Raw genomic sequence first — 57,671 nt, forward strand, 5'->3', positions numbered from 1 at the left:
ACTGCCAACATCAAGTTCATAGATGACACTACAAAGAGCACACTGGAAACAAGTAGTAATAGCGGTAAGTTTGGTTCAAAGATTACTTTCAGTAGCAAGAATGGTGGTAGTGTAGAAGATATAATTAAGTACTACACAGATAAAGGCTACAAGGTGGTTTCTAACAACTTTAAGTCAGGGACTACTTACACTACAGAAGGTAACAACTTTGAAGTCCACTTCGAACATGATACAGAGGAAGTAACAGGAACAGGCACAGAAACAATTACCTATGTTTATGGCAATGGTCCAAAACAAGGCCAAACTGCAGCTGTTACCTACACCAAAACAGTAAACTTCACTGGTACAAAGGATAAGGTGGATGGTAGTGTTACTTGGAATGCTAGTCAAAAATTTGATGCAGTGAAGAGTCCGGATGTGACAGGCTATAAGGCAGATCAAGATAGTATTAGTAGCCAAACGTTGAGTGAACCAGGTAATCTAACATACAAGGTAGTTTACACAGCAGTTGATCAACCAGCTACAATTAGCTTCATAGATGACACTACTAAGACTACTTTAGAAACAGACAATAATCATGGTGATTATGGTTCAGAGATTACATTCAGTAGCAAGAATGGCAATAGTGTGGAAGATATAATCAAGTACTACACAGATAAAGGTTACAAGGTGGTCTCTAACAACTATAAGACAGGAACTACTTATACTACAGAAGGTAATAACTTCGAAGTTCACTTCGCTCATGATACTAAGGCTGCTCATGACAGCAAGGTAGTTACTGAAACTGTTCGCTATGTATACAGCGATGGAAGCCAAGCACATGAAGATTATGTTGCTCACAAGACCTTCACTAGAGATGGTGTAACTGACTTAGTAACTGGTATTACTACTTGGGGTAATTGGACTAGTGCACAAGTATTCGACAAGGTAGATAGCCCAGTACTTACTGGTTATACTGCTGATAAGTTACTTGTTGATCCAGTCACAGCTACTGCAGATAGTTCAGATATTAGCCAGGTAGTTACTTACTCGCCAGTTTCTGAACCAACTCCAGAACCGGGTAAAGATACTAATACTCCAACTCCAACTGTTCCTGAAACGCCAACTAAGCCAGAGGAACCACAAAATCCACAAAATCCGCAAGAGCCTCAACAACCAACAACCCCACCTACTACTAAGCCAGGTAAGGAAACTAATACTGAAAGTGGTAAGATTGTTGAGCCTACAACTACTAAGCAAGTAAAGGCTAACTTCGCTCACAAGACTAGTCCACAACCAACAACTGTGCATAAGCAAAGCAACAAGCAGAATCAACTTCCTCAAACCGGAGCTCGTGATTCAGAGCATAATGCATTGTTATTTGGTGGATTAGCACTGTTAGCTCTTGCAGGTTTATTTGGAATCGAAAGTTCCAAAAACAAAAAGCATAATAAGTAACTATTACTTAAGCTTAAATACACTTAAAGTCGATAGCTTTAAGTGTATTTTTATTCCGGATAATTTACATTGAAATGTGTATTTTATTTGTGTAAAATTTTTATAAAATATAGTTTTTAATAAAAGTTAAATTCATGCTGCTCTTAGTAGGTGTGTTATCTAATTAATTAAAATAAAATATTTGATTGAGCATAATTTAAGTGTAGAATTATACACTGTAATAACATGCATAATTTAATTTTTAAAATCTTAAATAACTTATGAAAGGCTATGTAAAATGAGATTATCAAAGAATAATATTAAAGAGCGTCAAAGAAAAACAGCACAAATAGGTGAGCAACATTTTGGCTTACGGAAATTGTCGATTGGTGTTGCTTCTGTGTTGTTGTCTACCTCTTTATACTTTGGGGTATCAACTAATGTAGCAAATGCTGCTACTAATGATTCAGAAGCTGGTACTCAAACGGCAACTACTACAAATACTCAAAGCCAGTCAACTGCAGATGCTGCAACTAACCAAGATGCAGTATCAACTACTTCAAGCACTGCTTCCAATACAGATAATACTTCTGAAAAGTCTGCTCAAACTACTCAAGCTGTATCAACTACCACAGCCGAGAATAGTCAAGATAGTGTTAAAGATTCTCAGACTGCAACCACTGCCGCAACTAATAAACAAACTTCTACTAAAGATAGTACCCCAGTTGCTACAACTAGTTCTCTAGCTACTACTTCTACTGATTCAACTGCTAATAGTGCAACTACTAATATCAGTAAGACACCAACTACTTCAAGCAATGAATCTACTAATGTAAGTGCTTATAAGGAAGTAGCAATTAATCTTGATGATTTAAAGAAGATGTCTGGCAGTGATTTAGCTAAATATGTATTTACTTCTTTAGCAGCTACTTCAACTCAAGACCAACCTGCAATGACTAAGGGTACTCAAAGCTTCACTGGAAAAATCAATGTAGGCCGTACCGGTGCAAGTGCCGGAAGTACTAATGTTACTTTTAATGGTAATACAGCTTATAGTGACAACACTTCAATAGAGATTAACCGAACTAATGATTCAAATAACAGCGAATATACTATGAGTAAAGCTGATGCAGATTCGACTAGCCCAGTTATCATTCGCGTTAGAACTGCAATCATTACAACTGGTACTAAGAATATCTCATTACCAGAGTTTTATTTTGATTATCGTAGTTCGAATATTACTGATAATGGTAAGTTCTATCCACAAAGTGAAATTAAGAATGCAGTCTTTGGACCAGATAAGACAGTATATTTTGCTCAAGTAAAAAATGAAAATCCATTTAATAAAAATTCCAACTTCTTTATTGAGCAAGATAGAGTAAGTGTAGATCCAAGTCAAAATTCTCAAGATTATTTCTACTATATTGCATCATGGACATTTGATAATGCTAACCACGCCAATGAAACATTAATTGCTATTGGTGCTGTTCCTAAGCTAGCAGATGATGCAAATAGCTATGTCTTTAGAAAAGGTGATACCGATCTTCCTTCAATTAGTGATATGATCACCAATGAGGACGAGATTGTAGGTAATAATAATTTAACTAATAAGCCTACCCTAAGCTTCAATAACTTTGATACCACTACTCCTGGTAATAGGACAGGACAGGTCGTTGTTACTTATCCTAAGTTTACTGATGATGTAGACTTAACCGGTTATGTTGATACTACAGGTTCTAACTTTACTATTAATGACCAGGCTTATACTAGCCAAAACGTTACGACTAAAGCGGTAGACTTTACTTATCAAGTCGTTAATGCAGATTATTTACAAAAGGCTTACGATAATGCTAATAAGATCTTGAATAATCTGAACTATACTCAAGCTGATGCAGATAAGCAAACTGCCCTCACGCAACAGATAGCAGAAGCTAAAAGTATTATTGATAATCACAAGTCTACACAAGATCAAGTTTATACAGCGTTAAATAATTTGAAGGCTGCTGTAGCTGATCTAAATGGCTTTAATAATTTAAGCAGCTTGAATGACAAGCAAAAATCATCCCTAGAAGAGCAATTTAAGAATGTCGATTTAACTGCAGATACTTTGAATCAAGATGTAACTGATATAGCAAATACTGCCGATGCTCTTAATACTGCTATGAGCAACTTGAATACTTCAGTAAGTGACTATGACACAACTAAGTCAAGTGTAAACTATACTAATGCCGATGCGGATAAGCAAACAGCTTATGATAATGCAGTAGCAGCAGCGCAAGCTATTTTAGCTAAGGATGGAGATAATGCGGACAGTAGTGCAGTTCAAGCAGCGCAAAAAGCAGTAGAAGATGCGAAAGCAGCCCTAAACGGAAAGGCCAACTTAGATAAATCTAAGCAAGCAGCCAAAGATGCAATAGATAAGTTAGCTAACTTGAACGATGCCCAAAAGCAAGCAGCTAAAGATGCAGTAGATAATGCAACAACACCGGATGCAGTAACTACAGCCCAAACTACCGCTAAGACTCTAGATGATGACATGGGTGACTTGAATACTTCAGTAAGTGACTATGACACAACTAAGTCAAGTTTGAACTATACTAATGCCGATGCGGATAAGCAAAAGGCTTATGATGATGCAGTAGCAGCAGCGCAAGCTATTTTAGCTAAGGTTGGAGATAATGCGGACAGTAGTGCAGTTCAAGCAGCTAAAAAAGCAGTAGAAGATGCGAAAGCAGCCCTGAACGGAAATGCCAACTTAGAAAAAGCAAAGCAAGCAGCCAAAGATGCGATAGATGCTTTGACTAACTTGAACGATGCTCAAAAGACAGCAGCTAAGGAAGCAGTAGAAAAGGCAACTGATCCAGCAGGAGTAACTACAGCCCAAAATACAGCCACAAATTTAAATGGCAACATGGGCGATTTAAATAGTTCAGTAGGTGACTATGACACAACTGAGAAAAGCGTGAACTATACTAATGCCGATGCGGATAAGCAAAAGGCTTATGATGATGCAGTAGCAGCAGCTAAAGCTATTTTAGCTAAGGATGGAGATAATGCGGACAGTAGTGTAGTTCAAGCAGCGCAAAAAGCAGTAGAAGATGCGAAAGCAGCCCTGAACGGAAATGCCAACTTAGAAAAAGCAAAGCAAGCAGCCAAAGATGCAATAGATAAGTTAGCTAACTTGAACGATGCCCAAAAGCAAGCAGCTAAAGATGCAGTAGATAATGCAACTGATCCAACAGGTGTAGATAATGCTAAGAATAATGCAACAAACTTAGATGGTTCAATGGGTAATTTGAAGTCTGAAGCAGAAAAATCTGATGATGTTAAGAAGGACTTGAACTACACTAATGCAAGTCAAGCAGCTAAAGATGCTTACGACAATGCTTTAAGTGCTGCAGAAAAGATCATTGCTCAAAATGGTTCAAATTCAGATGATGAAGCAGTTCAAGAAGCATTAACAAACTTGCAAAAGGCTAAAGAAGGCTTAGATGGAAATGCCAACTTAGATAAGTCTAAGCAAGCAGCCAAAGATGCGATAGACAAGTTAGCTAACTTGAACGATGCTCAAAAACAAGCAGCCAAGGCAGCAGTAGCAGCAGCTAAGAATCCAACAGATGTAGATAGTGCAAAAACTACTGCAACAAGCTTAGATAAATCAATGGGTGATTTGAAGTCTGAAGCAGATAAGTCTAATGATGTTAAGAAGGACTTGAATTACACTAACGCAAGTCAAGCTGCTAAAGATGATTATGATAAAGCATTAAGTGCTGCAGAAAACATCATTAATCAAAATGGTCCAGATTCAGATGATCCAGCAGTTCAAGAAGCATTAACAAACTTGCAAAAAGCTAAAAATGCGTTAGATGGAAATGCCAACTTAGATAAATCAAAGGAAGCAGCTAAAGCCGCAATAGATGCTTTAACTAATTTGAACGATGCTCAAAAGACAGCAGCCAAGGCAGCAGTAGCAGCAGCTAAGAATCCAACAGATGTAGATAGCGCAAAAACTACTGCAACAAATCTAGATAAATCAATGGGTGATTTGAAGTCTGAAGCAGATAAGTCTAGTGATGTTAAGAAGGACTTGAACTATACTAACGCAAGTCAAACTGCTAAGGACGCATATGATAAGGCAGTCAAGAACGCACAAGACGTAATCGCTAAGCAAGGACCAAACGCAGAAGATCCAGCAGTTCAAGCCGCAATAGACGATTTGAAGCTAGCTGAAGCAGGTTTAAATGGAATCAAGAACTTAGCAGATTCAAAGGCAGCAGTTAAGCAAGCCATTGATAACTTGGCTAACTTGAATGACGCTCAAAAGGCAGCCGCTAAGGCAGCAGTAGACTCCGCAGCAACACCAGATGCAGTAACAAGTGCCCAGAATACTGCTAATACTTTGAACGGAACTATGGGAGACTTAATCGTTGCCGAAGATGGCACAAGTGCAGTGAAGACAAGCTTGAACTACACTAACGCAAGTCAAACTGCTAAGGACGCATATGATAAGGCAGTCAAGAACGCGCAAGAAGTAATAGCCAAGCAAGGACCAAACGCAGAAGATCCAGCAGTTCAAGCCGCAATAGACGATTTGAAGCTAGCTGAAGCAGGTTTAAATGGAATCAAGAACTTAGCAGATTCAAAGGCAGCAGTTAAGCAAGCCATTGATAACTTAGCTAACTTGAATGACGCCCAAAAGGCAGCAGCCAAGGCAGCAGTAGACTCCGCAACCACACCAGATGCAGTAACAAGTGCCCAGAATACTGCTAATACTTTGAACGGAACTATGGGAGACTTAATCGTTGCCGAAGATGGCACAAGTGCAGTGAAGACAAGCTTGAACTACACTAACGCAAGTCAAGCAGCCAAGGATGCATATGATAAGGCAGTTAAGAACGCACAAGAAGTAATCGCTAAGCAAGGACCAGATGCTAAGAACCCAGCTGTCTTAGCTGCGATCGAAGCTTTGAAGTTAGCGGCAAGTAAGTTAGATGGTAACAAGAACTTAGATGATGCTAAGGCAGTAGCTAACTTGGCAATTGATAAGTTGGAATACTTAAATGACGCCCAAAAGCAAGCCGCTAAGTCCGCAATTAATTCTGCTGCAGACCCTACAACTCTTGCTCAAGCTCGTCTTACTGCTAACAATTTGAATGCCGTAATGGGCAGCTTGATCCAACTAGTTAATAATGTAAAAGATGACTTCTCATTAGTGAAGTACCAATATGCTACAGGCACTAAGCAAGTTGACTTCGATACTGCATTTAAGGGAGCACAAGCAATTATTGCTAAGGAAGGTCTAAATGTAACCCAAGAAGCAGTTCAAAAAGCTCTTGAGGCCTTGAAGCAAGCAGATGAAGCACTAGATGGCGTAGAACCAGCTCCAGTTGTGGAAGATACGACTAATAATGTTCAACAACCAACTGAAACTCCTTCTACTACTGAACCAGCTTCAGCTAATAAACCTGAAAAAGTAGTTAAGCCAGCTAAGAAGCAAACAAGTGTCCACAAGCCAGTTGCTACTAAGACTATTAAGCAAGCAACTCCTTCTGCTGCCAAGCAGTCAGCTAATAAAGCCGTGCCAACTGCTAAGAAGTTGCCACAAACTGGCGAAGCTAATGACCAAAAACTATCCCTATTAGGCTTAGGTTTAGCCGTTGTTTCATTAGCAGGTCTAGCAGGACTTGAATTATTGAAACGTAAGAAAGATAGATAGTTTTAATCTAATATAAAAAAAGTACCTCTAATTATTAGACAATTGCCTAATGATTATAAGGTACTTTTTTAGTTTATTGCTTATTAAAAAGGCAAGTCTAAGAGTGCAGATAGACAAAGCATCCCAGACTTGCCTTTGTTATAATACTATTAGCAGAATAGAAAAGTTGAAATTACGGTGGTATCTTTTTTCAAAAGGAGATGATGCTTATGGTGTAAATACCCATAAATCAGATTCTGACGGAAAGGAGGTACACTTGCCTTGATGAATTTCATGCTCAAGTTTACTGGTTTATTAATCATTCAAGTAGTCCTTTTGACTATCTTGATAATTGAATTAACTAAATTGGTAAGAGCTTCTAAGAAATTCATCAGAGAAATTCGCTTTAAGCGAAAATAAAAAAGCAAGTGAAGCCGTGATACAATTTTTGGCATAGTTGTTAACGGCTCATTTGCTACTACAATTGATACCACCGTTCTTGAAACGGCTCTAATCTGCTAAGACGTTGTTGGAGCAAAGTCTTAGCAGATTTTTAGGTATATTATACAATCTTTATGACTTAATTCAATAAGTATGATTATCGATATTTCATAGGCATCAAAAAAGAAAATATGAAAGTATCAAACATGGCAACGTATTAGAATTTGCCATCTGTGCGATCTTCTATATAATTATCTGGCATCTGATCAATTAAACCAAATATATTGCCTACTGGATCAGCGACATAGGCCATTGTGAATCCTGTATCGGTTGAAAATTTAGGCATTAATAATTTTCCGCCATGCTTGATAAATGTGTTAATCGTTTCTTCTAGATCATCCACATAAATATCTAAGGCAATCCACTCTTGCTTATCCTTAGTAAATGGATCACCGACAGCCCCAAATAGACTATCCTTACCTGTAATAATACCATGATATTCCATTGAACCATCTTTAGGAAGAACTTTCCAACCAAAAGCGTCGGAATAGAGCATACCTAATTCCTTTGAATTACGGTGAATAATTTCCCATGATATAACTTGTCCATTATGCATAAATTGTTGCCTCCTTATTTGAAACACAGATATATTATAAAGAGAAAAGGTGACATTTTAAGTCACTATTACTATATTTTTATAATTAAGAGGAAAATAAATATGGCAAAAACCGCACGTCTTATTAAGATAATTAATTATCTATCAACTCATCCTGAATTTAATATTCAAGAATTAACTAACAAATTTAAAATACATTTTATCGTGATTTAGTTGATCTAGCTGACTTAGGTGTAATCGTTGATTCTGTTACTGGAAGGAACGGAGGCTTTAAAGTTGTTTCGAATATTTATGAAAATAAAACCTTTTTAACTAATAAAGAAATCGATTATCTGATTTCAATTTTAAAAGAGTATCCAGTTAAAGATAGACAGGAGAAAAAATTCATAAGTACAATCGTGCACAAGTTAGATAGTTACTATAATAGATAAAAGAGTTAATTAAAGAATGTTCGTAGCAGGTATCATAGATTCTATTAATCGTTCACGATATAATGATAGAACAGCTATTTCTAAAAAAGGTGACTTAAATGAAACAAGAAAAAAATCAAATGTATTTTGCAACAGATCCGACTGCTAAGCACGATGAGCGCTTAGTTGACTACCATGTTGATGATATTGACTTAAAGTTTACGACTGATGCGGGGGTCTTTTCTAAGTTAAGAATTGATTATGGTTCTGGGGTCTTAATTAAGGTAATGAAGGAGATAGATTTTCCTAAAGAGAACATCCTAGATGTGGGAACTGGATATGGACCAATTGGCTTATTCGCAGCGAAGTTTTGGCCTCAGCAAGAAGTTGATATGGTAGATGTTAACGAACGTGCGCTAGGATTAGCTAAGAAGAATGCGACCTTCAATCAAATCAAAAATGTAAATATTTATTCATCAAATGTCTATGAGAGCATCCCTGAAGCTAAGAAGTACGGCTTAATTGTGACTAATCCACCTATCCGTGCCGGCAAGAAGGTTGTCGATGCAATCTTAAGTGGCGCTTATGACCACTTAACTGCTAGTGGCAGTATCCTAGCCGTTATCCAAAAAAAGCAAGGTGCCCCTAGTGCGCGTAAGTTACTAGAACAAGTTTATGGTAATTGTGAGATTCTAGCTCGTGATAAGGGCTATTATATTCTAAGAAGTGTGAAGGATTAAAGGAGGCTTGCCTTGCTTGCAAAAGAAGATAAAGAAAAGTTCATGAAACTAGCCTTCATCCAAGCCCAAAAAGCTGAAGATCAAGACGAAGTGCCTATTGGTGCTATTATAGTTAGTCCTGAAGGCGAGGTAATTGGCGAAGGCTACAACCGCAGAGAACTCGACGAAGATAGCACCCAGCATGCAGAAATGATTGCAATTAGGCAAGCCTGCCGTAAGTTAGGCTCTTGGCGCTTAATTGATTGCTGCTTATTTGTGACTCTAGAGCCTTGCCCAATGTGTGCGGGTGCAATTATTAATTCTAGGATTAAGGAAGTTTATTATGGGGCCTTTGATCCTAAAGCTGGAGCAGCAGGGAGTGTAGTTGACTTATTTAAGGTTGAGAAGTTTAACCACCATCCGCAAGTTTATGGCGGATTATATCAAGTTCAAGCTGCTCAAATGCTGAAGGATTTTTTTAGAAAAATAAGAAATAAGCAAAAAGCAACTAATAATAGTGGAAAAAAATCTCCAAATAAGTTATTATAGTTTACGGGCAATGTTCAACCTCTGAATTGTGTCAGGACCGGAAGGTAGCAGCACTAAGGTTGTTTGGGCATGTGCCTTTTTTTGAGACATTTAACACAACTCTTAACTCTTCTAAAGAGTTAGGAGTTTTTTTAAATTCGGGGAGTAGGAGTACATATGGCTTATCAAGCGCTATATCGCAAGTGGCGGCCACGCTCATTTGATTCAGTGGTTGGACAGGCTGCGATAACTGATACATTAAAAAATGCCATCAAGCGGGGCAAGATTTCACACGCATTCTTGTTTGCCGGTCCTAGGGGAACTGGTAAGACATCTTGTGCGAAGATCTTTGCTAAGGCTCTCAATTGTACTAACTTGCAAGACGGTGAACCATGTAATAAGTGTGAGAATTGTCTTGCAGCCGATAAGGGTGCGATGAGCGATATTATTGAAATCGATGCTGCTTCTAACAATGGAGTTGATGAAATTCGCGAAATTCGCGATAAGGTTAAATACGCACCTACTCAAGGTAAATACAAAGTTTATATTATTGATGAGGTCCACATGTTATCAATGGGTGCCTTTAACGCCTTACTTAAGACTCTAGAAGAGCCACCTGAGCATGTAGTCTTCATCTTGGCTACTACTGAATTACAGAAGGTTCCAGCAACAATTATTTCAAGGACGCAGCGCTATAACTTCAAGCGGATTGACCAACAAGATTTAATTGCCCGGATGGAATATATCTTAAGTCAAGAAGAGATCAAGTATGAGCCTGAAGCCTTACGTGTTATTGCTCAAGTGGCAGATGGCGGAATGCGTGATAGCTTAAGTATCTTGGACCAGATTCTATCTTATGATTTAGATGTTGTGAAGTATCAAGATGCTCTGAAGATTACGGGTTTTGCAGATCAAGAGAAGATTGAGCAGCTGTTTTTAAGTTTGAATAAGCAAGATACTGAAGGTGCCTTAACTCAAGTTAAGGAGTTAATTCAAGCTGGTGCTAGCAGCAAGAATATCTTGGATGAATTGATTGAATTAAGCGTGCAGGGGATGCTGTCGATTAAGGGGAATCAAGATCATAGCTACTTAGTTGAGAATTATCTTGAAGAGCTGAAGCAGCTTCCAAGCGATAACTTCTTTAGGTTAATTAAGTTAGCTAATGAAGCCCTAACTGACTTGCGTTTTACTAACCAGCAAGCTATTCCACTAGATGTCTTTATTGTTAAGATGACTAGCATGCAGGATCATCCTGAAGTCAAGCAAGCAGATAATTTAAATAACCCAGACTTAACTAGTCTGAAAAAGCAACTTACCTTACTTGAAGAAAAAGTAGCTACCCTAGCTAACAATGCGCCTAAGCAAGTTGCAAGCAGTGACTTCTCAGGTAAGATTGACCAGCCTCACTCTCCTAAAGAACCAGTAAATATTCCGCAAGTGAGCTCAGCTCCTAAGAAGCCTAAGCATAAGGCAATTACTGATGTAGCTAAGGAGAATAATCGCAAGAAAGTTTATCATGTATTAGAAAATGCGACTAAAGATGATATTCTTGCTATTAAAGACACTTGGAATGATGTGGTATCTACATTTAGACCAGATCAAAAAGCCCTACTCGGCGTCTTAACTCCGGTAGCTGCTAGTCCTGATCAAGTAGTTCTAAGCTGTAAGTATGAAATGTGGTTCCAACAAGCTGCTGCCGACAGTCAACTAGTAGAAACAATTGAAGCTCAAATAGCTAGGATGACTAAGCATAATTATGGTATTGTATTAGTGCCAGCAGATTCTTGGCAACAGGTAAGAAGTGACTTCGTTCAAAGCCACAAGCAAGAGCTTCTTGCCAAAAAGCTTAAAAAACTAAGTCAAGATCCACAAGACCAAGAATCTAATGATTCTAAGGTGAGTTCAGATGATAAGCAAAAAATAATTGCTAAGGCTCAGGAACTTTTTGGTGATTTAGCACATATCAAAGATTAAAATAAAGAATATAAAAAATAAAGGAGACATTTAATCATGGGTAAAAGACCTAACTTTGGTGGTATGGGCATGGGTAACATGCAAAATTTAATTAAACAAGCCAAAAAAATGCAAAAGCAAATGGCTGAAGAACAAGCTAACTTGTCAACACAAGAATTCGTAGGTAAGTCAGCTGATGATCTAGTTGTAGCAACCTTCACCGGCGACCGTAAGTTGAAGGATCTTAAGATTGCTGCAGAAGCTATTGATCCAGATGATCCAGATATGTTACAAGATCTTGTAATTGATGCTGTTAATAAGGGAATTCAAGAAGTTGAAGATGCAACTCAAGCATCAATGGGTAAGTATACTAAGGGTCTGATGTAATCATGCAATATCCATTACCAATTGCACGCTTAATTGAGAGTTATATGAAGTTGCCAGGAATTGGTGAAAAGACAGCTACTCGGCTAGCATTCTATACTTTAGATATGCCGCAAGAAGATGTAGAGGACTTTTCTAAGTCATTGATCCAAATCAAAAAAGACATTCACTACTGTTCAATATGTGGTAATATTACTGAAACTGATCCTTGTGTGATCTGTCGTGATCCTAATCGCGACCAGTCGACAATTATGGTAGTTGAACAAGCTAAGGACGTAATGGCCTTTGAAGAGATGGGCGAATATGATGGACTATACCATGTCTTACACGGCGTTCTATCACCGATGGACGGCATAGGACCAGAAGAAGTTAACATTAAGAGCTTAATTACTCGCTTGCAGAAAAGTGACGATGTTAAGGAAGTTATCCTAGCTCTTAATTCAACTTCTGAAGGTGAAGCAACAGCAATGTATATTGGTAAGTTGATTAAGCCAGCAGGTCTCAAGGTGACCCGCCTAGCTGCGGGATTAGCCGTTGGTAGTGATATTGAATATGCTAATTCAATTACGTTAAAGCGTGCTGTTCAAGGGAGAACCAGTCTATGATTAGAAAAAAGCACCATATAAAACAAGAAGGCGACGATAAATTACTTAGGGTAATTTATGCTTTGCAACATCAACTAGCAGTTCAAAAGACTTTTTCTTCAACTACCTTAGACTTATCTGATGAAAACCGAATAGCTGATCGTATTTTACGCGCTAAGTATAGCTTTCTATATGAAGAAGCTAGAAGGCGACACGCTAAATCTAGTGACCCATATAGTGTAATTACACAATAAGTTGTAGCTCATGAATATCATGGGCTTTTTTGCTATCAAAATTAAAAAAGTGAAATTTAATTAAAATCAGGCTGTTTTTAGATACGAATTTAACGTAAAATTCAAAGTGGGAGGATTTTATGAGAGGATATTTAATTACTTTTGAAGGACCAGACGGAGCAGGTAAGACGACAGTCTTACATGAAGTTATTAAGCAAGTTGCTCCTGAATTAAAGCAGCCATATATTATTACCCGTGAGCCAGGTGGTTCTAAAATATCTGAGAATATTAGACAGATTATTCTTGACCCTACTAATCAAGAGATGGATGCTAAGACAGAAGCGCTTCTTTATGCGGCATCTAGAAGCCAGCATGTAAGTGAAATTATGCGACCAGCCTTACATGAAGGAAAGATTATTTTTTCTGATCGCTTTGTTGATAGTTCACTAGCTTATCAAGGGATGGGGCGCAACTTAGGTATTAAGGAAGTTAAGGCGATCAATGACTTTGCGACAGGACACCTTGAGCCTGACTTAACACTCTTTTTGGATATTGATCCCGCCCAAGGTCTGGCTAGAATTAAGAAATTAAGACCAGATCAAGAAGACAGGCTAGAACAAGAGAAGCTGGAGTTTCATAAGAAGGTCTATCAGGGCTACAAGGAAGTAGAGCGGATGTATCCTGACCGAATAAAAAATATTGATGCAAGTGCGTCATTAGCTGAAGTAGTAGCTCAAAGTGTTAAAATAATAAAAAAGCAATTACCAGAAATATTTAAGTAAGGACTTGAAATTATGAAATTAATACTTGCCGTTGTTCAAGATAAAGACGCAGCAGCCTTATCTAAGAAGTTTATCGAAAATGATGTTCGTGCTACTAAATTGGCAACTAGTGGAGGTTTTTTGAAAGCTGGAAATACTACTTTTATTATTGGGATTGAGGATGATCGGGTAAGCGATGTAATGGAAATTATCAAAGAAAGCTCGCACACTCGTGAACAATATGTTTCGCCAAGCATCTCTTCAAGAGGATCTGCGATGATGTCTGAACCTGTTAAGGTTACTGTTGGCGGGGCGACAGTATTTGTATTACCAGTTGAGGAATTTAAGCACTTTTAATGATTGATCTAAAAAATATTGGTAAGACGCAGGTTGATTTTTTAAGGGATGCATATAACCATGACAAGATTGCTCACTCTTACTTGTTCATTGATCCAATGCAGGAAAAGGGCTTGGCCACGGCTTATTGGTTAGCTTGCTTATTCAATTGTACAGGTACTAATAAGCCTGATGGCACTTGCAATGAATGCCAGCGAATCTTATCTGGTAACCATCCGGACGTTTTTTTAGTAAAATTAGAAGGAAAGCAGACCTTGTCAATTGACCAAGTCCGCCCCTTAAAAGAAGAGCTATCCAAGAGTCCAGTGGAAGGTACAAGACGGTTCTTCTTCATTGAGAATGCAGATAAGTTGACCTTAGCGGCTAATAATGCACTCTTGAACTTGTTAGAAGAGCCCGTTGCCCCGGTAGTAACGATCTTAATTGCTAATAATGCTAATCAGATCTTGCCAACAGTTCGTTCACGAACTCAGATAGTTAACTTTTATGATGAAAAAGAAGACAGCCGCTATAGTAAGTTATTAGAATTTGGCTTGAATAGTGATGAAATTGCTGATTTAGGCGATACTAGTAATTTAGAACAAGAATGTAAGTATCTATATCAAGAACTATTAGAAAATAGTGACATGGCAATTGTGAGGGTGCATAAGCTAGCAGGATTGGCTAATAAGCCAGGTAGTCAGAAGTTTGTTTTTTATCAATTAAAGCAATTTGCCTTAGACAAGATAGATAAATACATTAATTTAGAAAAGAATGCACAACTGTTACAGTTATTAATGGATTGTGACAAGATGAGGGCAAGTAATGTTAATTTTCATAATTGCCTAGATTATTTAGTATTGAAGTTTGAATGATAGAGGTGCTAAAAGTGGATCCGTTTTCACAATTATCGCAGTTGCATCAAAGCTTAGAAGAAATGGCCCAAACTGTATCTGGTTTGGAAAATGATATGCTTGATGTATTAAAAGAAAATACAGAATTAAAAGTTGAAAATCAGCTGCTACGTGACAAGTTAAGCAAGATGGATAAGACTAAATCACCAGTAGAAGGAAAGTCTCAATCTGGCTTAAAGTCGTTAAGAGATATTTATAATACTGGCTTTCACATTTGTAATCCATACTATGGATCACACAGAGAAGCTGGGGAAGATTGTATGTTTTGTTTAGATATCTTAGATAACTTTGTAAATCCGGGTCCTAAGCCTCACAAAGGAAATAAAGATGCAAAGACAAAGTAGTTTTAAAAATAATGATGTTGGTACTCTTTATTTAGTTCCAACACCGATTGGTAATTTAGAAGATATTACACTTAGGGCTAAGCGAATTTTGACTGAAGCTGACTATATTGCTGCTGAAGATACTAGAACTAGTGGAATATTGTTAGAGAAGATTGGTGTCCATAATCATATGATTTCGTTTCATAAGTATAATTCTAAGCAGCGGGCACCAGAATTAATCCAATTACTACAAGAAGGTAAGACAATTGCGGAAATTTCCGATGCTGGAATGCCAGTAATTTCAGATCCTGGTTATATCTTGGTGAAAGAGTGCATTAAGCATGATATTCCGGTTGTTTCTCTGCCGGGTCCATCAGCCTTTGCGACCGCCTTGATTGCTTCAGGATTTGATGCACAGCCATTTACTTATTGGGGGTTCTTGCCAAGGAAGGCAAGTGAGCAGGTTCCTTATTTTGAACAGATGAATGAATTTAAGGGAACTTCAATCTTTTATGAAGCACCTCATCGCTTAAAAAAGACCCTGAAGAATCTAGCAACTGTTTTAGATTCAGACCGTCAAATTGCCTTAGCTAGGGAATTGACCAAGATTCATGAAGAATATTTACGTGGGAGTATTACTGAGATTAATGAGTATTTCGCTGAAAATGATCCGCGAGGTGAATTTGTAGTCTTAATCTCGCCTAACACTCAAGAAAGCTCTCAGTTATCTTGGGATGAGTTAGTTAAGAGCGTTGCTCAATTGGTAGCCGATGGTAAGTCAAAAAAAGATGCGATTAAGCAAGTTGCTAAAGAAAATAAAGTATCAAAGAATGAATTATATGATAAGTATCATCAAGGATAGAAGATGAAAGATTTTAAACAAGAAAAAGTAATTGATTATGGTAATTGTGATGAAGAAGAACGATTAGAGTTGCCATTTTTAGTTGAATATATGATGGAAGTGTCTAATAAGCAACTAGATAATGAGCATGCCGGAATCAATGACTTAATGGAGCGAGGACTAGGATGGGTAGTTTTGGATTATGACTTTACCATCCATCGCCTTCCTAGAGCTGGAGAGAGAGTAGTATTTACTACTAAAGCTAATGGCTATAACCGTATTTTTTGTTATCGTGACTTTAGTGTTGAAGATTTGGCTGGCAAGAAGTTAGTTGAAGTAAGGAGCCAGTGGGTGATGCTGGATTTGGCGACTAGGAGGGTAGTTGCTCCGGACCCTGCTTGGATGAAGGAACTTGATAATCCGCCATTAGACCATCTGCCGCGCTTTAAGAAGGCCAGACCATTAAGAGAGTGGGATAATAGCCAGAGCTATAGTGTGCGTTACTACGATTTAGATACTAATCATCATTTAACTAATAGCCGGTATTTTGATTGGATAATTGATGCCTTGCCGAGGGAGTTTTTGAATACACATGAACCAGTTTCTTTAAATATTACTTTCAAAAAAGAAGTAAAGTATAGACAAGAAGCACAATCTTTAGTAAAAATAGATATGGAAAAGTTAACTACTGATCATGAAATCAGAAACAGTAATGATGTAGCTGCTTTAGCTAAGATTGTTTGGCGTAAGAATTAAGCATGACTAATCAGGTCATGCTTTTTTAGGAGGGATGGCTATGAAGGTAAATACTAAACAAACGAACTTGCAAGACTTGGTATTTTTGGGATTATTAATTGCGATTAATATTGTTTTGCAAAAGATATCATTTGGACCAGCAACTGTTAAGGTCGGCTTAGGATTTATTGGCAATATTATGCTGGGATATTACTTTGGACCTTTTTGGGGTGGCATTGGTGGCATGTTAACTGATTTATTAACGTCAGCTATCTTTGGCTTTCAGGGGGGATTTTTCCCGGGATTTACCTTATCAGCAATCATAGGGGTAATGATTTATGGCTTTTTATTATATCAAAAACCGGTTAAATTATGGCGGATCGCAGTGGCGACTATTTTAGTAACGATTATTGTCAATGTTTTAATGAATACTTACTGGCTCCACTTGATGTATGGACTTGATTTAAAGGCAGCATTTATGCAGCGGATACTTAAAGAATTAATTGTGCCATGGATCCAAATAATCGTCGGCTATGTAGTTTTAAATGCGATTCAGCGTGTTAAAATAAGAAAGTAATCTAAATTAAAAAACGAGGGAACTCACTTGAAGATATTGAGTATTACAACTGCAACTAATCATTTAAGTGTTGCAATAAATGATGATAAGCAAGTTATTGCTGAAAAAAACGAAGTTGATCAGCGTAACCATAGTGAACATTTAGATCCATTGATTAGTGAAATTTTAAAAGAAAATAATTTAACTTTAAATGATATTGATCGCTTCGCAGTAGCACAAGGTCCGGGTTCATATACAGGACTTAGGATTGGAATTACTACTGCTAAGATGTTTGCGTCAATTTTAGATAAAGATTTAGTAGGTGTTTCAACCTTAGCTAGCTTAGCCCAAGGCGTGGATGCTGGAGATAGCATTATTGTTGCCGAACTTGATGCTAGGAATGATAATTTCTTTGCCGGTGGGTATGTAAAGGACGATAATGGTGTCAAGAATGTAGTTGCGGACGGTCATTACCATATTGACGATTTACTTAATAAGGTTAAGGCTGCTGCTGGCAACAAGAAAGTTATCTTTGTTGGTAGTGACATAGATAAGTATCAAGATCAGATTACGAGTATCTGGCCTGAGATTAATTATCAACAAGCACCAGCTGGAGCTAATCAAGTTCATGCAGCTAATATTGGTTTGTTAGCACTTGATAGTGAAGCAATTGATCCAGATAAGATGGTGCCAAAGTATTTACGTCGTACACAAGCAGAGTTAGATTGGCATAAGAAAACAGGTAAAGCGTATGGTCCGGATAGTGACTATGTGGAAGAAGTTTAATAATTTTTTACATCCTGCAGAATTAGATTTGAACTTTGAGGAATTGGCCTTTAAGGTTAATGGTTACCTATTAAATATAATGCAAGCCAATGAAGCGCATATTAGTGATGTGATTGAATTGGAGCGAGAAGTATATTATGGTAAGACACCTTGGAATAAGCGGGCCTTTGAGTCGGAGTTGAGTAAGCACAATACGATTTATTTAGTGGTTTATAATGGCGCTGGATTAGTGGCATTTGCAGGGATGCGGATGCAAGGCCAAGAAGGTCACATTACTAATATTGCTGTTAAGCCAATGTTTCAGAGATTAGGGATTGGTACTTACTTATTAAAGCTTTTGACTGAAATTGCTTATAAGAATCGGGCTGTGCAGATGACGCTTGAGGTCAGGACTGATAACCGCCAAGCTCGGAGTGTATACCAGAAGTTTGGCTTTGTACCTAATTTTGTTAGGAAGAACTATTATATTTCAGAACATGCAGATGCGCTGAGCATGATAAAGAGGATAACAGACGAAGAACAGGAAGAAGTAAATTGACAAAAAAAGATATACGTATCTTAGCTTTTGAAAGTTCATGTGATGAAACTTCAACTGCCGTAATAAAAAATGGACGTGAAATTGAAAGCTTAATAGTTGCAACTCAAATTAAGAGCCACCAGCGCTTCGGTGGTGTTGTACCAGAAGTAGCTAGTCGACACCATATTGAAGTTATTACCCAAATTACTAAAGAAGCATTGGCTGAGGCTCATACAAGTTGGAAGGATATTGACGCAATTGCTGTAACTTACGGTCCGGGCTTAGTTGGCGCATTACTGATAGGTGTCAGTGCTGCAAAGGCAGCTTCAATGGCAACGGGTCTTCCATTAATTGGGGTGGATCATATTATGGGTCACATTATGGCTGCCCAGCTAAAAGATGAAATCGAATATCCAGCTCTAGCTTTACAAGTATCTGGTGGGCATACTGAAATCGTCTTGATAAAGGATCCAATTCATTTTGAGATTATTGGTGATACTCGTGATGATGCAGCTGGTGAGGCATATGACAAGATTGGTCGTGTCTTAGGGGTGAATTATCCTGCTGGTAAAACAATTGATGAATGGGCACACAAGGGTCAAGATACCTTCCACTTCCCAAGGGCAATGATGGAAGATGATGACTATGATTTTTCATTTTCAGGGTTGAAGAGTGCTTTTATTAATACTTGCCATCATGCTGACCAAATTCATGAAAAGTTAGATAAGTATGATTTAGCAGCAAGCTTTCAGGCTTCAGTAGTTGATGTCTTGTCACATAAGACAATTCGAGCAATTAAAGAATATAAGCCTAAGACCTTTATCTTAGGTGGTGGTGTAGCTGCTAATAGAGGCTTACGTGAGCGCTTAAGTAAAGAGATAGAACAACTGCCAGCAGATATTAAGCCTAAGGTAATCTTACCTGACTTGAAGTTATGTGGTGATAATGCAGCAATGATTGGTGCAGCCGCATATAACTTATATCAAGCAGGTATATTCAGTGATGAGCATTTAAATGCAGATCCTTCACTTGAATTGCCTTATGCAGAAAGAATGTTGCAGTAGGCTTTAGGTATTGAATATGCTAATTCTAGATTGGTTGAATAAGCAAGAAAATTTTTCAAAAACTGAAAAGTTTATTGCTAATAAGATTTTAGAAAATAAAGTTAATTGGAAAACTACCAGTGCTAGAACTATTGCTAGTCAACTTTTTATTGCTCCTTCGACGCTTTCTAGATTTTGTCAAAAAGCTGGTTACAAGGGCTTTATTGATTTTAGAGTTAGCCTTTTAAAAGAGTTAGATTATATAGAAAATCAAGAAAAAGATATAAATCCTAATTTACCTTTTGAGTATGTTGATAATGCGTTTGAAATATCTAAAAAGATTGAACAACTTTATACAAATACTGTTAGAAATACATATTCATTATTAAAGACAATAGATCTTGAAAAGGTAAGTAGTTATATTAACAAATATAACACGATTTGTCTGTTCTCTCTGGGAAATACTGGACCATTGTATAATTTTGAAAAGAAAATGATCCGGATAGGTAAGCAAGTTTTAGTAACTCAAGCAGCTGATGATGTGTTTTATTATGGAAACTATCACAGTGAAGATTGGTTATTTATTTTGGTATCTTATTCCGGTGAAACGCCAAGTATGTTAAGAGTAGCTAGCTTTTTGAAGCAACGAGGCGCAAGTACATTAGGCATAAGTTCTTTTGGTGATAATTCATTAGAAAGTATTGTAAGCTATTCTTTAAGATTAGCAACAGGAGAGAATCTAAGAGATAATTTTGGAGATTTTAGTGTCAATATTTCTGAAAATTATATTTTTGATGTACTATATTCTCTATGCTTCTCGAAAAACTTTGTGAAGAATTATCATAATAAGGTAGATATTGCTAGAGAATATGAAAAAAAGCGTATTTCTAATAATAAACTGCTAAAAGACTAATTATATAAGCAACAGTGTTGCGGAATTTATTTGTAGGTATGAGTAAATTCTGCAACACTGTTTTTGTTTATCTCTATTTCATTAACTTAGTGTTCGAATTTACAGATAATTAAATTATCAAGAAAAAGGAGGACACAGTAATGAATTGGGATACATTGGCAAAAAATATTATAGATGCTGTGGGTGGTCCGTCTAATATAAAGAATGCCACTCATTGTGCTACTAGGTTAAGACTTACTCTTTATGATGACAGTAAAGCCCAGCAAGAAAAGATTGGTAACTTTGAAAAGGTGCTGGGCGTAGTTAATCAAGGTGGTCAATTACAAATAATTATTGGTAATGATGTACCAGTTCTTTATGACAGCTTTATTAACATTTATCAAAACGGAAGCAGTAGTAATCAAGAAGAGCAAGATGAAAAAAGTAAATCAACACCGAAAAAAGGATTATCTGATGTTTTAGATATTATATCTGGAATATTTATTCCGGTTATTCCTGCTATGGCAGGGGCAGGACTGTTAAAAGCATTTTTAATAGTCATATCAATGCTAGGGCTGATTTCTAAAACAAGTCAAACATTTTTAATATTGAATTTTGTTAGCGACACAGCATTTTATTTTTTACCGATTTTACTAGCACATTCAGCTTCGGTAAAGCTAAACACTAATCCATATCTTTCTATGGTAATAGGTGCCATGTTGATAAATCCTGTGTTTATACAAATGGTACAGCAAGCCGTTAAAACACATAGTCTAATTAAATTATTTGGCTTGCCTGTTACCCCTACTAACTATAGCTCATCTGTAGTTCCAGTACTTTTAGCAATTTGGGTGATGTCATATATTGAACCAACGGTAAATAAACTATTACCTAAAGTTTTAAGGTTAATGTTTACGCCATTGATTGTATTAGTCATTATGACCCCTTTAACCTTTATAGTTATTGCACCAATTGGTGCTTGGCTAGGTGATGGATTAGCAAATATAATTGCATGGATAAACAATTATGCAGGATGGAGTATCCCGCTAATTATCGGAGCCTTATCTCCTCTATTAGTTATGACTGGGATGCACTATGCATTGATTTCTGTTGCTATAAATAACTTAGCTAAAGTAGGCTGGGAAAATCTTGTAGGTCCGGGAATGTTAGTATCTAATATTGCTCAAGGTGGGGCAGTTTTAGCGGTAGCAACTAGAACTAAAGATAAGAAACTCAAGGCTTTAGGTATCTCTACGGGACTTTCAGCCATCTTAGGAATTACTGAGCCAGCTTTATACGGAATTAACTTACGTTATCGTAGACCGTTAATATCAGCAATGATAGGTGGTGGACTAGGTGGATTATTCCTAGGAATTATGGGAATTCGGCGTTTTCAACAAGTTCCACCTAGTTTATTAGCTCTACCTAGTTTTATTGGAAATAGTATTAGTAATTTATGGTTTGCAATTATTGGTGTTGTAATTGCCTTTGTTGCTTCGTATGTTATTCAGTTATTTTTAGGATTACCTAAAGAATTAAGACCAGAAGCTGATAAGGTCAAACAACAAATTATAATAGATGCACCATTAGCCGGCGAGATTGAGAAGCTATCAGATGTTAATGATGTTGTATTCTCACAAGAAATGCTGGGCAAAGGCATAGCTATTTTTCCAAAAGATGGCAAGGTATATTCACCAATTAAAGGTGAAGTTCGAGTATTTAATTCTGATACTAAGCATGCGATTGGAATATCTGGAGATAATGGGGTTGACCTCTTAATACATTGTGGATTAGACACTGTGAAGCTAAACGGTGAGGGATTTACCGGACATATTAAACAAGGCGATAAAGTAAAGCGCGGAGATCTTTTATTAGAGATGGACTACAAGCTTATATCTTCTCAAGGTTATGATCCAATTACAATGGTATTAGTTACGAATCACGATAAATTTAATACTGTTCAATGCATTGCTCATGAAGATGTAAGAGCGCTAGATAAGCTATTAAAAGTTGAGTAGGAGGATGAAAATTACAATGAGCATATTTCCTGAAAATTTTTTATGGGGAGGATCAACTTCAGCAGAGCAAATCGAAGGTGCATATTTAACTGATAATAAATTACTAAGCACAGCAGATATGATGACACTAGCTAAAAAGGGAAAAAGTCGGGAGATAACTACTGCTATTGAAGAGAAAAAATTTTATCCAACACATAAGGCGATTGATTTTTATCATCATTATAGGGATGATATTAAGTTATTTGCTGAAATGGGATTTAGTTCTTATCGGTTTTCAATTGCTTGGACGCGTATCTTTCCTCATGGGGATGATAATTCACCAAATATAGTAGGACTTAAATTCTATGATGAAGTAGTAAATTTATGTTTAAAATATAAAATAACACCTATTGTAACTTTGCAACATTTCGATACACCAATGGGATTGCAAAAATATGGCTTCTGGGAAAGTAGAAAAGTTGTAGATTTTTACATAAAATTTGCGACTACTGTTTTGAAACATTTTAAGGGAAGAGTAAAATATTGGCTTACTTTTAATGAAATAAATAATATGACAACTATGCCCTGGAATGCTGGTGGTATTAGCTTAAATGCTAATCAGGATACGAAGGAATTTGCCGCATATCATCAATTATTAGCTAGCGCAAAAGTAGTGAAGATAGCTCATCAAATTGATTCAGGTAATAAAGTTGGCATGATGTATAACGGTCATTTTTCTTACCCTGCTACTTCTAATCCTAAAGATATAATCGGTAATCAAGAATTTCAAAAGAAATTATTATTTTATGCGGATGTTCAAGCCAGGGGATATTATCCAAGTTATAAATTAAAAGAGCTAGAGAGAAATAATATAAAATTACCAATTAAGTCTGGGGATATAACTAGCCTAAAAGAAGGGAAAGTAGATTTTATATCTTTTAGTTACTACCTAACTCATGTTTGTGGAGCAAAAACTAAAGGAGTAATTAAAGGCTTAAATGGATTGGACACAGGCTACACTAATCCTTATCTTTCTAAGTCTGAATGGGGATGGCCAATTGATCCAGAAGGCCTTAGATATGGTTTAAACCTTCTATATGATAGGTATCAATTACCTTTAATGATTGTGGAAAATGGCTTAGGCTCTGAAGATAAGGTTGTAGATGGTCAAATACATGATCCATATCGTATTAAATATATAAGAGAGCATCTATTACAATTAGAAAAGGCGATTAATTACGATGGAGTTGAGGTACTAGGTTATCTAACTTGGGGACCAATTGACTTAGTTTCTGCAAGTACCGGTGAGATGAAAAAAAGATACGGATTTATTTACGTAGATGTAGATAACTTAGGCCAAGGAACATTTGCCAGATTGAGAAAAGATTCATTTTATTGGTATAAAAAAGTTATTCAAACTAATGGCAATTATTTAATTACTGAAAAAAGAGGTGATTGTTAATGCAATTAATACTATTTATAGTTGCAATAATTGCCTGCATTATCGGTGCTGTAGCGGGTGTAGGCGGAGGTATTGTTTTAAAAGTATTCTATGATTTAGTAGATGCAGGAAATGTATTAACAATTGGCTTTTATTCAACAATCTTAGTATTCGTTATGTGTATAGTTTCAGTCTTTAAACAGATAAAGCACGGATTTAAATTCGATTGGGCATTTTTGGTATCAATTTCGTTTGGATCGATTATGGGCGGATACGTAGGAAACTTAGGTCTTAATTGGGCAGATTCTATATTTACTGAAACTAAATTAAAACTTATTCAATCAGTGTTATTGCTAATTTCCCTCATTTTTTTAACAATTTATACTAAAAAGAGCTCTACCAATAATAAACGACCAAACTACAATTGGCTAGCAGCACTATTTCTTGGAGTATTTTTAGGAGCAACTTCCATTTTTCTAGCTATTGGTGGAGGACCACTAAATGTATCTCTTTTAGTAATAATATTCCATTTTACTATGAAACAATCTGCCGTTTATTCCATAGCAACAGTATTTTTCTCCCAAATAACTAAGCTAATTTCAATTATTATTGAAGGACAGTTTATGAATTTTAATACTACAATGATCCCCTTATTAATAGTTGCAGGAATAATTGGTGGTTATATAGGTACTATTTGGAACCAAAAAATATCATCATCAAAATTAGAAAGTATTTATACAGTTTTTATGATTGGTCTAATTTTGTTAACGGGTTTTAACACTTTAAGATTTATAATGGCTTAATTACTTGAATTGCCTTATGCAGAAAGAATGTTGAATTAAAATTAAACTATACAAAAATCTCTAGAATTTCCTTGAATAATACAGGATATTCTAGAGATTTTTTAGTTTATTTATCGCCGTCTAAGATTGAAGACTTAACAATTACATAATCAACTAAGCGAATAGAATTCAAGTCACGTCCGCCAGCATAAGAAATGGAGGATTGCAGATCTTCTTGCATCTCACGGAGAGTATCCTTGATAGAACCACGATATGGCACTAACATTTGCTTGCCTTCAACGTTCTTATAAGCACCTTTTTGAACTTCAGATGCAGATCCCCAATACTGTTTATAACTCTTGCCGTCGATATCAATTACATGGCCTGGAGATTCTTCATGGCCTGCAAGAAGCGAACCAATCATGACCATTGAAGCACCGAAGCGGATGGACTTAGCGATATCACCATTATGCCGGATGCCACCATCTGCGATTAATGGCTTACTTGCTGCCTTAGCACACATTCTTAAGGCAGCTAATTGCCAGCCACCAGTCCCAAAGCCAGTCTTTAACTTGGTAATGCATGCTCTACCAGGTCCGACACCAACCTTAGTTGCATCAGCACCAGCATTCTCTAATTCGCGAACAGCTTCTGGCGTAGCGATATTACCAGCAGTGACGAAAGAATCAGGGAGTTTATCTTTAATATAGTGGATCATCTTGATTACGTAGTCAGAATGTCCATGAGCAACATCAATTGTAATGTATTCTGGAACTAAATTCTGCTTAACTAAAGAATCAATAAAATCGTATTCTTCATCCTTAATCCCAACGGAGATAGAGGCAAACAGGCCTTTTTCATGCATTATCTTGATAAAGTGAGCCCGCTCTTGTGGCTGGAAGCGGTGCATAACATAATAGTAGTCATGTTCTGCTAGCCAAATAGCTAATTCTTCATCAATAACACTTTCCATGTTAGCTGGAACAACTGGTATCTTGAATGTTCGGCTTCCGAATTTAACGCTAGTATCAGCTTCCTTACGGCTCTTAATGATGCACTTGTTAGGAACTAATTGGATATCATCATAATCAAAGGCTTCCATACTGAAATAATTACTCACAAATTTTACCTCGCTAATTTTTAATCACAGATACTAATATACGGTGTTTTTAATAAAAGTCAAGCTTAAATGTGAATAATTATTAATATATTATTTTAAAATGTTCGTAAATTATCTTGACTAAACCATATACTGTTGTTAAACTTAATTTCGGTTTTAAGATATTAAATAATTTTTTTATGAGGTGAACTTAAATGACAGCAGTTGCAGTTGTAGGTAGCCAATGGGGCGATGAAGGTAAGGGTAAGATTACCGACTTTTTAAGTAAGGATGCGACTATGGCAGTCCGCTCGAATGGTGGTAACAATGCTGGTCATACTATTGAGATAGATGGTAAGGACTTTAAGATGCGGTTAATTCCATCTGGTATTTTTGCTGCTAGCAAGGGTGCAGTAATTGGTAATGGAGTAGTTATCAATCCTGAGGTTATGTTTGAAGAGCTAGATAATCTTGAAAACAACGGCATTGATACCAGTAAGTTGAGAATTTCTAATCGTGCTCACATCATTATGCCTTATGATATTAAGCAAGATGAATATCAAGAAGAAGCTAAGGGAGCTAATAAGATTGGGACTACTAAGAATGGTATTGGACCAACTTATATGGATAAGGCTTCTAGAATTGGAATTAGGGTATGCGATTTATTAGAAAGGGATACCTTTGAAGAGAAGTTACATGCTAATTTAGAAGTTAAGAATAAGTTATTTACTGAGGTTTATGGTAAGCCTGCACTTAAGTTTGAAGATATTTTTGATAAGTATTATGAATATGGTCAGAGAATGAAGAAGTACGTTACTGATACTTCAGTCTTAGTTAATGATGCTCTAGATAACGGTGAGAAGGTACTTTTTGAAGGGGCACAGGGAACAATGCTTGATATTGATGAGGGTACTTATCCATTTGTTACTTCATCTAATACTATCTCTGGTGGAATTGCTTCAGGTATTGGTATGGGTGCTAATCGCTTAAATACGGTTATTGGGGTCTGCAAGGCTTATACTACCCGTGTTGGTGCTGGTCCATTTCCAACTGAATTATTGGATGAAGTCGGTGACCGTATTCGTGAAACTGCGCATGAATATGGGACTGTAACTGGCCGTCCACGTCGAGTAGGTTGGTTCGATTCTGTTGCTTTGCGCCATGCTAAGCGTGTATCAGGTATGACTGGATTAAGCTTGAACTTACTTGATATTTTTTCAGGGTTTGATACAGTTAAGATTGCTACTAGCTACAAGCTTGATGGCGAAGAGATTGATTACTATCCAGCTAGCTTGAAGGAATTGTATCGCTGTGAACCTGTTTATGAAGAACTTCCAGCTTGGCAAGAGGATATTACTAATGTTAAGAAGTATGAAGATCTGCCAGAGAATGCTAAGAAGTTCTTGAAGAGAATTGAAGAAGTAACAGGCTTGCCATTAGTGACAGTTTCTGTTGGACCAGATCGCCAGCAAACTATTGTATTAAAGAATCCATGGGAAATGTAATATATGTTAGAACGTTATACTCGTCCAGAAATGGGCAAAGTTTGGACAGATGAGAATAAATATAATGCTTGGTTAAAGGTGGAGATTGCAGCAACTAATGCTTGGGCAGAATTAGGTGAAGTTCCAGTTGAAGATGCTCAAAAAATCGCTAAAAATGCAAGATTCACTGCTGAGCGCGTTGCAGAGCTTGAAGCAATTACCCACCATGATGTTGTAGCTTTTACACGGACGGTCTCTGAAAGCTTAGGTGATGAAAAGAAGTGGGTACACTTCGGCCTAACTTCAACTGACGTAGTTGATACTGCACAAGGTGTGTTACTTAAGCAGGCTGATGACATCATTAGAAAAGATCTAGCCGAACTTAAAACGACCATTGCTGAAAAAGCCTTAAAATATAAGAATACTGTTATGATGGGACGTACGCATGGCGTCCAAGCAGAGCCGACAACTTTTGGGCTTAAGTTAGCGCGTTGGTATACTGAACTTGAACGTGATATTGAGCGTTTTGAACATGCAGCTAAGGGCGCAGAATCAGGTAAAATATCTGGTGCGGTTGGAACATTTGCCAATGTGCCACCTGAAGTTGAAACTAGTGTATTGCAACAATTAGGCTTGACTCAGCAGCCAATTACTTCGCAAGTTTTGCCAAGAGATTTACATGCGGAATACATTGCAATGCTCGCCTTAATCGCTACTAGCATTGAGAACTGGGCAACTGAGATTAGATCGCTTCAGCGCAGTGAAATTCATGAAGTTGAAGAACACTTCCGCCCCGGTCAAAAAGGCTCTTCTGCAATGCCGCATAAGCGCAATCCAATTGGTTGTGAGAATCTATGTGGAATGGCTCGAGTGGTTAGGGGTCATGTGATTACCGCTTATGAGGATGTATCCCTTTGGCATGAGCGTGACATCTCTCATTCAAGTGCAGAAAGGGTAATCTTGCCAGACACAACGATTGCAATTGACTATATGCTTCATCGCTTTAATCGAATTTTGAAGAATTTGGACGTCTTTCCTGATACGATGCTTAAGAATATGGAGCGTACTTATGGCTTGATTTATTCGCAGAGGGTGCTTTTGAAGTTAATTGATGAAGCAGGTCTTTCTAGAGAGCAAGCTTATGATATGGTTCAAAAGCTAACTGCGCAATCTTGGAATGAGCAGAAGCAATTTAAACCTTTAGTAGAAAATAGTGAGATCATGAACTATCTCTCGCAAGCAGATATTGATGATGCCTTTGATTATCATTATCATTTGCGTCATGTTGATGAGATCTTTAAGAAGTGTGGATTAGAATAAAGAAAAAAAGTAGCTATATGTCAGCTTGGTGCTGTATAGCTACTTTTTGTATTTAAAAATAAGTCATAAACTAGATAAATATTACGTATTCTTAGTTTCTTTAAGACCCATATTAATCAAGAATGCAAGTAATTATTTAGAGCTTCACCGATAAACTTATTTAGTGTTTCGCCCTTTGCTTCAGCGGCTAATGCTAAATCGCGATGAAGTTCAGGTGTAATTCTAATATTAAATATGCCTTTATATGATTTTTGTGGGGTTATCCCATTAGTTTTGCAGTCAGTAAGATATTCATTTACCACACCATGAAAATCTTCCTCTAAGTCTTTAATAGTTTCACCTTCATATGAGAGTAAACCATTAATACCTACTACTTTTCCATGAAGTATCTCATCTTCTAATGAATATTCGACTGTACCGTAATAACCTTTATATTCCATTAGCTTTTTCATTAAATTTCATCTCCAATAACATTCAAGATGTCACGTACTTGATATTGCAATAAAGTTTTTCTTGGATGAGGACGATGCATATAGATCATCTTACCAGTTTTGTAATTGATGAACTTTATCCTTGATCCGCTTGTCTTACCTTTATTGCTCTCTGTATATCCTAATGATTTTAATAAACCGACTATTTCATCAAAAGATATATTATTGGAACCAGCTTTTATTTTTTGATAGTTTTTTATGTCCTATAATAGTTCTTCTTAATATGTAACTACTTTTGGTTACGATTATTTAATCATATAAATTAAAACGATACTACTATAGAAAAATAAATTCGACTTTTTTACAAAAAAAGCTTGCATTTTTATTCAATAGTCTGTATTATAAATAGATGTGTTAAGGATAAGTCGAATATGACCCGTTGGTCAAGTGGTTAAGACACCGCCCTTTCACGGCGGTAACATGGGTTCAAATCCCGTACGGGTCACTTTTGGAGGATTAGCTCAGCTGGGAGAGCATCTGCCTTACAAGCAGGAGGTCACAGGTTCGAACCCTGTATCCTCCATAACACAAGACTAGTGACTTCGGTTGCTAGTCTTTTTTTGTAGTTTTGCAATTTTTACAAAGATTTTTACTTTTTTTGGTGAAATATAGCTATTAATATCAAAACAATTAATGCCAAAATAGTAATTCCAAATGAATTAACTAGGGCATCTGTAATACTTTTATTTTTGATAAAAAAATATATGAAATTTGCCAAGAAAATACTAAAACCACTGATGAATGTTAAGAATATATTTTCTTTTTTCATTGATTAAAATCGCCTCTTTTTCTATTTATTAATTCATAATACCAATAAATAAAATTTAAATAAACGCTTACATTTTACTTTTTAGTAGCATTCTTTTAATGTCCTACAATATAATTACTTTACGATCAAGCTCAGGATTACTACAAGGAGCTAAAAAAGTATCATGTACCAGCAGAGATTTATATTCCAGCAATTAGCTCAGGTAAGGCAGTTCATGGCTACATGATTAATCAGCCTAAGAGTAAATTTGCTAGGATTTATAATGAACGTAAGTATAAATTTTTAGAGCAGGTTGAGTAAGTAAAAAAAGAACTAAGTACTGCAGTTCGTACATACTTAGTTCTTTTTTACTATTCAAAATTATCTAGTGCATCAATAGCATCTTCCCAATCATTATTTGCTTGGTCAAGGCTTTCTTGAACAGCAGATAGTTGTTCTTGCAGTGGTCCTAGTTTTTCAAAGGAAGCTGCAATATCTGGGTTTGCCATTTCAGTTTGAATTTCTTTTTCTTGCTTTTCTAATTCTTCGATTTTCTTTTCAGCGTCTTGGATAGCACGCTCTAATTTTCTCTTTTGTGAATCACGTACTTTTTGTTCTTGATAGGATAACTTGCCCTTGTTGGTATTATCTACTGCAGGTTCAGTGTTATTAGCTGTATTAACTTGGACAGCTGATGCCTGTTGTTTAGCCTTTTCATCAAGATAGTATGAATAGTTCCCTTCATAGATCTTAGCGTGACCATTGCGAACAGAAACAATCTTATTAGCTAATTGATTAATGAAGTAACGGTCGTGAGATACGAATAATAAGGTACCATCATAGTTATTTAGAGCCTGCTCAAGAACTTCCTTAGCTTCAATATCTAAGTGGTTAGTAGGTTCGTCCATTAGTAAGAAGTTATCCTTTTCAAGTGAAAGGACTGTCAATGTCAATCGAGCTTTCTGCCCACCTGAAAGCTGTGCCACAGTCTTATCAATATCTTTGGCTGTGAATAAGAAGCTAGCTAGAATTGATCTAACATCACGTTCAGGCATAGTTTTATGACGATCCCAAATTGTATCTAAGACAGTCTTAGTAGAATCAAGACCTTGTAATTCTTGGTCATAATAACCAATATCAAGGCTAGCACCATACTTGATTGAGCCTGACTTAGGTGCAAGCTGCTTCATTAGGGTCTTAAGCAGGGTGGATTTACCAATACCATTAGGTCCAATAATTGCGACGCGGTCTCCTTTATTAACTTGGAAGCTAATATTGGAAACCATCGTCTTGTCGGGGTAGCCAATATCCAAGTCTTTTAGAATTAGAACTTCTTTACCTGAGGGACGCTCACTTTGGAAGTTGATCTTTACCTTAGTCTTGTGCTTGGGTGGAGTAATACGCTCCATTTTTTCTAATTTTTTACGACGGCTTTGAGCTCTCTTAGTGGTAGAGGCACGAACTAGATTCTTTTGGATAAATTCTTCTTCTTTTTTGATTTGTTCTTGTTGTTTCTCATAAGCAGCTTCTTGTTGAGCACTCATCAATTCGCGCTCTTGAGTATATTGAGTATAATTACCCTTGAATGTAGTTAGCTTGCCAAAGTTTAATTCAAAGATTTCATTAGCTAAATGATCTAAGAAGTATTGGTCGTGAGACACGGTAACAATTGCGCCCTTATAATTCTTAAGAAATGCCTCTAACCAATCTAAGGTATCTAAGTCTAGATAGTTAGTAGGCTCGTCAAGTAAGAGTAGGGGTGGCTTTTGTAAGAGTAGTTTTACAAAGGCAAGGCGTGTTTTTTCACCACCAGACAGGGTGCCAATAATCTTACTCCAAGTATCTTCATTGAACTTGAAGCCGTTTAAGACACTCTTGATTTCAGCTTGATAAGTAAAGCCGCCCTGTTGTTCAAAGTCATAAGCGAATTGGTCATAACGCTTAAGCAATTCTTGATCCTCAGGATTATCAGCAATTTGTTGTTGCATTTGCATGATTTGATTATTTTTTTGGATTAAATCATCAAAGACAGTTAACATTTCATCCCAGATAGTCTTAGCTTCATCTAAGTCATTCTCCTGAGCAATGTAGCCAACATCAATTCCCTTATTAATGGTAAAAGCACCACTAGTCGGTTCTTGTTGACCGGTCATAATTTTTAATAAAGTAGTCTTGCCGGCACCATTAGGACCAACAAGACCAATTCTAGCGTTATCAGGAATTGAAAAGCTAATTCCTGAAAAAATAGTGTTTGCCCCGAAGTGTTGTTCGAGGTTCTGTGCTTGTGCAATTATCATAATTAATCTTCTCTCCTAGCAATCATTGTACCATAGGCTTTTATTCCTAAAAATAATGTATCTTGTGAAAAAATGTAAAAATTATTCTCATTGTGAAAGAATAACTTGATTTTATTACTATAAAATGCGTATCATTATGGTAATTAGTAAATTAATTCACATTCACAAGCTTTACTTAGAATAGAAGGTTTTTTTATGGAAGAGATAAAGATCCCCAGAGCAACGGCTAAGCGCTTGCCATTATATTACCGTTACTTGATTTTTTTAAATGATGAAGGTAAGGAGAAGGTATCTTCAACTGAACTAGCAGAAGCTGTTCAAGTTGATAGTGCTTCAATTCGCCGTGACTTTTCTTATTTCGGTGCTTTGGGTAAGCGGGGATATGGTTATGATGTTAAGAACTTGCTGGATTTTTTCAAGAAGATTCTTAACCAAGATACCCTAACTAATGTAGCGCTAGTTGGCGTTGGTAATATGGGACATGCTTTGCTTAATTATAACTTTAAGCGAACTAACAATATTAGAATTTCTGCAGCGTTTGATATTAATCCTGAGATTACAGGGACAATTATGAGTGGTGTTCCAGTGTATGATATGAGCGACATGAAGATGCAATTGCGTGAACAACAGATTACAATTGCTATCCTCTGTGTGCCCCAAAGTGCTGCTCAAAAGACTGCTGATGAGATGGTTGATGCGGGAATTAAGGGAATTATGAACTTTACCCCACTTCGCATTTCTGCACCAGCAGATGTTAGAATTCAGAATGTTGACTTAGCTACAGAATTACAAACTCTGATCTATTTCTTAGATTCAGATAAAAAAGATAGTTAAGTCCCCAACGACCATGGAAGTTATTTTCTGAGGTCGTTTTTTTTAAAATTATCATTTTAACTAGATTTTAATTTAAAAATAATGTTTAATAAAAGTAAGACAATAAGACTCAGTTCTAGAAAGAAGGTCATGAAAATGAAGAGAAAGAATATAAGCAGAATTTTGTGGGGAATAGGCTTTTTGCTAGCGGGAATCTTCTTACTATTGGAGCAATTACATCTGATAAGTTTGAATCTTAGCCTATGGACTATTATTTGGACAATTATTTTTGCAGCTTTAGGGGTTAGTTCTATTGCTAATAAAAATATCTTTGGATCAGTATTTTCAATTGCATTTTTAGTAATTGTTTATGCCAAGCCTCTTCATATTACTAAACTAGTGCCGTGGACGATCTTATTAGTGGCCTTATTAATTAGCATCGGTTTAAGTATTATCTTTAAGAAAAGTATTGTTGAAAATGAAATAATTGTAAATGGTAAGAGAGTAGACTGGAAAGATGTTAGGCCTGAGCCTTTTCATGCACAGGAAGTAATATCGCAGACAAGCAAGACTGAAACCGGTGAAGAGGTAGTTATTAGCCAGAAGTTGTCGGATACTTCCCGCTATATTCGCTCGCAGAATTTGCATAGTGTGACAATTAATTCCTTTGTTGGGGATGCAGAGATATATCTTAACCATGCTAAGGCCGCTGGTGAAAGTGTAATATTTAATATTAATGCTTCTATAGGTGATATTGATATTTACTTGCCGAATAGTTGGCAAATTGTAAATGAATTAGATTCTACTTTTGGTAATATTGATTACTTTGGTCATTCAAGTGAGACAGGTACTAAGTTAATCTTACGAGGTAGTAAGAAGGTTGGCGATTTGGGAATTCACTTTGTTGAATAGTGATTATAAATTCTTAAGCACGTAATCCTTGATGTTGCGTGCTTTTTTAGCACTTAAAGTAAAAAAGTGCTAAATTTTTAGTTAAAATGCTTGCAATAATTTCTAAAACAAGGTACTATCGTAATTGTAAGTTAGCACTCAAGGTAAATAAGTGCTAAAGATTTAATATATTGTATACAAACAGGAGGGACTAAACGTGTTACAACCAATCGGTGATCGCGTGATCGTTAAAGTTAAAGACGAAGAAGAAGAAAAAGTTGGGGGCATTGTCCTGGCTTCTAACGCTAAGGAAAAGCCTCAAGAAGGTGAAGTTGTTGCTGTCGGCGAAGGCGCTCGTGCAGTTAACGGCGAAATTATTCCTATGTCAGTAGCTAAAGGAGAAAAGGTATTCTTCGAAAAGTATTCTGGCACTAACATTAATTACGAAGGTGAGAAGTACTTAGTACTTCACGAAAAAGACATTTTAGCTGTCGTTAAGTAATAAATTGTAGATAAAAGGTGGCATTAAATATGGCAAAAGAAATAAAGTTTTCAGAAAAAGCAAGACACTCATTGTTAAAGGGTGTAGATAAGTTGGCTGATACTGTTAAAACAACTTTAGGACCTAAGGGTAGAAATGTTGTTTTGGAAAAGAGTTATGGTGCTCCTGATATTACTAACGATGGTGTAACTATTGCTAAGAATATCGAATTAAAGGACCACTTCGAAAACATGGGCGCAAAGCTTGTTTCTGAAGTTGCTCAAAAGACTAACGATATTGCTGGTGATGGTACCACTACTGCTACTGTATTGGCACAAGCAATCGTTCGTGAAGGTATGAAGAATGTTACTGCCGGTGCTAACCCTGTGGGCATTCGCCGTGGTATTGAAACAGCAACTAAGGCTGCTGTTGATGAATTACACAAGATTAGCCACGAAGTTTCTACTAAAGATGAAATTGCTCAAGTAGCTTCTGTATCTTCTGCTTCTAAAGAAGTTGGTAATTTGATTGCTGACGCTATGGAAAAGGTTGGCAACGACGGTGTAATTACTATTGAAGAATCAAAGGGTATTAACACTGAATTATCAGTAGTTGAAGGTATGCAATTTGACCGTGGTTACCTATCACAATACATGGTAACTGACAACGACAAGATGGAAGCTGACTTAGATAATCCTTACATCTTAATTACCGACAAGAAGATTTCTAATATTCAAGATATTCTTCCATTATTACAAGAAATCGTTCAACAAGGTAAGAGCTTATTGATTATTGCTGATGATGTTGACGGTGAAGCTCTTCCAACACTTGTATTGAACAAGATTCGTGGTACTTTCAACGTTGTTGCTGTTAAGGCTCCTGGATTCGGTGACCGTCGTAAGGCTATGCTTGAAGATATCGCAATCTTAACTGGTGGTACTGTAATTTCTTCAGACTTAGGTCTTGAATTAAAGGATACTAAGATTGACCAATTAGGTAGCGCAGGCAAGGTAACTATTACTAAGGATTCAACTACTATTGTTGAAGGTTCTGGTTCTAAGGATGCTATTGCAGAACGTGTTGACCAAATTAAGAAGCAAATTGCAGATACTACTTCGGACTTTGATCGTGAAAAATTGCAAGAACGTCTTGCAAAACTTGCTGGTGGTGTTGCCGTAATTAAGGTCGGTGCTGCTACTGAAACTGAATTGAAGGAAAAGAAGTACAGAATCGAAGATGCTTTGAATGCAACTCGTGCTGCTGTTGAAGAAGGCTATGTAGCTGGTGGTGGTACCGCATTAGTTGACGTTAAGAAGGCTATTGAAGATAGTGTAAAGGGCGACAGTGAAGATGCTGAAACAGGTGTTAAGATTGTAATGAAGGCCTTAGCTGCACCTGTACGCCAAATTGCTGAAAACGCAGGTCAAGATGGCTCAGTAATCTTAGACCACTTAGAACATGAAGATCCAGAAGTTGGTTACAATGCTGCAACTGATAAGTGGGAGAACATGGTTGCTGCTGGTATTATTGACCCAACTAAGGTAACTCGTTCAGCTCTTCAAAACGCTGCTTCCATCGCTGCATTGTTGTTAACTACTGAAGCTGTAGTTGCTGATGAACCGGATGATGGCAATAACGCAGCTCCGGCTGCTCCAAACCCAGGTATGGGCATGGGTATGTAGTTTAATACCAAATAATAGTTTATTAAAAAGATCGCTACGGCGGTCTTTTTTTAGTGGATAAATAACTTGACAAAGAAATTCTTTGTAATAAGCTTTTATAGTATCAAGAAAGGAGTTCTAGTAATGAATAAAGTTATGGTTTCAGGGATTATTTTGCTAGTATCATTCATAATTTTAGTTTGGGATATAGTTCTTGCACTTAAACTTCCATGGCTATGGTTAGCTGTAATTGGAATGATTGCAGTAACTTATGGAATTTATGATTGGCATATGGGAATTATTCACAATTATAAAAAAGCAAAATAATTGTAGTAGGTAGTAGGCGTTTGTAAAAAAGCGCCTTTTTTCATAGAGATTTTAATTAATTGAATTCTTAAAGATAAGAAGATAGAAGAATGGACCAGATAAATATTGGCAAATATTTATGTCAAGAACGCAAGAAGAGAAAATTAACGCAGAAGGAATTTTGTCAGGGAGTAATATCCGTTTCTCAATATTCTCGGGTAGAGAGTGAGGAACAAGACTTACGTGCGACTACTTTTTTAAAGTTATTACAACTTAATAGGATAGATATAAATATTTTCTTAAATCAAGAAGATAAGAAGCATAGTGAATCTTCAGAAGAGGAGGAATTACATAGACTAGCTATTGCTTTTTATAGTCGAGATCTTAAAAAAGTTGAAAAAATTAAAACAGAAGCTATGAAAAATGATGCCAATGGTATTGTTTTTCTGGATGCAGTTCTAATAGAAAATGTCTTAAAAAATAGAATTGAAAAAACAGATTCAAAAATAATAGAAAAGTTATCTAAAAAATTAAGCGAGGCTGATAACTGGAATACTAATAAAGTTTTTCTGCAAATGCTTGGAAGTTCAATGATGCTTTTTAGTATAGCAAGACTAAATATATACATGAAAAGTATATTGAAGAAATACACTAAAGAAATAAATCAGTATTCATTTGAAATACAGCGAAGAATAGGGTCTATCTGTATAAACTACTTAAATAGAATTTATAAAGAAAAAAATACATATCTTCTAAAGCCAACATTGGAATTATTAGATAAAATGTCACCTATCCCGGATTTATTAATGTATAAATTATTAGGCAAGTACTTTGAAGCATTGTTTACTATGAATAAAGTGGAAGCCAATAGTATCAAAGAGCTTTTATGTAAATCTGGATATGAAAAATTTGTTATAAATTTACCTTAAATAATTTTGCAAATTTGCAAATTTTAACAATTTTACTATTATTCGATATATAATTTAAACAATCTTTAAGAGGGAAGGCGATAATAAAGATGATTATATTAACTTCTTCAGTATTACCACAATTTAATTAATAACACGAAAGGATGATATTATGAACAACGTTGAATTACTAGGTAATGGTCAAGAAGCTTCGATTGACTCAAATTTACTAAAGAGTAGTCACAAGTCTAGAGGATCATTTATTAGCCGTAATGATGAAAATATAGGTGACTCTTTTGGAATTGAAATGGAACCACAGGAAAATGGGGATCTTCTTATAGAAGAAGGACACTTCCATTTACCAAAAGCTTGTTGTTGCTGTGTATCAATTTCAACAGGTGCAGCTGGACTTAAAGAGAGAAAGTAATGAAAGGAAGAGCTGATGAGTATAACTATGAAACCAAGTATAGTTTACATGTCAGCTCTTTTGGTAGATAGTATGGAGCTATTTTTTAAAACAAGATCTTTTATTAAGTTTTACGCTGAATTAGCGATTGATAATAAAATGAACTTAATATTTACATTGGTTTTTCCTATTGTTTATCAATTGATAAGTGTAAAAGCATCTCAGATTTTTACAATTGATGATTTTATTAAAGTAAGTATACCTATGATTGCCTATATTATTGTTTCGACAGCATTAAATGGTGTAACAATGTCAATAATTGCAACACGTAATAGTGGATATATAAAGGCGTACTATTATGCAAGTGGGAGTAAATGGGCAATTTATCTAGCTAATCTATTAGTTCAACTAGTAATAGTAGTGTTAGAGAATATAGTATTTATTTTAGGGTTAATGATACTTTATAATTTTTATTCATTAAGATTATTAATCTGTCTGATTTTAATGAATATAATAACTTTCCCAGTAGTATCAATGGGATTTAATATTTTGTTTTTATTTCCAATAAGACAATCTAGTTTATCTATTTTGGCGACTTCTCTTTTGATTGGTTTTTTAATTTTATTTAATATAAACGTTCCTAATTTCCTAGAAGTGATAAAGTTAATCAATCTATATGTCTTTATAAGCTTTGTTTTACAACAACTAATTACTCCCGATTTTAAGATAGGCATGTATTTAATTACTATTACAAGTGTTTATTTGTCTATAGGAATTTTGGGTTATCAACATTTTAAGCTACAGGATCGAGGACGTGAGGACTAATGATTGAATTAAAAGATGTAACTGTTGCATACGATGAGAAAAAAGTTTTAGATTGTTTCACAGGTAATTTTGAATTTGGAAGATTAAATGTTTTAATCGGAAAAAATGGAATCGGTAAAAGTACTTTATTAGATGTTATTAGTCACTTAACACAAGTCGATGCTGGTGTTTTAAAAAATATACCAAAAGCTAGTAAGATAATGTATATGTTTCAGAATACTCCATTTAATACTAATGTAACGGTTAAGCAATTGTTTAACATGTACAGATCATTTAGTAAGGTAACTACTTTTAAATATTACGATATAAGTAATATGGATATTTTCTTTGAAAAAAATATTTTACCTATTTTTAATAGAAATTTAGGTAGCTTATCTGGTGGGGAAAGCAAATTAATATTTACCTATGTATCAGCTATGGTATTAAAAGAACTATATTTATTTGACGAGCCCTTATCTGGAGTAGATATTGAAAATCGGACAAAAATAATTGAACTATTGGGTAGTCTGGGGAAACATGTACCAGTGATCATGACCTCTCATGAAATTGAAGTTTTTAAAGGTACAGATAGTATTTTAAAATATATCTCTCCTAAAGGATTCTTATTTACAGGTACATATGAGCAATTAATTAAACAATACGGTCCTACATCTGAAGATGCATTTCTTAATTTGACTAGGAAAATGAAAAATTATGACGACTATGTTTGTTAATGAAATATACTAACTCAGTGCTAGATGATTATTTGAAAGAATAGTTATCTAGCGCTTTTATTTTTTAAGCATAGAAGTAATAATATAGAGCACTACAATACTGAGATCAGATAATTCTGTCTATTTTTAAAATAGCAATTTTTTGTAGCAATGATACTGTCATATTCACTTCGATTTTCTATAATTTTTCATCAAAGAGAGTAAAAATAAATAAAAATTTTTGTCGTTTTTTGCGTAATTTATGATGGAGGATAAATTTACCTCCTTCCAATAAATTACGAAAGGACGTAAAAAATGCTAAGAAGAAGTTATCTAGCTGGTGATTTTAAGCAAGATCTAACACTTGATCCAATCTTTGGTTATGTGATGAGCAAGAAAGAAAATTGCCTACACCTCTTGCAAATGGCATTACCTGAATTAGACATCCAAGAGATCGTTGACATTTCACCGCAAAAGCCAATTGACCTGAACTTATTCGAAAAGACATCAAGACTAGATGTCTATGCTAAGGATAAGCAAGAACGTGTCTATGATATTGAGATGCAGAACTTGCCAGTTGATTTTTTAACTAGGAGGGCTTGGTATTATCTGCGACAGTTAAATAATACCTAAGCCCGGAGAGAACTACGATCACGTTAAGGCTTCATATGTGATCTTCTTTTGTATGTTTGACCCTTTTGATGAGGATCGGGCGGCTTACAGATTTGACTTTACTGAACAAAGAAATCATAATTTAACTATAGAGAATGTAGGACATTTGTTATTCTTTAATTCCAAGGGTAAGGACAGAAGTGGCATAACGCCGCAGATGGCAGAGTTCTTAGATTATTTAAATGGGCAAATATCTAGGAAGCCAAGCAAGTATATCATTCAGTTGAATGACGACATTAAAGAATACACGAGTAAACCAGAATGGGGCGAGATTATGAATCAGATTGCTTTGATGAGAGAGAATATTCAAGAAGATACTAGACGTGAAGATATAGTAAAGACGATCGAATTATGTCGTGAAGACTTCAATCTTGACGACAACAAGATATTATCATTATTGACTAAAAGATATGGTGATGACTTCACTAAGCATCAACTTCAAGAAATGATTGAACAGACTAAGTAGAGTTATTAGGGCGATTAGCATGTCGCCCTTTTTTTGAAAATTTAAACTTTAGATATAAAAGAATTGTAGTATTTAATTAACGAACCTCAAAAGTAATAATTAAGAAGCTTTTGAGGTTTTCCTGTTTCAATGGCAGCTAATTTAAAGAATTTAACATTTTTACGTTATAATATATAGGTAAATTCTGTGCAAGAAAGGGATCAAGTTCATGCCAAAAAAAGATGTCACACCAATGATGCAGCAATATTACGAAATAAAAAATCAGTATCCTGATGCTTTTTTATTTTATCGTGTAGGGGACTTTTACGAACTTTTTGAAGATGATGCGGTTAAAGGTGCACAAATTTTGGAACTTACTTTGACTCATCGCTCTAACAAGACCAAGAATCCAATTCCTATGGCAGGGATGCCTCACTTAGCAGTTGATACTTATGTCAATACATTAGTAGAGAAGGGATATAAGGTAGCGATTTGCGATCAACTTGAAGATCCTAGTCAAGCTAAGGGGATGGTTAAGCGCGGCATCGTTCAATTAATCACACCTGGAACGATGATGAATTCTAGTCCTAATCAAGCTAAAGAAAATAATTATTTAACTTCAGTTGTTTCAACTAGTAAGGGCTTTGGTTTAGCTTACAGTGATGTTTCAACTGGAGAAACCTTTGCTACTCATTTAAATGATTGGGAAGCTGTCGCTAATGAGCTGCTTTCTTTGCAAACTAAAGAAGTTGTTTTTAGTGGGATTTTAACTAATCAGAATAGGGAATTTTTGCAAAAGGCTAATATTACCGTTTCTGAACCAGTTAAGCTAGATGGCGAACATGCCGAAGTATCTTATGTTAGCCAGAAGTTAACCAATCAAGCTGAAATTGAAGCAAGTCGTCAATTAGTGGCTTATTTACTCTCTACTCAAAAGCGTAGTTTAGCTCACTTACAAGTTGCGCAAAGCTATGAACCAACACAATACTTGCAAATGTCACATGTTGTCCAGACTAACTTAGAATTGGTTAGGTCAGCTAAGACTGGTAAGAAGATGGGATCATTATTTTGGTTGCTTGATAAGACAAGTACTGCAATGGGTGGACGTTTACTCAAAGCATGGATTGAAAGACCTTTACTTTCTGCTAGCAAGATTAAGGCTCGTCAAGATATAGTACAAGCATTGTTTGATGATTATTTTACGCGCGAGAATATTATTGACAATTTAAAAGGGGTGTATGACTTAGAACGACTAATAGGTCGGATCGCTTTTGGGTCTGTTAATGCTAGAGAAATGCTTCAGTTGGCTAATTCATTAGCTGCTGTACCTGAAATTTTAAAGTGTTTGCGAGATTCAGGTGATCAAGTTTTAGTAGATTTTGCAAGTCGGATTGATCCACTTACTGGGGTGCGAGATTTAATTAAAAATACTATTGTTGATGCTCCACCAATATCTACAACCGAAGGTGGCATTATTCGCAAGGGTGTTTCTAGTCAATTAGATACTTATCGGGATGCTATGACTAATGGTAAGAAGTGGATCTCTGAAATGCAGGCTAGTGAACGAAAAAATACCGGTATTAATAACCTAAAAGTTGGTTATAATAAGGTCTTTGGCTACTATATTGAAGTAACTAATTCTAATAAGGATAAGGTTCCAACAGATCGTTATACTCGCAAGCAGACTTTAACTAACGCTGAGCGTTATATAACTCCAGAATTAAAGGAACATGAGGCACTGATTTTAGAATCTGAAGCTAAATCTACAGGCCTGGAATATGATTTGTTTGTTAAGTTGCGAGAAGCTGTTAAGAAGTATATCCCTGTCTTACAGAAATTAGGTAAGCAGCTGGCTAGTTTAGATGTTTTGACTGCCTTTGCCGGTGTAAGTGAACAGAATAACTATGTTCGTCCTACAATGCTAGCAAATAGTGGGACTATCGAGGTTAAGAATGGTCGTCATCCAGTAGTTGAACAGGTAATGAGTGCTGGTAGCTATATTCCTAATGATGTTGAAATGGGGCAAGATACCGATATTTTCTTGATTACGGGACCGAATATGTCTGGTAAATCCACTTATATGCGACAAATGGCACTAATCGCAATTATGGCTCAGATTGGCTGCTTTGTACCAGCTGATAGTGCTAATTTACCAATTTTCGATCAGATTTTTACCCGAATTGGGGCGGCAGATGATCTTATCTCTGGTCAAAGTACTTTCATGGTTGAAATGAGCGAAGCTAATGAAGCCTTGCAACATGCTACTAAACGCTCATTAATCTTATTTGATGAGATTGGTCGTGGAACTGCTACTTATGACGGGATGGCATTAGCTGGAGCCATTGTGAAATACCTACATGATAGAGTAGGAGCTAAGACATTGTTTGCGACTCACTATCACGAATTGACTGATCTTGATCAGACTCTAAAGCATTTAAAAAATATTCATGTTGGTGCTAGCGAAGAAAATGGTAAGTTAATCTTTTTACATAAGATATTGCCCGGACCAGCAGACCAATCTTATGGTATTCACGTTGCTCAACTTGCTGGCTTGCCCCACAAGGTGCTACGTGAAGCTACTACTATGCTTCATCGCTTAGAGCAGCAAGGAGCTGGCGAGTTGCAACCAGCTAGTGAGCAGCTTGACTTATTTAATGAGCCGAAGATACCTGCAATTAGTGATAATCAAAAAGATGTCTTGGATGATATTGAAAATATCTATCTAGCTGATAAGACCCCGCTTCAAGTAATGGAATTAGTTTCGCAGTGGCAACATGATCTAAAAGATGATAAGGGTGAATAGAATTAATGGCGCAAATTCATGAACTTTCAACAGAATTAACTAATCAAATTGCCGCTGGTGAGGTTATCGAAAGACCAGCTAGTGTAGTTAAGGAATTATGTGAGAACTCAATTGATGCTGGCAGTACTAGAATAAGAATTGACTTTGAAAATGCAGGATTGCAAAAGATTACTGTACAGGATAATGGCTCAGGAATCGCCAGCGACCAGATCGACTTAGCCTTTATGCGTCATGCGACTAGTAAGATTAATAGCGAGCGTGACTTATTCAATATCGGAACTTTAGGCTTTAGGGGAGAGGCTTTAGCTTCAATTGCTGCAGTTGCTCATGTAGAGATTGTGACTAGTAGTAATAACCAAGGCGGAGTTCGGGCTGTTTTTGCTGGTGGTGAGAAGAAGCTTCAAGAAGATGCCCCTTCTCCACAAGGAACTAAGATCAGCGTTGCAGATTTATTTTTTAATACTCCAGCTCGTTTAAAGTATTTACGCTCTGAAAGAACAGAAATACTAAAAATTGTTGATATAGTTGATCGGCTTGCCTTAGGACATCCAGAAATCGCCTTTACTTTAACTAATAATAATAAAATTCTTCTCAAAACTAATGGTCGCAAGAATTTGCGCCAAGATATAGCCAATATTTATAGTCGTCATCTAGCTGAAAGAATGCTTGAAATAGATGGAACAACTCCAGATTTTAAGATTTCGGGTTTGATTTCTGATCCTGATGATACACGATCTAACCGTAATTTTATTACTTTACTCTTAAATGGTCGCTACGTTCATAACTATAATTTAACTCAGGCAATTATGAGTGGATACGCCAATAAGTTAGGTCCACGCAGATACCCTATTGCAGTTATTAAGATTGAATTGGATCCAGTTTTAGTTGATGTGAATGTTCATCCTACCAAGCAAGAAGTCCGTCTTTCTAAGGAAAAAGAACTAGAGCGCCTTTTGACTCAGACAATCAGTGACGTTTTACTTGATGGACAACAAGAAAGCCTGGGTTTAAATAATTTAAATAGTCAGCCTCAAGATACTAAGATAGATCAGTTGAAGTTTAACTTAAATAAGTCTGTAGTTGACACGACCCGCCCAGTTATATTGGATTCTAAACCAGAAGCCCCTGCAGTGCCTGAAGTTAATGAAGCCGTAGGTGAATTTATTAGTCTTAATCGTCCCCGTAATGATCAGCAATATCTGATTACATCAACATGGGATAAAAATGTTGCTTTACAAATGATGCTTAAGCCCTTCCCTGAAAGTGAAGCTGATTCTACTATTACTAGTCAAGGACAAGAAATTATAGATAGTCGTTTACCAAAGTTAACCTATATTGGGCAAATGCAGAGTTACTTGCTAGCACAGAGCAATGGAAGTTTATATTTAATCGATCAACTAGCGGCTCATCGTCGCTTGGCATTTGATAATGTTTTAAAACAGCTTCAATCAGAAAAATCTAGCCAGCAAACCTTGTTGGAACCGATAGTGTTGAATTTTTCAAATGTGGATTATTTGAAGCTAAAGGATAACCTAGCTACAATCAAAAAAATTGGTATAGAATTAGAAGATTTTGGTCAAAATACTCTAATTATGAGAACTTATCCAACCTGGATTGAAAAAGATATTGAAAAAAGGATTCGCCAATTACTTGAACTATATTTAAATGCAGCTAATGATAATATTGATAAGTTAAAAATCCAAGTTGCTCAGATAATTGCTAAAAATCGTGTCTATTCTAGTTCAAAATTGAGTAATTTAGAAGCAGCATCCCTAATTGAAGATCTATCTAAAACTTCAGATCCATATCGTGATGGAGACGGTAAGATTATTATTGTTAGTTTAAGTAAGAATGATCTAAATAAGATGTTTAAAAAGAATGAATAAGGAAACAAAATGTACGAATATTTAAAAGGAATTATTACTCAAATTTCACCTGCATATATTGTGCTAGAGGCAGGTGGAGTAGGATACAAGATTTTTTCTCCTACGCCATATAGTTATGAAGAAAATGAAACGGCTCAAGTTTATGTTGAGCAAGTTGTTAGAGATACAGGTATTACGCTATATGGCTTTATTAGTCATGAAGATAAGGAGTTATTTTTAAAATTATTGTCAGTTTCAGGGATTGGTCCTAAGTCAGCCTTAGCGATTATGGCTGCAGAAGATACAGATTCATTGGCGAGTGCAATTCAGCAAGGTGAAGTTAAGTACTTAACCAAATTTCCTGGTGTAGGTAAAAAAACAGCTTCACAAATTGTCCTTGACTTAAAAGGCAAGCTAGGCGATTATGTCAAAAAGAGTCCAATTAAAGAAAGTTTGCCTGCTAGCTTGCAAGATGCCTTGTTAGCATTAGGTGCATTAGGCTATACTCAAAAAGAAATTGATAAAGTTACTCCAGAATTGGCTAAGTTACCTACTGATACAGCTGATGGATATATTAAGAAGGCACTTGCTTTATTATTAAAGAAATAAAATTTAAACTGAAAAGGGAAGTGATTTTGTGTCAGAAGAAGAACAGCGTTTAGTTGATTCTCAAAGTAGTGAAGATGAAGAAGAAGTTGAGCTTTCACTGCGGCCGCAATCTTTAGTCCAATATATTGGACAAGACAAGGTTAAAGATGAAATGAGTGTCTATATTGAAGCTGCTAAAAAGCGTGACGAAGCTTTAGACCACGTCCTACTCTATGGTCCGCCAGGATTAGGTAAGACTACTTTAGCATTTGTAATTGCTAATGAAATGGGGGTTCACTTGAAGAGTACGTCAGGTCCAGCTATTGAAAAGGCCGGAGATTTAGTGGCACTATTATCTGAACTAGATCCAGGGGATGTCTTATTTATTGATGAAATTCACCGTTTGGCTAAGCCGGTTGAAGAAGTGCTTTATTCAGCAATGGAAGATTATTATATTGATATTGTTGTTGGCCAAGGTCAGACTACTCATGCAGTCCATGTTCCCTTGCCACCCTTTACGCTAATTGGAGCAACAACTCGCGCTGGTCAATTGTCGGCACCGCTACGTGATAGGTTCGGTATTGTTGAACATATGCAATACTACAATATTATTGATTTAGAGAAGATTATTTTGCGCTCTAGTGATGTTTTTAATACTAAGATTAATTCTGAAGCAGCAATTGAACTTGCTCGGCGCTCTCGTGGAACTCCTCGTGTCGCTAATCGCTTATTGAAACGGGTACGCGACTTTGCCGAAGTAAAAGGGGAAGAAGAGATTTCTTTAGCTACTACTAAACATGCCTTATCACAATTAGAAGTTGATAATGAAGGTTTAGATCAAACCGACCGTAAGATCTTGCGTGTGATGATTGAGAATTATGATGGTGGTCCAGTAGGTATTAAAACCCTAGCTGCTAACATTGGTGAAGATCGGGACACAATTGAAGAAGTATATGAACCTTATTTATTGCAAAAGGGCTTTATTATTAGGACTCAACGTGGCCGAGCAGTTACTGACAAGGCATATTTGCAATTAGGATTAAGTCCACGTAAATCTGAGTAAAAAATTTAGCCTAAGTAAGGTATAATAGTATATTAGATATTTATAATTTAATATTATGAGGTGAATAGTTTGAATACATTTATTTTGGCTCAAACAGCAGCTGGCGGTAACAGTATGTTTATGATTGTTATTTTTATTGTGTTAATTGCATTCATGTACTTTACTATGATTCGTCCACAAAAGAAGCAACAACAAAAGCGTATGGAAATGATGAATGAATTGAAGGCTGGGGATCATGTGGTTTTGATTGACGGTCTTCACGGTAAGATTGATTCAATTAATAAAGAAGATAATACTGTTGTTGTTGATGCAAATGGTATCTTTTTAACTTTCAGCCGTATGGCCGTTCGTCAAGTCGTACCAGCTAAGGACAATGAAGGTGAAAACAAGAATAAAGAAGATCAAGCATCTCCTAAAGCAGACCTAGCAGATACTAATAAATCTAATGACGTTTCTGATGTTGCTGACAAAGATGCTAAAGAGACTTCAACTGAAGATAATAGTGAAAATTAGAAAAAAAGCGTCAACTGACGCTTTTTAATTTTATTAATAATTTTTAACAGAGTAAAATGAAAAATAGAGGAATTTTAGAGAGGAAGTTAACTATGAAAAATATTCCTGTTGTTATGATCCTTTTTGGTGGGTCTGGTGATTTGGCACACCGCAAGCTTTATCCTGCCTTGTTCAACTTATATCAAAAAGGTTTGATCAGAAGTAATTTTGCTGTGATTGGGACAGCGAGAAGACCCTGGTCACATGAATATTTCCGTCAACAAGTTAGTGATGCAGTTCATGAAACACATCGTGGGGTTAATGAAGATGATATTCAAGACTTTGTATCACACTTTTACTACCAATCTCATGATGTAACTGATGTCGATCATTATATTGCCTTAAAAAAGGTAGCCAATGACTTGGATGAAGAATATAAAGCTCAAGGCAATCGCATTTTTTACATGGCAATGGCTCCCCGTTTCTTTGGTACTATTGCAACTCATATCAATGATCAGAGTTTAACTGGAAGTGGATTTAACCGTTTAGTTATTGAAAAGCCTTTTGGACATGATCTTCAATCCGCTGCAGAATTAAATCGACAAATTCGTGAAAGTTTTGATGAAGATTCTGTTTATCGAATTGATCATTACTTAGGTAAAGAAATGGTTCAAAATATTATGCCGTTAAGAATGACTAATCCAATTATTAAGAATATTTGGAATGGTGATTATATTCAAAATGTGCAAGTAACTTTAGCCGAGAGCTTAGGAGTAGGAACTCGTGGCGGTTATTATGATGGTTCAGGAGCATTGCGCGATATGGTGCAGAATCACATTTTTCAAATTATTACACTATTAGCAATGCCGGAACCTACAGATTTGACTTCTGATGCAGTTCACAAGGCTAAGCAAGAGTTACTTGATAGCTTAATTATTCCAACCGCTGCTGATGTTAAGAAGAATTTTGCCCGTGGGCAATATTTAGCTGGTGAAGATCATCCTGGGTATTTAGAAGAAGATCAAGTTGATCCTGATTCTCATACTGAAACATTTGTTTCGGGTAAGGTTGAATTTAAGCAAGGTCCTTTAGCAAGTGTGCCAATTTACTTTAGAACAGGTAAAAATCTAAAGGAAAAAAATTCTCGAATTGATATTGTTTTGAAGCATATGAATAATTTATACGGTAATGCTCATTCAAACAATATTTCGATTGTAATTGATCCAGTGAGTGAGATTTACTTCACTATTAATGGCAAGAAGATCATGACTGATGGCTTAAGAAGAGAGAATTTAGACTACCGCTTCTCTGAACAAGAAATGGCTAAGGTACCAGATGGTTATGAAAGATTGCTTCATGATGTCTTCGTAGCTGATCGTACAAACTTCACACACTGGGCTGAACTTAAACAGTATTGGAAGTTTGTTGATGCAGTAGAAGATGCTTGGGATAAACAAAATAAGGATGGATATGCACCTGAACAATATCAACCAGGTAAATTTGGCCCTGCTAGTTCTGATAAAATTTTTGATAGTGAAACGGAACACTGGATTTACAATTAATGCCTGAATTACTGCCAAAAAACGACTTCCACCGTAAAATTATTCACTTGGATATGGATGCGTTTTATGCATCAATAGAAATGCGTGATGATCCAAGCCTTGTTAATAAGGCACTAATTATCGGTCATGATCCTCGTAAGCACAATGGTCACGGAGTGGTAGCAACTGCTAATTATATTGCCCGCCAATATGGTGTTCACTCAGCAATGCCGACAGCTAAGGCTATGCAGTTAGTTCCAGTGGATAGGGTAGCTTTTGTCAAGCCTAACTTTAACAAATATCGAGCAGTTTCTGGGCAAATCCATGAGCTGATGCATGAACTAACTGATCAGGTCGAATCTGTTGCTCTGGATGAAGCTTATCTTGATGTTACTAAGAATAAATTAGGGATTGATTCAGCAATTGAGCTCGCAAGTCACTTACAGCAGAAAATATACAGAGAAACTGGATTAACTTCTTCTTTTGGCGTATCGTATAATAAATTTTTAGCTAAAATGGCCTCAGAATATGCCAAGCCTTTTGGAAGAACGGTTATTTTAGCAGATGATGCATTAAAATTTTTAGCTGAACAAAAAATTGAGCAATTTCCTGGAATTGGTAAAAAAACTCAAAAGCAACTTCATGATTTAGGAATTTATGATGGAGCAGATTTACAAAAACTACCAGTTCGTTTTCTGATTGGAAAATTTAAGAAAATGGGTTATGCAATTGCTTTACATGCTCATGGAATTGATCTGAATCCCGTTTTATCTGATCGAAGGAGAAAATCTATCGGGATAGAGCGGACTTTTGAGAATAATATTCACAGCCAAGATCAAGCACTAACGATAATTAGAAAATTTAGCCACGAATTATCTCAAAAATTGAAAAATAAGAAAGTTAGCGCGAATGTAGTTGTCTTAAAAATTCGCAGCAATAGCTTTGAAACTATTACTAAACGCCAAAAATTAGACCAACCAACTAATCAAGCATTAGAAATTTTTTTAGCGGGCAAAGAGTTATATAGCCAGGTTCCTAACTTTTTGGAAGATGGTATTAGGCTTTTGGGCCTAACAGCAACCAACTTAGAGAGTAAAAATTATGAAGAAGTTCCCCTGGAACTTTTTACAGATAGTAATATTTTAAGTTAAAATAATAGGCATGATTTATAAGTATGAAAGAAGGATAAATTATGGCAACTTTTGATGAAATTTATGCAAAAATCAAAGAATACCCAACAATTATTTTGCATAGGCATACTAGTCCAGATCCGGATGCCTTGGGTTCACAAGCAGGACTTGCCCGTGCTTTAAAAGCTACATTTCCAGATAAGCGAATCTTATGTGCTGGAGAAGACGACGAAGGCGACTTAGCCTGGATCAACACTATGGATCAAGTAACAGCAGCTGATTATCAGGGCGCCTTGGTAATTACTACTGATACTGCTAATACTCCTAGAGTTTCTAATAAGATGTATGACAAAGGTGATTTCTTAATTAAGATTGACCACCACCCTGATGTTGATCCATATGCAGATATGAGCTATGTTGATCCAGATTCGCCTGCTGCTTCACAGATTATTGTAGAATTTTTGAATGCAGAGAAGATTGCGATTACTGCAGATATTGCTTATCCATTGTATGCAGGGATTGTAGGTGATACTGGAAGATTTATGTATCCAGAAACTTCTGCTAAGACATTTGAAATTGCTGCCCAACTAGCTAAGACTGGAATTAATATTACTGAGATTGCTAGAAATATTAGTGATGTGACTTTTGAACAAGCTAAGTTGCAAGCCAAGGCAATGGATGAAATGGTAGTAGACCCAAGTGGTGCAGCCTACGCCATTTTGACACAGCAAGATTTGAAAGAGCTTAGTGTTACTGACGATCAAGCATCTGTAACTGTATCAACTCCGGGAAGAATTAAGGATGTTATTGCTTGGAATGTATTTGTAGAAAAGTCTGATGGAACTTATCGTGTACATTACCGTTCCAAAGCACCTGTAATTAACCATCTAGCCGAACAACATGATGGTGGTGGCCATGCTTTAGCAAGTGGTGCTAATGCCAAAGATTTGGACGAAGTAAAACAAATTTTTGCGGAAGTTGTTGAAGTAACGAAGAAATATCGGAAAGAACATGACTCAAACAAATAATATTTTTCAAAATCCAAAGTTAAGGTCAGAATTAAGAACTGGTCTCGAAAAAATTAATTTTAAAAAGCCAACTGAAGTACAAGAAAAAGTTATTCCAGAGATTTTAAATTCCAAAAATGTAGTAGTTCAAGCTGCAACTGGTTCTGGTAAGACCCATGCTTATTTAATTCCTATCTTGAATACGATTGACGATCAAGTACCCGTAACTCAAGCAGTCGTAACTGCTCCTAGTCGTGAACTAGCTACTCAGTTATATAAGGTTGCTCGTCAATTGAGGGATAATAGCGATTTAAATATTTCTATTGAATACCTTGGTGGCGGAAATGACCGTAATCGCCAAATTGAAAAAGCCGCAAGTAAATCTCCCCAACTTATAATTGCAACTCCGGGTAGATTACATGATTTTGCTTCTAAAAAGATTATTAATTTAGAAAACGTCAAAATCTTTATTATTGATGAAGCAGATATGACACTTGACATGGGCTTTTTGCATCAAATGGATGAGGTTATTGCTAAATTAAATAAAAGCGTTACTCTAGGAGCTTTTTCTGCAACTATTCCAGTCAAGCTAGAGAATTTTTTGCGTAAGTATATGGCTAAGCCTGAATTCATCATTATTGATAATCCAGCAGTAATTGCGCCAACAATTGTTAACGACTTAATTGATGTCGGCTCTAAAGACAAAAAACAATTGTTATACAAACTTTTAACTATGGGTCAGCCATATTTAGCCTTAGTTTTTGCTAATACTAAGAAGACAGTTGACGAATTAGCTGCCTATCTTGAAAGTCAAGGCTTAAAGATTGCTAAGATTCACGGTGGTATTACCGAAAGAGAACGTAAGCGAATTATTCGCCAAGTCCGTCAAGGTCAATATCAATACGTAGTTGCCAGTGATTTAGCTGCGCGTGGCATTGATATTGAAGGTGTGAACTTAGTAATCAATTATGAAATTCCTAAAGACTTGGAATTTGTTATTCACCGCATTGGTAGAACTGGTAGAAATAATTTACCAGGTCATGCAATTACATTAATTTACGATGATGAAATGTCTGATATTGAAGACTTAGAAAAATTAGGCATTAGTTTTAACTTTAAAGAATTAAAGAATGGCGAGTTAATTGAAAGAACTCACTATCACCGCCGTGATAATCGTCGTGTACGTAGTCAAAAGCTTGATAATCGTTTAGTTGGCATGGTCAAGAAAGCTAAGAAAAAGCGCAAGCCAGGCTACAAAAAGAAAATTAAACAGGCAATTCAAAAAGACCGTCAACAAAAACGTAAGTTAGAAGAACGTCATCAAATGCGTAAAGCTAAGCGTAAGCGCAAGCGTGAACGGGATCGGGCACGTAATAGTGAATAGCTTTTAAAAATAAAAAATTTGTAGTAAAATAAGTGAAGTTTAGGATATGTTCTTGTCAACAAAACTTCAAAGAGAAGATCAGATGGTGAGAAAGGTCTAGTTTTGTTTCAAGAATGCTCCCTAAATCTTAAATAACGAAATAAATATCAAGAGGTAACAAGCACTGTTGCAATCAAGGTGGTACCGCGCATGAAGCGTCCTTGTATTAGCAATAGTGTTTTTATATTTTATTAGGAGATCAGCAATGAAAGAATTGACTAGCTCACAAGTTCGTCAAATGTTTTTAGACTTTTTTAAAGAAAAAGGTCACATGGTAATGCCAAGTGCTTCTTTGATTCCACAAGATGACCCAACTTTGCTGTGGATTAATTCTGGTGTTGCTACAATGAAGAAGTACTTTGATGGTTCAGTTGTACCTAAGAATCATCGTATTACTTCTTCTCAAAAGTCAATTAGAACTAATGATATTGAAAATGTTGGTAAAACAGCACGTCACCAAACTTTCTTTGAAATGTTGGGTAACTTTTCAGTTGGTGATTACTTTAAAAAAGAAGTTATTCCTTGGGCATGGGAATTTTTAACTAGTCCAAAATGGTTAGGTTTAGATCCAAATAAGCTATATGTAACTGTTTATCCAAAAGATACTGAAGCATATCGTTTATGGCATGAAGTTGTTGGTTTGCCTGCAGACCACATTGTTAAGTTAGAAGATAACTTCTGGGATATTGGTGAAGGTCCGTGTGGTCCAGATTCAGAAATCTTTTATGATCGTGGTCAAGAAAACAATGACGTTGCCGAAGATGATCCAGAAAACTTCCCCGGCGGTGAAAATGCACGTTATCTTGAAATTTGGAATATCGTATTTTCACAATTTAATCACTTGCCAAATGGTAAATATGTTGACCAACCACATAAGAACATTGATACCGGTATGGGATTGGAACGTGTTGTTTCAATTATTCAAGATGCACCAACTAACTTTGAAACAGACTTGTTCATGCCAATTATTCGTGAAACTGAAAAGTTAAGTGATGGTAAGTCATATGGCAAGGTTAAGGAAGATGATGTTGCCTTTAAGATTATTGCAGACCACATTCGCGCTGTAAGTTTTGCCATTGCAGATGGTGCTCTGCCATCTAATTCAGGACGTGGCTATGTTTTGCGTCGCTTAATTAGACGAGCAGACTTAAATGGTCAACGCTTAGGTATTAAAGGGGCCTTCTTATATAAGTTAGTACCTATAGTTGGCGAGATTATGAAGAGCCATTATCCAGAAGTCACTGACCAACAATCATTTATTCAAAAAGTAATCAAGAATGAAGAAGAACGCTTCCAAGTTACGCTTTCATCTGGTCTGAACTTGCTTGATAATTTAATTGCAGAAGCTAAGAACAGCAATGAAAAGACTATCTCTGGTAAGGATGCTTTTAAGTTATTCGATACTTATGGCTTCCCATACGAATTAACATTTGAAGCGGCTCAAGACGCTGGCTTAAGGGTTGACAAAGACGGCTTTGACGAAGAAATGAAAGCCCAAAAAGAACGTGCTCGTAAAGCTCGTGGTAATTTGCAATCAATGGGTTCACAAGATGAAACCTTAATGAATATTAAGGACAAGAGTGAATTTGAGTATGGCGTTTTAGAAGAAAAACATGCCAAATTAATTGATATTGTTGTAGATGATGAGCTAGTTGATAGCGCTGATGGTGAAACTGCAACTTTAATCTTTGATAAGACACCATTTTATGCTGAACGCGGTGGTCAAGTAGCAGATCATGGTGAAATTTTAAATCAAAAAGGTGAATTAGTTGCTCGCGTAACCGATGTACAACATGCGCCTAATGATCAAAACTTGCACTTTGTAGATATTGTTTTACCTCTTAATAAGGGTGAAGAATATGTTCTTAAGGTTGATCAGAAGCGTCGTCGAGGCTTGAAGCACAACCATACTGCCACTCACTTGCTCCATGCAGCTCTTCGTGAAGTTTTAGGTACTCACACTCATCAGGCAGGCTCTTTAGTTGAACCTGATTACTTAAGATTTGACTTTACTAGTTTAGAGCCAATGACTAAGAAAGAAATTGCTGCTGTTGAAAAGTTAGTCAACGAAAAAATCTGGCAAGAAATTCCAGTTAAAACTACAGTAACTGATCCAGATACCGGTTTGAAGATGGGCGCCTTAGCTTTATTTGGTGAGAAGTACGGTGACAGTGTTCGTGTTGTCCAAATTGATGACTTTTCAACTGAATTCTGTGGTGGTACTCACTGTGAAAATACTGACCAAATTGGAATGTTAAAGATTGTTTCTGAATCAGCTGTTGGTGCAGGAACCCGTAGAATTATTGCTGTAACAGGTCCTCAAGCCTATAACTATGTAACTGAACGTGATAATATCTTAAAGGCTATTCAAGAGGAAGTTAAGGCAACTAAGGTTGAAGATGTAGAATCTAAGATTGATTCAATTGAATCTGACTTACGCAATAGCCAAAAAGAAGTTGAGCAATTAAAGGCACAAATCAACCAAGCTAAGGCTGGCGACTTATTTAATGACGTCAAGCAAGTAAAAGATTTAACCGTAATTGCTAAATTAGCTGATGTAGAAGGTATGAATGACTTACGTGAACTTTCAGATAATTGGAAGAGTGCTAATAAGTCTGATGTTTTGGTTTTAGGTGCCCAAATTGGCGCTAAGGCTAACATGATTATCAGTTTAGATGATAAGGCAATTAAGTTAGGTCTTAAGGCTGGTGACTTAATTAAAATTGCTGCCCCTATCTTTGGTGGTGGCGGCGGTGGTCGTCCTAATATGGCTCAAGCAGGTGGTAAAAATCCAGCTGGATTAAAGCAAGCTATTGCAAAAGTACTACAAGAAGTAGAAGATAAACAAAATTAATTGAGTTAAGTTCATATTTCAAGTAAAATTAGGAGGATAGGAGGAATTTTTTATGAGTTCGCTAGACAAGACAATGCACTTCGACTTTAATCAAAATAAGGGTAAGAATGTATACGATACTTTGCAGGATGTATATGCTGCATTGGAAGAGAAGGGATATAACCCAATTAACCAAATTGTGGGCTACTTACTTTCCGGCGACCCAGCATATATTCCTCGTCACAATGATGCCCGTAATTTGATCTTGAAGCACGAACGTGATGAAATTATTGAAGAATTAGTAAAGAGCTATTTAGGAAAAGATAAGTAATGCGACTACTAGGTTTAGATATCGGCAGTAAGACTGTAGGAGTAGCTATAAGTGATCCTTTGGGAATTACTGCTCAGGAAGTTGAAACGATTCCAATTGATGAATCTAAATTTAACTTTGGAATGCGCCGTATTCGACGACTAGTTCGAGAATATAATGTAGATGGTTTTGTATTAGGGCTGCCTAAGAATATGGACGGCAGTGAAGGACGTTCAGTGCAGCGAAGTCGCAACTATGGTAAGCGTTTAGAGGCTAAGTTTGGCTTGCCGATCCATTATAGTGATGAGCGCTTGACTACTATTGAAGCAAATCGCATTTTAGTTGAGCAGGCGGGGATGCATGACCGCCATGATCGTAAGAAGGTCATCGATCAAATGGCTGCAGTACTAATTTTACAAAATTATTTAGAGACAATACGAAAGGATTAGATATGAGCGAAAAGTTAAACGTAGACCAAATGGATAGTCAAATTACTTTGATTGATGAAGATGGCAATGAAGAGTTATTTGATGTTCTCTTTACCTTTACATCTGATGACTATGGCAAGTCATATGTATTGCTATATCCAGATGCTGTGGGTGAAGGAGAAGATGTCGAAGTTCAAGCTTTCAGTTATGATGCAGATGAAGATGGCGAGGTAACTAGCTCTGATTTGCATGAAATTGAAGATGATGATGAATGGAATATGGTTCAAGGTGTCTTGAATACTTTTTTGTCAGATGAACGCTTGAGTGGTGAATAACCTTCAAAAAAAGACTGGCTTAGCTAGTCTTTTTTTGCATAAAGGATGAATTATGTTTTCTTTTTTCTTAATATTAGTTTTTATTTATTGCTGCTATGTAGGCTATCGACGTGGCTTAATTTATGAAGGAATGATGGCAGCTGGTTATTTAGTAAGCTTTATTATTGCCAGTTTGTTATACCGACCAATAGGGAATTTTTTAAGCATGTGGGTCCCTTACCCATCTGCTAGTGATAAGAGCACATTTGCTTTTTTTGATCAAACGACAGGCTTGACTTTAGATAAGTCTTTCTATGCTGCAGTTGGCTTTACGGCAATATTACTAGTTTGCTTTTTGATATGGCGGCTAGTTATGGTTGGCTTTGATAATATACAATATGCTGATGTAACCCCAGCGATTAATATCTGGGGTAGTGTATTGGTAGCCTTAATTGTTACAGCAATTACTTTATGTTTGTTATTGTTTATTTTAGCTACGATTCCTTCAGATCCTTTGCAAAGCGCCTTAGGACACTCTTTATTAGCGAATAGTATTTTGCGATATTCTCCAGGAATCTCAAGCTTATTTACGCATTTGTTTATAACATCAGTTTAAGAAGAGGTCCCCAGGTAAGGGACCTTTTTGTTAGGTGAAAATAATGAATTCAAAAATTATTGAAAAATTAGAATATAAAAATATTACTCAACAGCTTAGTAATTATGCAATTACTACCCCTGCAAAGAAAATGTCACTTGAGCTATTGCCAAGCAGTGACTATGATGCTGTTAAACAGGCAATAGCCCAGACAAGAGTCTTATCTAATATTCTACGTATTAAGGGACCTTTGCCATTAACGGATTTTAATGATGTTCGGCCAAGTGTTAAACGCTTAAAAGTTAAGGCTGACTTAAATGCCAAAGAATTAGGCAATATCTTGTTGATTTTAAGTTTGGCTAGGGATGTAGATAGGTTCACCAGTGATTTAAAAGAGCGTGAGATTGAAGTAGATCCAATTAGCAATTTTCTTGAAAATTTGGATATTTCAGAGGATTTATTGCACCAATTAAGTCAAGCTCTTGAATTTGATGGGACGCTTTTAGATACAGCATCTTCAGAATTAGCTAGAATACGCCATGATATGCAAGCTAATGAAATTGAAATCAAAAATCGAATGGAAGGATATATCAAGGGCAGCTCTAGTCAATATCTTTCAGAAGGTATTGTAACCATTAGGGATGGACGTTATGTAATTCCTGTTAAGCAAGAATACAAAAATAAATTTGGTGGTGTAGTGCACGATCAAAGTGCCAGTGGTCAGACGCTCTTTATTGAACCACAAGCTGTTTTAAGCTTGAATAATCGTCAACAGAATCTATTAGCGCAAGAACACCAAGAAATTAGACGAATTTTAAGACATTTATCTGAGCTAGC

At 36.2% G+C, this 57,671-nt stretch carries 56 protein-coding genes, 2 tRNA genes and 1 other RNA gene (1 of these 59 running past the window's edge); 53 read left to right on the forward strand and 6 right to left on the reverse strand.

All coding sequences use genetic code 11. The annotated features are described in order from the left end of the window. The coding region (locus J2Z60_RS08405; RefSeq protein WP_209687254.1) for a mucin-binding protein at positions 1 to 1,437 on the forward strand (1,437 nt) is incomplete at its 5' end. Positions 1,438 to 1,714: 277 nt separating this feature from the next. Then, the gene (locus tag J2Z60_RS08410) at positions 1,715 to 7,132 is read left to right on the forward strand and encodes a YSIRK-type signal peptide-containing protein (protein ID WP_209687255.1); all 5,418 of its coding nucleotides are present in this window, start codon (positions 1,715 to 1,717) and stop codon (positions 7,130 to 7,132) included. Positions 7,133 to 7,769: 637 nt separating this feature from the next. Here the strand turns inward: J2Z60_RS08410 and J2Z60_RS08415 are convergent. Continuing rightward, positions 7,770 to 8,168, reverse strand: a complete 399-nt coding sequence (locus J2Z60_RS08415; protein WP_209687256.1) for a VOC family protein — start codon at positions 8,166 to 8,168, stop codon at positions 7,770 to 7,772. Positions 8,169 to 8,697: 529 nt separating this feature from the next. Here J2Z60_RS08415 and J2Z60_RS08420 point away from each other — a divergent pair. From J2Z60_RS08420 to J2Z60_RS08520, 21 genes are all read left to right on the forward strand, one after another. Beyond that, a complete protein-coding gene (locus J2Z60_RS08420) occupies positions 8,698 to 9,318 on the forward strand; it encodes a class I SAM-dependent methyltransferase (RefSeq protein WP_209687257.1) in 621 nt (206 codons plus the stop codon). A 12-nt stretch (positions 9,319 to 9,330) separates the two neighbouring features. Further along, entirely contained in the window at positions 9,331 to 9,846 is a 516-nt protein-coding gene (gene tadA, locus J2Z60_RS08425) for a tRNA adenosine(34) deaminase TadA (protein WP_209687258.1), read from the forward strand. A gap of 2 nt (positions 9,847 to 9,848) precedes the next feature. Continuing rightward, positions 9,849 to 9,929: signal recognition particle sRNA small type (gene ffs, locus J2Z60_RS08430), an RNA gene on the forward strand. Positions 9,930 to 10,002: 73 nt separating this feature from the next. Further along, positions 10,003 to 11,799 carry a DNA polymerase III subunit gamma/tau gene (dnaX, locus tag J2Z60_RS08435; RefSeq protein ID WP_209687259.1) on the forward strand — a complete coding sequence of 599 codons (1,797 nt, stop codon included), beginning with the start codon at positions 10,003 to 10,005 and terminating at the stop codon, positions 11,797 to 11,799. 36 nt (positions 11,800 to 11,835) lie between these two features. Then, positions 11,836 to 12,165 (forward strand): YbaB/EbfC family nucleoid-associated protein, encoded by a 330-nt coding sequence (locus J2Z60_RS08440; RefSeq protein WP_209687260.1) that lies wholly within the window; start codon positions 11,836 to 11,838, stop codon positions 12,163 to 12,165. A gap of 2 nt (positions 12,166 to 12,167) precedes the next feature. Then, the gene (gene recR, locus J2Z60_RS08445; RefSeq protein WP_209687261.1) at positions 12,168 to 12,767 is read left to right on the forward strand and encodes a recombination mediator RecR; all 600 of its coding nucleotides are present in this window, start codon (positions 12,168 to 12,170) and stop codon (positions 12,765 to 12,767) included. Continuing rightward, a complete protein-coding gene (locus J2Z60_RS08450) occupies positions 12,764 to 13,000 on the forward strand; it encodes a YaaL family protein (RefSeq protein WP_209687262.1) in 237 nt (78 codons plus the stop codon). The genes recR and J2Z60_RS08450 overlap by 4 nt, the downstream gene beginning before the upstream one ends. Positions 13,001 to 13,119: 119 nt before the next feature. Then, positions 13,120 to 13,761 carry a dTMP kinase gene (gene tmk / locus J2Z60_RS08455; RefSeq protein WP_209687263.1) on the forward strand — a complete coding sequence of 214 codons (642 nt, stop codon included), beginning with the start codon at positions 13,120 to 13,122 and terminating at the stop codon, positions 13,759 to 13,761. Positions 13,762 to 13,773: 12 nt separating this feature from the next. Then, the gene (locus tag J2Z60_RS08460) at positions 13,774 to 14,097 is read left to right on the forward strand and encodes a cyclic-di-AMP receptor (protein WP_209687264.1); all 324 of its coding nucleotides are present in this window, start codon (positions 13,774 to 13,776) and stop codon (positions 14,095 to 14,097) included. Further along, positions 14,097 to 14,951, forward strand: coding sequence for a DNA polymerase III subunit (locus J2Z60_RS08465; protein ID WP_209687265.1), 855 nt, complete (start codon positions 14,097 to 14,099; stop codon positions 14,949 to 14,951). The genes J2Z60_RS08460 and J2Z60_RS08465 overlap by 1 nt, the downstream gene beginning before the upstream one ends. Positions 14,952 to 14,965: 14 nt before the next feature. After that, the gene (gene yabA / locus J2Z60_RS08470) at positions 14,966 to 15,334 is read left to right on the forward strand and encodes a DNA replication initiation control protein YabA (protein WP_209687266.1); all 369 of its coding nucleotides are present in this window, start codon (positions 14,966 to 14,968) and stop codon (positions 15,332 to 15,334) included. After that, entirely contained in the window at positions 15,318 to 16,175 is an 858-nt protein-coding gene (rsmI, locus tag J2Z60_RS08475) for a 16S rRNA (cytidine(1402)-2'-O)-methyltransferase (protein ID WP_209687267.1), read from the forward strand. Before yabA ends, rsmI begins: the two co-directional genes overlap by 17 nt. A gap of 3 nt (positions 16,176 to 16,178) precedes the next feature. Then, the gene (locus tag J2Z60_RS08480) at positions 16,179 to 16,910 is read left to right on the forward strand and encodes an acyl-[acyl-carrier-protein] thioesterase (protein WP_209687268.1); all 732 of its coding nucleotides are present in this window, start codon (positions 16,179 to 16,181) and stop codon (positions 16,908 to 16,910) included. A gap of 40 nt (positions 16,911 to 16,950) precedes the next feature. Further along, a complete protein-coding gene (locus J2Z60_RS08485) occupies positions 16,951 to 17,466 on the forward strand; it encodes a folate family ECF transporter S component (RefSeq protein WP_209687269.1) in 516 nt (171 codons plus the stop codon). A 27-nt stretch (positions 17,467 to 17,493) separates the two neighbouring features. Beyond that, entirely contained in the window at positions 17,494 to 18,231 is a 738-nt protein-coding gene (tsaB, locus tag J2Z60_RS08490; RefSeq protein WP_209687270.1) for a tRNA (adenosine(37)-N6)-threonylcarbamoyltransferase complex dimerization subunit type 1 TsaB, read from the forward strand. Then, positions 18,215 to 18,769 (forward strand): ribosomal protein S18-alanine N-acetyltransferase, encoded by a 555-nt coding sequence (rimI, locus tag J2Z60_RS08495; protein WP_209687326.1) that lies wholly within the window; start codon positions 18,215 to 18,217, stop codon positions 18,767 to 18,769. Before tsaB ends, rimI begins: the two co-directional genes overlap by 17 nt. Further along, the gene (gene tsaD, locus J2Z60_RS08500) at positions 18,766 to 19,812 is read left to right on the forward strand and encodes a tRNA (adenosine(37)-N6)-threonylcarbamoyltransferase complex transferase subunit TsaD (protein ID WP_209687271.1); all 1,047 of its coding nucleotides are present in this window, start codon (positions 18,766 to 18,768) and stop codon (positions 19,810 to 19,812) included. Before rimI ends, tsaD begins: the two co-directional genes overlap by 4 nt. 34 nt (positions 19,813 to 19,846) lie before the next feature. Next, positions 19,847 to 20,704, forward strand: coding sequence for a MurR/RpiR family transcriptional regulator (locus J2Z60_RS08505; RefSeq protein WP_209687272.1), 858 nt, complete (start codon positions 19,847 to 19,849; stop codon positions 20,702 to 20,704). Positions 20,705 to 20,844: 140 nt separating this feature from the next. Then, positions 20,845 to 22,701, forward strand: a complete 1,857-nt coding sequence (locus J2Z60_RS08510; protein ID WP_209687273.1) for a beta-glucoside-specific PTS transporter subunit IIABC — start codon at positions 20,845 to 20,847, stop codon at positions 22,699 to 22,701. Positions 22,702 to 22,705: 4 nt separating this feature from the next. Further along, the gene (locus J2Z60_RS08515) at positions 22,706 to 24,142 is read left to right on the forward strand and encodes a glycoside hydrolase family 1 protein (RefSeq protein WP_245328773.1); all 1,437 of its coding nucleotides are present in this window, start codon (positions 22,706 to 22,708) and stop codon (positions 24,140 to 24,142) included. After that, the gene (locus tag J2Z60_RS08520; RefSeq protein WP_209687274.1) at positions 24,142 to 24,924 is read left to right on the forward strand and encodes a sulfite exporter TauE/SafE family protein; all 783 of its coding nucleotides are present in this window, start codon (positions 24,142 to 24,144) and stop codon (positions 24,922 to 24,924) included. The genes J2Z60_RS08515 and J2Z60_RS08520 overlap by 1 nt, the downstream gene beginning before the upstream one ends. Before the next feature lie 106 nt (positions 24,925 to 25,030). Here J2Z60_RS08520 and J2Z60_RS08525 read toward each other — a convergent pair whose 3' ends face one another. Then, positions 25,031 to 26,023: a GMP reductase gene (locus J2Z60_RS08525; protein ID WP_209687275.1), complete on the reverse strand. Its 993-nt coding sequence runs from the start codon at positions 26,021 to 26,023 to the stop codon at positions 25,031 to 25,033. A 194-nt stretch (positions 26,024 to 26,217) separates the two neighbouring features. Here J2Z60_RS08525 and J2Z60_RS08530 point away from each other — a divergent pair, with 194 nt between their 5' ends. Beyond that, entirely contained in the window at positions 26,218 to 27,507 is a 1,290-nt protein-coding gene (locus J2Z60_RS08530; protein WP_209687276.1) for an adenylosuccinate synthase, read from the forward strand. Between the two features lie 3 nt (positions 27,508 to 27,510). After that, a complete protein-coding gene (purB, locus tag J2Z60_RS08535) occupies positions 27,511 to 28,806 on the forward strand; it encodes an adenylosuccinate lyase (protein WP_209687277.1) in 1,296 nt (431 codons plus the stop codon). Positions 28,807 to 28,922: 116 nt separating this feature from the next. Here the strand turns inward: purB and J2Z60_RS08540 are convergent, their stop codons facing one another. Both J2Z60_RS08540 and J2Z60_RS10935 read right to left on the reverse strand, forming a co-directional pair. Further along, a complete protein-coding gene (locus tag J2Z60_RS08540) occupies positions 28,923 to 29,258 on the reverse strand; it encodes a type II toxin-antitoxin system HicB family antitoxin (protein WP_209687278.1) in 336 nt (111 codons plus the stop codon). After that, positions 29,258 to 29,497 (reverse strand): type II toxin-antitoxin system HicA family toxin, encoded by a 240-nt coding sequence (locus J2Z60_RS10935; RefSeq protein WP_209687328.1) that lies wholly within the window; start codon positions 29,495 to 29,497, stop codon positions 29,258 to 29,260. Before J2Z60_RS10935 ends, J2Z60_RS08540 begins: the two co-directional genes overlap by 1 nt. A 173-nt stretch (positions 29,498 to 29,670) precedes the next feature. On the opposite strand from J2Z60_RS10935, the gene J2Z60_RS08550 reads away from it, so the two are divergent. Further along, positions 29,671 to 29,742: transfer RNA gene (locus J2Z60_RS08550), tRNA-Glu, on the forward strand. Positions 29,743 to 29,747: 5 nt separating this feature from the next. Next, positions 29,748 to 29,820: transfer RNA gene (locus J2Z60_RS08555), tRNA-Val, on the forward strand. A gap of 66 nt (positions 29,821 to 29,886) precedes the next feature. Here the strand turns inward: J2Z60_RS08555 and J2Z60_RS08560 are convergent. Next, on the reverse strand, positions 29,887 to 30,066 hold the full coding sequence (locus J2Z60_RS08560; RefSeq protein WP_209687279.1) for a hypothetical protein: 180 nt from the start codon (positions 30,064 to 30,066) through the stop codon (positions 29,887 to 29,889). Positions 30,067 to 30,416: 350 nt separating this feature from the next. Continuing rightward, positions 30,417 to 32,342, reverse strand: coding sequence for an ABC-F family ATP-binding cassette domain-containing protein (locus J2Z60_RS08565; RefSeq protein ID WP_209687280.1), 1,926 nt, complete (start codon positions 32,340 to 32,342; stop codon positions 30,417 to 30,419). A 195-nt stretch (positions 32,343 to 32,537) separates the two neighbouring features. Between J2Z60_RS08565 and J2Z60_RS08570 the strand changes: the two genes are divergently transcribed. The 26 genes from J2Z60_RS08570 to J2Z60_RS08695 form a co-directional block, all read left to right on the forward strand. Next, complete coding sequence (locus J2Z60_RS08570; RefSeq protein WP_209687281.1) at positions 32,538 to 33,176, forward strand: redox-sensing transcriptional repressor Rex; 639 nt, start codon at positions 32,538 to 32,540, stop codon at positions 33,174 to 33,176. Between the two features lie 135 nt (positions 33,177 to 33,311). Beyond that, positions 33,312 to 34,067 carry a LiaF transmembrane domain-containing protein gene (locus tag J2Z60_RS08575; protein WP_209687282.1) on the forward strand — a complete coding sequence of 252 codons (756 nt, stop codon included), beginning with the start codon at positions 33,312 to 33,314 and terminating at the stop codon, positions 34,065 to 34,067. Between the two features lie 196 nt (positions 34,068 to 34,263). Then, positions 34,264 to 34,548: a co-chaperone GroES gene (gene groES / locus J2Z60_RS08580; protein WP_209687283.1), complete on the forward strand. Its 285-nt coding sequence runs from the start codon at positions 34,264 to 34,266 to the stop codon at positions 34,546 to 34,548. Between the two features lie 29 nt (positions 34,549 to 34,577). Next, positions 34,578 to 36,209: a chaperonin GroEL gene (groL, locus tag J2Z60_RS08585; protein WP_209687284.1), complete on the forward strand. Its 1,632-nt coding sequence runs from the start codon at positions 34,578 to 34,580 to the stop codon at positions 36,207 to 36,209. 123 nt (positions 36,210 to 36,332) lie between these two features. Then, positions 36,333 to 36,515 carry a hypothetical protein gene (locus tag J2Z60_RS08590; RefSeq protein WP_209687285.1) on the forward strand — a complete coding sequence of 61 codons (183 nt, stop codon included), beginning with the start codon at positions 36,333 to 36,335 and terminating at the stop codon, positions 36,513 to 36,515. 89 nt (positions 36,516 to 36,604) lie between these two features. Beyond that, on the forward strand, positions 36,605 to 37,423 hold the full coding sequence (locus J2Z60_RS08595) for a helix-turn-helix domain-containing protein (RefSeq protein ID WP_209687286.1): 819 nt from the start codon (positions 36,605 to 36,607) through the stop codon (positions 37,421 to 37,423). A 151-nt stretch (positions 37,424 to 37,574) separates the two neighbouring features. Beyond that, on the forward strand, positions 37,575 to 37,829 hold the full coding sequence (locus J2Z60_RS08600) for a hypothetical protein (protein WP_209687287.1): 255 nt from the start codon (positions 37,575 to 37,577) through the stop codon (positions 37,827 to 37,829). A 15-nt stretch (positions 37,830 to 37,844) separates the two neighbouring features. Beyond that, positions 37,845 to 38,633 carry a hypothetical protein gene (locus tag J2Z60_RS08605; protein WP_245328774.1) on the forward strand — a complete coding sequence of 263 codons (789 nt, stop codon included), beginning with the start codon at positions 37,845 to 37,847 and terminating at the stop codon, positions 38,631 to 38,633. Continuing rightward, positions 38,633 to 39,346: an AAA family ATPase gene (locus tag J2Z60_RS08610; protein ID WP_209687288.1), complete on the forward strand. Its 714-nt coding sequence runs from the start codon at positions 38,633 to 38,635 to the stop codon at positions 39,344 to 39,346. The genes J2Z60_RS08605 and J2Z60_RS08610 overlap by 1 nt, the downstream gene beginning before the upstream one ends. Before the next feature lie 294 nt (positions 39,347 to 39,640). After that, positions 39,641 to 39,958, forward strand: a complete 318-nt coding sequence (locus J2Z60_RS08615; protein ID WP_209687289.1) for a PD-(D/E)XK nuclease family transposase — start codon at positions 39,641 to 39,643, stop codon at positions 39,956 to 39,958. Between the two features lie 52 nt (positions 39,959 to 40,010). Continuing rightward, entirely contained in the window at positions 40,011 to 40,463 is a 453-nt protein-coding gene (locus J2Z60_RS08620) for a hypothetical protein (RefSeq protein WP_209687290.1), read from the forward strand. Between the two features lie 208 nt (positions 40,464 to 40,671). Beyond that, positions 40,672 to 43,245 (forward strand): DNA mismatch repair protein MutS, encoded by a 2,574-nt coding sequence (gene mutS / locus J2Z60_RS08625; RefSeq protein ID WP_209687291.1) that lies wholly within the window; start codon positions 40,672 to 40,674, stop codon positions 43,243 to 43,245. Positions 43,246 to 43,250: 5 nt separating this feature from the next. After that, entirely contained in the window at positions 43,251 to 45,131 is a 1,881-nt protein-coding gene (mutL, locus tag J2Z60_RS08630) for a DNA mismatch repair endonuclease MutL (RefSeq protein ID WP_209687292.1), read from the forward strand. Positions 45,132 to 45,140: 9 nt separating this feature from the next. Continuing rightward, positions 45,141 to 45,719: a Holliday junction branch migration protein RuvA gene (gene ruvA, locus J2Z60_RS08635; protein WP_209687293.1), complete on the forward strand. Its 579-nt coding sequence runs from the start codon at positions 45,141 to 45,143 to the stop codon at positions 45,717 to 45,719. A 28-nt stretch (positions 45,720 to 45,747) separates the two neighbouring features. Further along, complete coding sequence (ruvB, locus tag J2Z60_RS08640; RefSeq protein ID WP_209687294.1) at positions 45,748 to 46,761, forward strand: Holliday junction branch migration DNA helicase RuvB; 1,014 nt, start codon at positions 45,748 to 45,750, stop codon at positions 46,759 to 46,761. Between the two features lie 69 nt (positions 46,762 to 46,830). Continuing rightward, a complete protein-coding gene (yajC, locus tag J2Z60_RS08645) occupies positions 46,831 to 47,274 on the forward strand; it encodes a preprotein translocase subunit YajC (protein WP_245328775.1) in 444 nt (147 codons plus the stop codon). Between the two features lie 92 nt (positions 47,275 to 47,366). After that, on the forward strand, positions 47,367 to 48,815 hold the full coding sequence (gene zwf / locus J2Z60_RS08650) for a glucose-6-phosphate dehydrogenase (protein ID WP_209687295.1): 1,449 nt from the start codon (positions 47,367 to 47,369) through the stop codon (positions 48,813 to 48,815). Continuing rightward, on the forward strand, positions 48,815 to 49,945 hold the full coding sequence (gene dinB, locus J2Z60_RS08655) for a DNA polymerase IV (RefSeq protein WP_209687296.1): 1,131 nt from the start codon (positions 48,815 to 48,817) through the stop codon (positions 49,943 to 49,945). Before zwf ends, dinB begins: the two co-directional genes overlap by 1 nt. 41 nt (positions 49,946 to 49,986) lie before the next feature. Next, positions 49,987 to 50,952: a DHH family phosphoesterase gene (locus J2Z60_RS08660; protein WP_209687297.1), complete on the forward strand. Its 966-nt coding sequence runs from the start codon at positions 49,987 to 49,989 to the stop codon at positions 50,950 to 50,952. Beyond that, positions 50,936 to 52,315 carry a DEAD/DEAH box helicase gene (locus J2Z60_RS08665; protein ID WP_209687298.1) on the forward strand — a complete coding sequence of 460 codons (1,380 nt, stop codon included), beginning with the start codon at positions 50,936 to 50,938 and terminating at the stop codon, positions 52,313 to 52,315. The genes J2Z60_RS08660 and J2Z60_RS08665 overlap by 17 nt, the downstream gene beginning before the upstream one ends. A gap of 244 nt (positions 52,316 to 52,559) precedes the next feature. After that, positions 52,560 to 55,208 carry an alanine--tRNA ligase gene (gene alaS / locus J2Z60_RS08670; RefSeq protein ID WP_209687299.1) on the forward strand — a complete coding sequence of 883 codons (2,649 nt, stop codon included), beginning with the start codon at positions 52,560 to 52,562 and terminating at the stop codon, positions 55,206 to 55,208. A gap of 52 nt (positions 55,209 to 55,260) precedes the next feature. Beyond that, a complete protein-coding gene (locus J2Z60_RS08675; protein WP_209687300.1) occupies positions 55,261 to 55,518 on the forward strand; it encodes an IreB family regulatory phosphoprotein in 258 nt (85 codons plus the stop codon). Continuing rightward, positions 55,518 to 55,946, forward strand: a complete 429-nt coding sequence (gene ruvX / locus J2Z60_RS08680) for a Holliday junction resolvase RuvX (protein ID WP_209687301.1) — start codon at positions 55,518 to 55,520, stop codon at positions 55,944 to 55,946. Before J2Z60_RS08675 ends, ruvX begins: the two co-directional genes overlap by 1 nt. Before the next feature lie 2 nt (positions 55,947 to 55,948). Further along, positions 55,949 to 56,260, forward strand: coding sequence for a DUF1292 domain-containing protein (locus tag J2Z60_RS08685; protein WP_209687302.1), 312 nt, complete (start codon positions 55,949 to 55,951; stop codon positions 56,258 to 56,260). Positions 56,261 to 56,312: 52 nt separating this feature from the next. Next, positions 56,313 to 56,855: a CvpA family protein gene (locus J2Z60_RS08690; protein ID WP_209687303.1), complete on the forward strand. Its 543-nt coding sequence runs from the start codon at positions 56,313 to 56,315 to the stop codon at positions 56,853 to 56,855. Between the two features lie 43 nt (positions 56,856 to 56,898). After that, positions 56,899 to 57,671 carry the start of an endonuclease MutS2 gene (locus J2Z60_RS08695; RefSeq protein ID WP_209687304.1) on the forward strand. 1,591 nt of this gene lie beyond the right edge of the window, so the window shows 773 of its 2,364 coding nt (coding positions 1–773); it begins with the start codon at positions 56,899 to 56,901; its stop codon lies beyond the right edge, outside the window.

The organism is Lactobacillus colini, from assembly GCF_017874575.1.
Classification (GTDB): domain Bacteria; phylum Bacillota; class Bacilli; order Lactobacillales; family Lactobacillaceae; genus Lactobacillus; species Lactobacillus colini.

Bases quoted from the DNA above. Each gene is read 5' to 3' on its own strand.
- J2Z60_RS08675 (WP_209687300.1), top strand. From the start codon at position 55,261: ATGAGTTCGCTAGACAAGACAATGCACTTCGACTTTAATCAAAATAAG.
- J2Z60_RS08440 (WP_209687260.1), top strand. From the start codon at position 11,836: ATGGGTAAAAGACCTAACTTTGGTGGTATGGGCATGGGTAACATGCAA.
- J2Z60_RS08540 (WP_209687278.1), bottom strand. From the start codon at position 29,258: ATGAAAAAGCTAATGGAATATAAAGGTTATTACGGTACAGTCGAATAT.
- J2Z60_RS08410 (WP_209687255.1), top strand. From the start codon at position 1,715: ATGAGATTATCAAAGAATAATATTAAAGAGCGTCAAAGAAAAACAGCA.
- J2Z60_RS08530 (WP_209687276.1), top strand. From the start codon at position 26,218: ATGACAGCAGTTGCAGTTGTAGGTAGCCAATGGGGCGATGAAGGTAAG.
- mutL (WP_209687292.1), top strand. From the start codon at position 43,251: ATGGCGCAAATTCATGAACTTTCAACAGAATTAACTAATCAAATTGCC.
- J2Z60_RS08460 (WP_209687264.1), top strand. From the start codon at position 13,774: ATGAAATTAATACTTGCCGTTGTTCAAGATAAAGACGCAGCAGCCTTA.
- J2Z60_RS08595 (WP_209687286.1), top strand. From the start codon at position 36,605: ATGGACCAGATAAATATTGGCAAATATTTATGTCAAGAACGCAAGAAG.
- J2Z60_RS08520 (WP_209687274.1), top strand. From the start codon at position 24,142: ATGCAATTAATACTATTTATAGTTGCAATAATTGCCTGCATTATCGGT.
- J2Z60_RS08510 (WP_209687273.1), top strand. From the start codon at position 20,845: ATGAATTGGGATACATTGGCAAAAAATATTATAGATGCTGTGGGTGGT.
- dnaX (WP_209687259.1), top strand. From the start codon at position 10,003: ATGGCTTATCAAGCGCTATATCGCAAGTGGCGGCCACGCTCATTTGAT.
- tmk (WP_209687263.1), top strand. From the start codon at position 13,120: ATGAGAGGATATTTAATTACTTTTGAAGGACCAGACGGAGCAGGTAAG.
- J2Z60_RS08605 (WP_245328774.1), top strand. From the start codon at position 37,845: ATGAGTATAACTATGAAACCAAGTATAGTTTACATGTCAGCTCTTTTG.
- J2Z60_RS08610 (WP_209687288.1), top strand. From the start codon at position 38,633: ATGATTGAATTAAAAGATGTAACTGTTGCATACGATGAGAAAAAAGTT.
- J2Z60_RS08560 (WP_209687279.1), bottom strand. From the start codon at position 30,066: ATGAAAAAAGAAAATATATTCTTAACATTCATCAGTGGTTTTAGTATT.
- J2Z60_RS08615 (WP_209687289.1), top strand. From the start codon at position 39,641: ATGCTAAGAAGAAGTTATCTAGCTGGTGATTTTAAGCAAGATCTAACA.
- rsmI (WP_209687267.1), top strand. From the start codon at position 15,318: ATGCAAAGACAAAGTAGTTTTAAAAATAATGATGTTGGTACTCTTTAT.
- recR (WP_209687261.1), top strand. From the start codon at position 12,168: ATGCAATATCCATTACCAATTGCACGCTTAATTGAGAGTTATATGAAG.
- purB (WP_209687277.1), top strand. From the start codon at position 27,511: ATGTTAGAACGTTATACTCGTCCAGAAATGGGCAAAGTTTGGACAGAT.
- J2Z60_RS08515 (WP_245328773.1), top strand. From the start codon at position 22,706: ATGAAAATTACAATGAGCATATTTCCTGAAAATTTTTTATGGGGAGGA.
- J2Z60_RS08690 (WP_209687303.1), top strand. From the start codon at position 56,313: ATGTTTTCTTTTTTCTTAATATTAGTTTTTATTTATTGCTGCTATGTA.
- J2Z60_RS08450 (WP_209687262.1), top strand. From the start codon at position 12,764: ATGATTAGAAAAAAGCACCATATAAAACAAGAAGGCGACGATAAATTA.
- rimI (WP_209687326.1), top strand. From the start codon at position 18,215: ATGTGGAAGAAGTTTAATAATTTTTTACATCCTGCAGAATTAGATTTG.
- J2Z60_RS08600 (WP_209687287.1), top strand. From the start codon at position 37,575: ATGAACAACGTTGAATTACTAGGTAATGGTCAAGAAGCTTCGATTGAC.
- J2Z60_RS08485 (WP_209687269.1), top strand. From the start codon at position 16,951: ATGAAGGTAAATACTAAACAAACGAACTTGCAAGACTTGGTATTTTTG.
- ruvX (WP_209687301.1), top strand. From the start codon at position 55,518: ATGCGACTACTAGGTTTAGATATCGGCAGTAAGACTGTAGGAGTAGCT.
- J2Z60_RS08565 (WP_209687280.1), bottom strand. From the start codon at position 32,342: ATGATAATTGCACAAGCACAGAACCTCGAACAACACTTCGGGGCAAAC.
- J2Z60_RS08415 (WP_209687256.1), bottom strand. From the start codon at position 8,168: ATGCATAATGGACAAGTTATATCATGGGAAATTATTCACCGTAATTCA.
- groL (WP_209687284.1), top strand. From the start codon at position 34,578: ATGGCAAAAGAAATAAAGTTTTCAGAAAAAGCAAGACACTCATTGTTA.
- J2Z60_RS08480 (WP_209687268.1), top strand. From the start codon at position 16,179: ATGAAAGATTTTAAACAAGAAAAAGTAATTGATTATGGTAATTGTGAT.
- mutS (WP_209687291.1), top strand. From the start codon at position 40,672: ATGCCAAAAAAAGATGTCACACCAATGATGCAGCAATATTACGAAATA.
- ruvA (WP_209687293.1), top strand. From the start codon at position 45,141: ATGTACGAATATTTAAAAGGAATTATTACTCAAATTTCACCTGCATAT.
- J2Z60_RS08665 (WP_209687298.1), top strand. From the start codon at position 50,936: ATGACTCAAACAAATAATATTTTTCAAAATCCAAAGTTAAGGTCAGAA.
- zwf (WP_209687295.1), top strand. From the start codon at position 47,367: ATGAAAAATATTCCTGTTGTTATGATCCTTTTTGGTGGGTCTGGTGAT.
- J2Z60_RS08575 (WP_209687282.1), top strand. From the start codon at position 33,312: ATGAAGAGAAAGAATATAAGCAGAATTTTGTGGGGAATAGGCTTTTTG.
- J2Z60_RS08420 (WP_209687257.1), top strand. From the start codon at position 8,698: ATGAAACAAGAAAAAAATCAAATGTATTTTGCAACAGATCCGACTGCT.
- J2Z60_RS08570 (WP_209687281.1), top strand. From the start codon at position 32,538: ATGGAAGAGATAAAGATCCCCAGAGCAACGGCTAAGCGCTTGCCATTA.
- alaS (WP_209687299.1), top strand. From the start codon at position 52,560: ATGAAAGAATTGACTAGCTCACAAGTTCGTCAAATGTTTTTAGACTTT.
- J2Z60_RS08590 (WP_209687285.1), top strand. From the start codon at position 36,333: ATGAATAAAGTTATGGTTTCAGGGATTATTTTGCTAGTATCATTCATA.
- J2Z60_RS08620 (WP_209687290.1), top strand. From the start codon at position 40,011: ATGTTTGACCCTTTTGATGAGGATCGGGCGGCTTACAGATTTGACTTT.
- J2Z60_RS08660 (WP_209687297.1), top strand. From the start codon at position 49,987: ATGGCAACTTTTGATGAAATTTATGCAAAAATCAAAGAATACCCAACA.
- J2Z60_RS08685 (WP_209687302.1), top strand. From the start codon at position 55,949: ATGAGCGAAAAGTTAAACGTAGACCAAATGGATAGTCAAATTACTTTG.
- J2Z60_RS08465 (WP_209687265.1), top strand. From the start codon at position 14,097: ATGATTGATCTAAAAAATATTGGTAAGACGCAGGTTGATTTTTTAAGG.
- dinB (WP_209687296.1), top strand. From the start codon at position 48,815: ATGCCTGAATTACTGCCAAAAAACGACTTCCACCGTAAAATTATTCAC.